This window comes from Paraburkholderia tropica (assembly GCF_914484835.1).
GTDB lineage: Bacteria > Pseudomonadota > Gammaproteobacteria > Burkholderiales > Burkholderiaceae > Paraburkholderia > Paraburkholderia tropica_A.
In genome coordinates this window covers 1-44,264 of sequence record NZ_CAJZAR010000063.1, presented here as the reverse complement: position 1 = coordinate 44,264, position 44,264 = coordinate 1, and the positions used below count along the sequence as shown (strand labels likewise).

At 66.3% G+C, this 44,264-nt stretch carries 43 protein-coding genes and 1 pseudogene; 22 read left to right on the top strand and 22 right to left on the bottom strand.

The annotated features are described in order from the left end of the window. Both LDO54_RS23360 and LDO54_RS23355 read left to right on the top strand, forming a co-directional pair. A pseudogene (locus LDO54_RS23360) lies at positions 1–304 on the top strand (transcriptional regulator); the annotation flags it as partial. Positions 305–532: 228 nt separating this feature from the next. Next, positions 533–3,343: a DUF6600 domain-containing protein gene (locus LDO54_RS23355; protein ID WP_224013043.1), complete on the top strand. Its 2,811-nt coding sequence runs from the start codon at positions 533–535 to the stop codon at positions 3,341–3,343. A gap of 145 nt (positions 3,344–3,488) precedes the next feature. Here the strand turns inward: LDO54_RS23355 and LDO54_RS23350 are convergent, their stop codons facing one another. Together LDO54_RS23350 and LDO54_RS23345 are read right to left on the bottom strand one after the other, a co-directional pair. Then, on the bottom strand, positions 3,489–4,460 hold the full coding sequence (locus LDO54_RS23350) for a thymidylate synthase (RefSeq protein WP_224013042.1): 972 nt from the start codon (positions 4,458–4,460) through the stop codon (positions 3,489–3,491). Positions 4,461–5,018: 558 nt separating this feature from the next. Beyond that, positions 5,019–6,413, bottom strand: coding sequence for a sigma-54 dependent transcriptional regulator (locus LDO54_RS23345; protein WP_224013041.1), 1,395 nt, complete (start codon positions 6,411–6,413; stop codon positions 5,019–5,021). 632 nt (positions 6,414–7,045) lie between these two features. On the opposite strand from LDO54_RS23345, the gene LDO54_RS23340 reads away from it, so the two are divergent. The 10 genes from LDO54_RS23340 to LDO54_RS23295 all read left to right on the top strand — a co-directional run bounded on the left by LDO54_RS23340 (position 7,046) and on the right by LDO54_RS23295 (position 16,129). Beyond that, a complete protein-coding gene (locus tag LDO54_RS23340) occupies positions 7,046–7,636 on the top strand; it encodes a hypothetical protein (protein WP_224013040.1) in 591 nt (196 codons plus the stop codon). A gap of 129 nt (positions 7,637–7,765) precedes the next feature. Next, complete coding sequence (locus LDO54_RS23335) at positions 7,766–8,263, top strand: hypothetical protein (protein WP_224013039.1); 498 nt, start codon at positions 7,766–7,768, stop codon at positions 8,261–8,263. Then, positions 8,260–8,895, top strand: coding sequence for a hypothetical protein (locus LDO54_RS23330; RefSeq protein ID WP_224013038.1), 636 nt, complete (start codon positions 8,260–8,262; stop codon positions 8,893–8,895). Before LDO54_RS23335 ends, LDO54_RS23330 begins: the two co-directional genes overlap by 4 nt. Positions 8,896–8,921: 26 nt before the next feature. Then, positions 8,922–10,319 (top strand): hypothetical protein, encoded by a 1,398-nt coding sequence (locus LDO54_RS23325; RefSeq protein WP_224013037.1) that lies wholly within the window; start codon positions 8,922–8,924, stop codon positions 10,317–10,319. 83 nt (positions 10,320–10,402) lie between these two features. After that, positions 10,403–11,122, top strand: coding sequence for a C39 family peptidase (locus LDO54_RS23320; RefSeq protein ID WP_224013036.1), 720 nt, complete (start codon positions 10,403–10,405; stop codon positions 11,120–11,122). Between the two features lie 14 nt (positions 11,123–11,136). After that, positions 11,137–11,976, top strand: coding sequence for a peptidase C39 (locus tag LDO54_RS23315; protein ID WP_224013035.1), 840 nt, complete (start codon positions 11,137–11,139; stop codon positions 11,974–11,976). Continuing rightward, positions 11,966–12,214, top strand: coding sequence for a hypothetical protein (locus tag LDO54_RS23310; protein ID WP_224013034.1), 249 nt, complete (start codon positions 11,966–11,968; stop codon positions 12,212–12,214). The genes LDO54_RS23315 and LDO54_RS23310 overlap by 11 nt, the downstream gene beginning before the upstream one ends. A 193-nt stretch (positions 12,215–12,407) precedes the next feature. Beyond that, positions 12,408–13,868 carry a hypothetical protein gene (locus tag LDO54_RS23305; RefSeq protein ID WP_224013047.1) on the top strand — a complete coding sequence of 487 codons (1,461 nt, stop codon included), beginning with the start codon at positions 12,408–12,410 and terminating at the stop codon, positions 13,866–13,868. Next, a complete protein-coding gene (locus tag LDO54_RS23300) occupies positions 13,868–15,484 on the top strand; it encodes a sigma 54-interacting transcriptional regulator (protein WP_436975660.1) in 1,617 nt (538 codons plus the stop codon). The genes LDO54_RS23305 and LDO54_RS23300 overlap by 1 nt, the downstream gene beginning before the upstream one ends. A 147-nt stretch (positions 15,485–15,631) precedes the next feature. Further along, complete coding sequence (locus LDO54_RS23295) at positions 15,632–16,129, top strand: dihydrofolate reductase (protein ID WP_224013032.1); 498 nt, start codon at positions 15,632–15,634, stop codon at positions 16,127–16,129. 103 nt (positions 16,130–16,232) lie between these two features. Here LDO54_RS23295 and pmbA read toward each other — a convergent pair whose 3' ends face one another. Continuing rightward, positions 16,233–17,603, bottom strand: a complete 1,371-nt coding sequence (gene pmbA / locus LDO54_RS23290; RefSeq protein ID WP_224013031.1) for a metalloprotease PmbA — start codon at positions 17,601–17,603, stop codon at positions 16,233–16,235. A gap of 247 nt (positions 17,604–17,850) precedes the next feature. On the opposite strand from pmbA, the gene yjgA reads away from it, so the two are divergent. Beyond that, on the top strand, positions 17,851–18,465 hold the full coding sequence (yjgA, locus tag LDO54_RS23285; protein ID WP_224013030.1) for a ribosome biogenesis factor YjgA: 615 nt from the start codon (positions 17,851–17,853) through the stop codon (positions 18,463–18,465). Continuing rightward, complete coding sequence (gene mog, locus LDO54_RS23280) at positions 18,452–19,087, top strand: molybdopterin adenylyltransferase (RefSeq protein WP_224013029.1); 636 nt, start codon at positions 18,452–18,454, stop codon at positions 19,085–19,087. The genes yjgA and mog overlap by 14 nt, the downstream gene beginning before the upstream one ends. Before the next feature lie 93 nt (positions 19,088–19,180). Here the strand turns inward: mog and orn are convergent, their stop codons facing one another. Next, on the bottom strand, positions 19,181–19,813 hold the full coding sequence (gene orn / locus LDO54_RS23275; RefSeq protein WP_224013028.1) for an oligoribonuclease: 633 nt from the start codon (positions 19,811–19,813) through the stop codon (positions 19,181–19,183). A 121-nt stretch (positions 19,814–19,934) separates the two neighbouring features. On the opposite strand from orn, the gene LDO54_RS23270 reads away from it, so the two are divergent. From LDO54_RS23270 to LDO54_RS23260, 3 genes are read left to right on the top strand one after another with little or no spacing between them, the layout of a single operon-like run. Then, positions 19,935–21,206: a M48 family metallopeptidase gene (locus LDO54_RS23270; protein ID WP_224013027.1), complete on the top strand. Its 1,272-nt coding sequence runs from the start codon at positions 19,935–19,937 to the stop codon at positions 21,204–21,206. After that, on the top strand, positions 21,203–22,159 hold the full coding sequence (gene rsgA / locus LDO54_RS23265) for a ribosome small subunit-dependent GTPase A (protein ID WP_224013026.1): 957 nt from the start codon (positions 21,203–21,205) through the stop codon (positions 22,157–22,159). The genes LDO54_RS23270 and rsgA overlap by 4 nt, the downstream gene beginning before the upstream one ends. 16 nt (positions 22,160–22,175) lie before the next feature. Next, a complete protein-coding gene (locus LDO54_RS23260; protein ID WP_224013025.1) occupies positions 22,176–22,499 on the top strand; it encodes a putative signal transducing protein in 324 nt (107 codons plus the stop codon). Positions 22,500–22,610: 111 nt separating this feature from the next. Here the strand turns inward: LDO54_RS23260 and LDO54_RS23255 are convergent, their stop codons facing one another. The 6 genes from LDO54_RS23255 to rpsP form a co-directional block, all read right to left on the bottom strand. Next, on the bottom strand, positions 22,611–23,549 hold the full coding sequence (locus LDO54_RS23255) for a CobD/CbiB family protein (RefSeq protein WP_224013024.1): 939 nt from the start codon (positions 23,547–23,549) through the stop codon (positions 22,611–22,613). Positions 23,550–23,704: 155 nt separating this feature from the next. Next, a complete protein-coding gene (locus LDO54_RS23250) occupies positions 23,705–24,418 on the bottom strand; it encodes a CoA pyrophosphatase (RefSeq protein ID WP_224013023.1) in 714 nt (237 codons plus the stop codon). Between the two features lie 86 nt (positions 24,419–24,504). After that, positions 24,505–24,900, bottom strand: a complete 396-nt coding sequence (rplS, locus tag LDO54_RS23245) for a 50S ribosomal protein L19 (protein WP_224013022.1) — start codon at positions 24,898–24,900, stop codon at positions 24,505–24,507. Between the two features lie 148 nt (positions 24,901–25,048). Further along, on the bottom strand, positions 25,049–25,816 hold the full coding sequence (gene trmD / locus LDO54_RS23240) for a tRNA (guanosine(37)-N1)-methyltransferase TrmD (RefSeq protein WP_224013021.1): 768 nt from the start codon (positions 25,814–25,816) through the stop codon (positions 25,049–25,051). Between the two features lie 34 nt (positions 25,817–25,850). Further along, positions 25,851–26,588 carry a ribosome maturation factor RimM gene (gene rimM / locus LDO54_RS23235; protein WP_224013046.1) on the bottom strand — a complete coding sequence of 246 codons (738 nt, stop codon included), beginning with the start codon at positions 26,586–26,588 and terminating at the stop codon, positions 25,851–25,853. A 145-nt stretch (positions 26,589–26,733) separates the two neighbouring features. Next, positions 26,734–26,988 (bottom strand): 30S ribosomal protein S16, encoded by a 255-nt coding sequence (gene rpsP, locus LDO54_RS23230; RefSeq protein WP_065061258.1) that lies wholly within the window; start codon positions 26,986–26,988, stop codon positions 26,734–26,736. Between the two features lie 322 nt (positions 26,989–27,310). Here rpsP and LDO54_RS23225 point away from each other — a divergent pair, with 322 nt between their 5' ends. Both LDO54_RS23225 and LDO54_RS23220 read left to right on the top strand, forming a co-directional pair. Continuing rightward, complete coding sequence (locus LDO54_RS23225; RefSeq protein WP_436975663.1) at positions 27,311–28,426, top strand: PQQ-dependent sugar dehydrogenase; 1,116 nt, start codon at positions 27,311–27,313, stop codon at positions 28,424–28,426. Positions 28,427–28,539: 113 nt separating this feature from the next. After that, a complete protein-coding gene (locus tag LDO54_RS23220) occupies positions 28,540–29,013 on the top strand; it encodes an NINE protein (RefSeq protein WP_224013020.1) in 474 nt (157 codons plus the stop codon). Between the two features lie 22 nt (positions 29,014–29,035). On the opposite strand, the gene LDO54_RS23215 is transcribed toward LDO54_RS23220, so the two are convergent. Both LDO54_RS23215 and LDO54_RS23210 read right to left on the bottom strand, forming a co-directional pair. After that, positions 29,036–30,229, bottom strand: coding sequence for a PA0069 family radical SAM protein (locus tag LDO54_RS23215; RefSeq protein WP_224013044.1), 1,194 nt, complete (start codon positions 30,227–30,229; stop codon positions 29,036–29,038). 125 nt (positions 30,230–30,354) lie between these two features. Then, positions 30,355–30,843, bottom strand: a complete 489-nt coding sequence (locus LDO54_RS23210) for an Lrp/AsnC ligand binding domain-containing protein (RefSeq protein ID WP_224013019.1) — start codon at positions 30,841–30,843, stop codon at positions 30,355–30,357. A gap of 179 nt (positions 30,844–31,022) precedes the next feature. Here LDO54_RS23210 and LDO54_RS23205 point away from each other — a divergent pair, with 179 nt between their 5' ends. Next, positions 31,023–32,309, top strand: a complete 1,287-nt coding sequence (locus LDO54_RS23205) for a D-amino acid dehydrogenase (RefSeq protein WP_224013018.1) — start codon at positions 31,023–31,025, stop codon at positions 32,307–32,309. Between the two features lie 304 nt (positions 32,310–32,613). Here the strand turns inward: LDO54_RS23205 and LDO54_RS23200 are convergent, their stop codons facing one another. The 5 genes from LDO54_RS23200 to LDO54_RS23180 all read right to left on the bottom strand — a co-directional run bounded on the left by LDO54_RS23200 (position 32,614) and on the right by LDO54_RS23180 (position 37,093). After that, on the bottom strand, positions 32,614–33,549 hold the full coding sequence (locus tag LDO54_RS23200; RefSeq protein ID WP_224013017.1) for an electron transfer flavoprotein subunit alpha/FixB family protein: 936 nt from the start codon (positions 33,547–33,549) through the stop codon (positions 32,614–32,616). 13 nt (positions 33,550–33,562) lie between these two features. Continuing rightward, on the bottom strand, positions 33,563–34,312 hold the full coding sequence (locus tag LDO54_RS23195; RefSeq protein WP_224013016.1) for an electron transfer flavoprotein subunit beta/FixA family protein: 750 nt from the start codon (positions 34,310–34,312) through the stop codon (positions 33,563–33,565). Positions 34,313–34,526: 214 nt separating this feature from the next. Further along, positions 34,527–35,336 (bottom strand): MetQ/NlpA family ABC transporter substrate-binding protein, encoded by an 810-nt coding sequence (locus LDO54_RS23190; RefSeq protein WP_224013015.1) that lies wholly within the window; start codon positions 35,334–35,336, stop codon positions 34,527–34,529. A gap of 79 nt (positions 35,337–35,415) precedes the next feature. Continuing rightward, a complete protein-coding gene (locus LDO54_RS23185; RefSeq protein ID WP_224013014.1) occupies positions 35,416–36,069 on the bottom strand; it encodes a methionine ABC transporter permease in 654 nt (217 codons plus the stop codon). Next, positions 36,059–37,093, bottom strand: coding sequence for a methionine ABC transporter ATP-binding protein (locus tag LDO54_RS23180; protein WP_224013013.1), 1,035 nt, complete (start codon positions 37,091–37,093; stop codon positions 36,059–36,061). Before LDO54_RS23180 ends, LDO54_RS23185 begins: the two co-directional genes overlap by 11 nt. Positions 37,094–37,447: 354 nt before the next feature. On the opposite strand from LDO54_RS23180, the gene LDO54_RS23175 reads away from it, so the two are divergent. Then, positions 37,448–38,281 (top strand): lysophospholipase, encoded by an 834-nt coding sequence (locus tag LDO54_RS23175; protein WP_436975662.1) that lies wholly within the window; start codon positions 37,448–37,450, stop codon positions 38,279–38,281. Positions 38,282–38,318: 37 nt separating this feature from the next. Here the strand turns inward: LDO54_RS23175 and LDO54_RS23170 are convergent, their stop codons facing one another. Together LDO54_RS23170 and LDO54_RS23165 are read right to left on the bottom strand one after the other, a co-directional pair. Next, positions 38,319–39,155 carry an enoyl-CoA hydratase gene (locus tag LDO54_RS23170; protein ID WP_224013011.1) on the bottom strand — a complete coding sequence of 279 codons (837 nt, stop codon included), beginning with the start codon at positions 39,153–39,155 and terminating at the stop codon, positions 38,319–38,321. A 74-nt stretch (positions 39,156–39,229) separates the two neighbouring features. Next, on the bottom strand, positions 39,230–40,156 hold the full coding sequence (locus LDO54_RS23165) for a histone deacetylase family protein (RefSeq protein ID WP_224013010.1): 927 nt from the start codon (positions 40,154–40,156) through the stop codon (positions 39,230–39,232). Between the two features lie 280 nt (positions 40,157–40,436). Here LDO54_RS23165 and mltB point away from each other — a divergent pair, with 280 nt between their 5' ends. Continuing rightward, complete coding sequence (mltB, locus tag LDO54_RS23160) at positions 40,437–41,735, top strand: lytic murein transglycosylase B (protein ID WP_224013009.1); 1,299 nt, start codon at positions 40,437–40,439, stop codon at positions 41,733–41,735. Positions 41,736–41,843: 108 nt separating this feature from the next. Here mltB and cysM read toward each other — a convergent pair whose 3' ends face one another. The 3 genes from cysM to rfaD all read right to left on the bottom strand — a co-directional run. Continuing rightward, positions 41,844–42,746 (bottom strand): cysteine synthase CysM, encoded by a 903-nt coding sequence (gene cysM, locus LDO54_RS23155; RefSeq protein ID WP_224013008.1) that lies wholly within the window; start codon positions 42,744–42,746, stop codon positions 41,844–41,846. Between the two features lie 286 nt (positions 42,747–43,032). Next, positions 43,033–43,395, bottom strand: a complete 363-nt coding sequence (locus tag LDO54_RS23150; protein ID WP_224013007.1) for a ComEA family DNA-binding protein — start codon at positions 43,393–43,395, stop codon at positions 43,033–43,035. Positions 43,396–43,471: 76 nt separating this feature from the next. Continuing rightward, positions 43,472–44,264: ADP-glyceromanno-heptose 6-epimerase (gene rfaD, locus LDO54_RS23145; RefSeq protein ID WP_224013006.1), on the bottom strand; the 793-nt coding region annotated here is incomplete at its 5' end.

Sequence of the window (44,264 nt, the reverse complement as noted above, 5' to 3'; positions counted from 1 at the left end):
CGAGCGGCTCGTCGACGGCGGCCTGCTCGTGCGCGACGGCGAGGATCTCGACGCCACGCCCGCGGGCATCGACCGGCTCGCCGCGTGGGGCCTCGATCTGTCGGCGCTGCGCGCGCGGCGGCGGCGCTTCGCCTGCACCTGCCTCGACTGGAGCGAGCGGCGTCCGCATCTGGGCGGCGCGCTCGGCGCGGCGCTGCTCGATCGCTTCACGGCGAACGGCTGGGTCGAGCGCACGAGCCGTCCGCGCGTGCTGCGCATCACGCCGCTCGGGCAGCGTGAATTCGATGCGTTCGCGCCCGTCTGACGGCATCGTCTGACGTCCCCCGAGCCGCACAAATGCGTCCAAAAATCTGACAAATTTCCGACAACGTCCCGCAAAACCCCGCGATATTCGCAACTTCCATCAAAGTCCACACGTTCTGTTACATATAGTGCATAGCCCATAACAATTGCGTGAGCATGGAAACAGACCGGGCGGATAGAGTGCCTCACATGGCTCCCCGAAATGTTTGGCGGGCCGTGGAGAACCAAAATGACACCGTGCACTTCACCGCTCTCGCCGCTGCGCCGCACGCGCCGCGCGCAGGCTCACACGCTCATCGCCGGCGCCGTGCTCGCCGCCTTCGCGCTCAATCTGGCCAGTCCGCCCGTGCACGCCCAGGCGGCGCCGGGCGCCGTGGCGCAGGCCGGCGATCCGCCCGGACGCGTCGCGCGTCTCGACTACACGGCGGGCGCCGTCACCACCGAACCGGCCGGCGCGACCGACTGGTCCTACGCGCAGCTGAACCGCCCGCTCACCACCGGCGACCAGCTCTGGAACGACACCAACGCGCGCTCGGAAATGCATATCGGCTCGACGGCCGTGCGCATGGGACCGCAGACGAGCGTCAACGTCCTCAATCTCGACGATGCGAGCGCGCAGCTGAAAGTCGCGCAAGGCTCGCTCTCGACGCGCGTGCGCGAACTGCCGCCGGGCAGCGCGTATGAAATCGACACGCCGAATCTCGCGCTCGGCGTGAGCGGTCCCGGCGACTATCGCGTCGACGTCGCGCCCGACGGCAGCAGCACGACCGTGACGGTGCGCAGCGGCAGCGCGACGGTCTACGGCGAGAACGGCCAGACGCCGATGCAGGCGGGCCAGCAGATCCGTTTCGCGGGCACCGATCTGCAACAGGTCGCCAGCGACGCCGCCCCGCCACCCGATGCCTTCGACCAGTGGGCGCTCGCGCGCGACGCCGCCGAGGACCGCTCGGTCTCGGCGCGCTACGTCTCGCGCGACGTGCCCGGCTATCAGGATCTCGACGCCAACGGCACGTGGCGCGACAGCCCGCAGTATGGCGAAGTCTGGGTGCCGAACGCGGTGCCGTCGGGCTGGGCGCCGTATCACGACGGCCACTGGGTCTGGCAGGCGCCTTGGGGATGGACCTGGGTCGACGACGCGCCGTGGGGCTTCGCGCCGTATCACTATGGCCGCTGGGCGCAGGTCGACGATTCGTGGGCGTGGGTGCCGGGCCCGATGGTCGAAGCCGCGCCGCCGGTCTACGCGCCCGCGCTGGTCGCCTTCGTGGGCGGCGGTGGCGGCGGCTCGGACTGGGGCGTGAATCTGGCGATCGGCGGCGCGGCGGCCGCGGGCGTGGCGTGGTTCGCGCTCGGGCCGGGCGAGCCGTGGCATCCGCACTGGGGCGGCTGGAGCCCGCGCTACTACGAGCGCGTGAACCAGAACGTCGTCGTCAACAACTACCGGCGCGACGTGAACATCACGAACATCAACGTGCACAACACGTACGTGAATTACCGCGTGCCGGGCGCGGTGACCGCCGTGCCCGCGACGGCCTTCGTGCATGGCCAGTCGACCTCGCGCTTCGCGCAGCACGTCGATCCGCGTCAGTGGCAGAACGCGCGCATCCAGTCGGGTACGCCGGGCATCGCGCCGGTCAAGGGCAGCTTCGGTCCGAACATGCGCCGCGCCGACTATCGGCCGCCCGCCTCGCTGAATCAGCGTCAGGTGGTCGCGACGCGCGCGCCGGTCGCGCCGCCCGCCTTCCACGACAACCTCGCGCAACGCTTCGCTCACGGCGGCGGCATGGTGCCGGGCGCGGGCGCGCCCGTGGTGCGCGTGTCGGCTCCGTCGCACGCGTCGTTCTCGCCGTTTTCGCCTGCCGCTCACGGCGGCGCGCCACAGCAGAACGTGCGCGTCGTGACGCCCCGCTCGCCGGTGATCGGCGCGGGTGCACGGCCGAACGGCGCGCCGGGCCAGCCTGGCGGCTTCGCGCAGAACCGCGAGGGTGCGCAAAACGGGCCGCGCGGGCCGAATGGCGTGAATGGTCCGAACGGTGCGAATGCCGCGATGGCGTCGATGACGCCGCACGGTCAGCCCGGCACGCCGACGATCGCCGCGAACCGGACGAACGGTCATGGTCCCGACGCCGGTCCTTCGCCTGACTCGCGCCAGGCGCAGCAGCCGCAGGCGATGCAGGCGCCGCGACAACCAGCGCAGCCAGGGCCGCAAGGGCAACAAGCCGCCGAGGGGCATGGCGTGCCGCGTCCGCCGCAGTTCTCGGGTCGTCCAGAAGGCGGACAGCCGCAGGCCGCGATGACTGGCCGTGCGCCGACGGCGGGCGCGCCCGGCGAGGCGCATCAGCCGGTCTGGACCCAGCCGCATACGCCGACGGCGATGCGCGGCCAGCCGGGCGGCAACGAGGCGGGCCGTCCGCAGCAGATGCAGCAACAGATGCCGCAGCAGTCGCTCGCGATGCAGCAGCCGCGCGAGGCCGCGCCGGGACGCACGCCGGAAGCCGCGCCGGGCCAGCCGCAGCGCGCGCCGCAGCCGATGCAGGCACGCCCGGAGCAACCGGCCCAGCAAGCCCAGCCGCGCGCCGACCTCCATCCGCAACAGGCTCAGCAAGCGCAAGCGCGTCAGGAATTCCATCCGCAGCCGCAACCCCAGCCGCAGCAGGCGCGCGTGGAAAGCCGACCGCAACCTCAAGCGCAGCCGCAGGCTCAGCCGCGTCAGGAATTCCGCCCGCAACCGCAGCCTCAAGCGCAGCCGCGCCAGGAGTTCCGTCCGCAACCGCAGCCTCAAGCGCAGCCGCGTCAGGAGTTCCGTCCGCAACCGCAGCCACAGCAGCAGGCACGCCAGGAGTTCCATCCGCAGCCGCAGCCTCAAGCGCAGCCGCGTCAGGAAGCGCCGCGTCCGCAGCCCCAGCCGCAACCGCGCGCGGAAGCGCCGCGTCCTCAACCGCAGCCGCAGCCGCAGCCGCATCAGGAAGCGCCGCGTCCGCAACCGGCGCCGCATCAGCCCGAACACGCGGGCGGCAATCACGACGATCATCGTCACGGTTGACCTGCACGGCGCGCATCGCAGTGCAAAACGGCAACAAAAAAAGCCCGCGAACGTCGCCGTTCGCGGGCTTTTTTATCGGCTTCAGCAACAGGCGCGAGCCGAAATCAACGGTCCGCCCGCCTCGTCGGCAAGCGCCGGTCTCGCGTCACACGGCCATCGGCGCCGTGAGCGGCGCATGGTGGCGATAGCCTTCGAGCGTGAAGTCGGCGGGCTCGACCTTCTCCAGCCACTCGGGTTCGTAGACGCCGGTCTTCGCGTAGTCGGGCACGCGGTCGGCGATCACGAGACGCGGGCTCTCGTAAGGCTCGCGCTCGAGCTGCGCGTTGAGCATGTCGAGCTGGTTCTCGTAGATATGCGCGTCGCCGATGAAATACGTGAACCAGCGCGGCGTATAGCCCGTCAGGCGGCCGACGAGGTGCAGCAGCGCCGCGCCTTCGGTCAGGTTGAACGGCGTGCCGAGGCCCACATCGTTGCTGCGGATGTAGAGGCACAGCGAGATTTCGCGCTTCGCCGCATTCGGCAGGAACTGATAAAGCAGATGGCAGGCGGGCAGCGCGATCTCGTCGAGCTTGGCCGGGTTCCAGCCATGAAACAGAATCCGGCGGTCGGCCGGGTTGTTCATGATGGCGTCGAGGCACTGGCGCAGCTGGTCGATCGCCTTGTAGAGCAGCACTTTCGGGCGGCCGTCCTCTTCGAACGCCGTCACCTGGGCATAGCCGCGCCCGAGCGCGTCGGCGATCTGCGCGCCGGCGTCGGCGTCGAGCACCTTGTACGCCGGCCATTGGCGCCACTGCACGCCGTACACGTCGCCGAGATCGTCGGTGCCGCGGCGGTACGGATTGGCGAGCCACTGGGCGTTGTCGTTCGCGTTGGCGTCCCAGACCTTGCAGCCGAGCGCGCGGAAGTCCGCGGCGTTGCGCGAGGCGCGCAGAAAGCCGACCAGTTCGCCCACGGCCGACTTGAACGCGAGCTTCTTCGTCGTCACGGCCGGAAAGCCTTGCTGGAGGTCGAACTTCAGCATCGCGCCCGGCATGCTGATGGTGCGGATGCCGGTGCGGTTTTCCTGCCAGCTGCCGGTGTCGAGAATCGAGCGGACGAGCTCGAGATACTGTTTCATGCGGAGTCCCTGAGCGGGCGCGCGCGGCGCCCGTGCGGATTCAAAACAGCGATTTTATAGCATGCGCGGCGATCGCCTGCCGGGGCTCCTCGGGAAGCGCCGCGAGCGCGGGCGCGTGTAACCCGATACCGATAGACGCGCGAATCGCACGAGCGCGTCGCGAAAGCGGCATCGGCAAGAGAGCAATCGGGGAAGACAACGAAGAAAACTGCGAGGAAAACCGCGAAGAAAACAGCGATCGGACGCGCGGACACGGAAAGCGCCACGCCATCGACCGGCCGCGTCAGGCGGCGCGCGGCGATCCACGCGGCACCCGACGCCATCCGGTGTGAACGAGTCGGCACGCACAACGCGCCCTCCCATCCACGCGAGCCTGCGCCCCCGCGCACGCCCGCATGCGCCCTGACTCAAACACCCTCATTCGGGCCACGCCGGCCCGTATTCACTGCACAACCGATTGCGCGACACATCGAACAGCAACATCGAACACCCACGTTGCGCACATTTTTTCGGCCGTCGAGCGGCTCCTGGCGCTGGTCTCCCCGATTGCGCGGCCGTTCAGACGGCCCCGCCCCCCGAAACCAGTCCGCCCGGATGCGGCGCGAGCGGATCGCTTTCCATGTGCCGCATGCCATGCGCGCACAGCAGCCGATAGAGCGTCACGCGCGAAATCCCGAGTTCCTGGGCGGCGTCGCCCAGACGGCCGCGATGGCGCAGCAGCGCCAGCTCGATGGCCTGACGCTCGGCGGCCTCGCGCGCCTGCGCGAGCGAGACCGGCACCACTTCGACGTAATCGCCGAGTTCGAGATCGCGCGCCGTGATCGCGCGACCTTCCGACATCACGATGGCGCGCCGCACGCGGTTGATCAGCTCGCGCACGTTGCCGGGCCAGCTGTAGTTGTGGAGCGCCGCGATGGCGTCGGGCGAAAAGCCGCGCAGACGGCGGCTGCCGTCCTTCTTGAAGCGTTCGAGCATGTGACGCGCGAGCAGCTCGATGTCCTTGCCGCGCGCGCGCAGCGGCGGCTCGTCGATCTGCAGCACGCACAGGCGGTGATACAGATCCTGGCGGAAGCGCCCTTCGACCATCGCCGCGCGCATGTCGACGTGCGTGGCCGAGATGATGCGTACGTCGACGGGCTGCGATTGATGGCCGCCCAGCCGCTCGATCTTGCCTTCCTGGAGAAAGCGCAGCAGGCTCGCCTGGCTTTCCATCGGCAGGTCGCCGATTTCGTCGAGGAACAGCGTGCCGCCGTTGGCCGCTTCCACGCGGCCGATCTTGCGCTGGCTCGCGCCGGTGAACGCGCCGCGTTCATAGCCGAACAGCTCGGACTGCAGCAGATGCGGCGGAATCGCGCCGCAGTTGATGGGGATGAAAGGCGCATTGCGGCGCGACGAACGCTCGTGGATCGCCACCGCCGTGAGTTCCTTGCCGGTACCGGATTCGCCCGAGATGAAGACGGGCGCGTCGGTCATCGCGACCTTGCGGATCGAGCGGAACAGCGCGAGCATCGCCTCGCACGAGCCGACCATTTCGCCTTCGGTGCCGCCCGTGGTGTCGTTCGACGCGTTCTCGACCAGCGAGACCATGCCATAGGCGTGACCGACCGAATCGACGATGCGGTCGCCGCTCCACGGCACCGTTACGTAATCGAAACAGTAGTCGCGCACGAGCCGGCGCAGATTGGCGTCCTGCAGTTGCCCGGTGGTGGTCGCGGCGACCCAGCCCACGTTGGGCAACGTGAGGCACGGCTCGAAGGCGCCGATTTCGTGCAGATGGAACTGGCTCGACAGATCCAGCAGGCCGCCCGCAGGCAGGCCCGCGCGCAGCGCCCGCCGCGCGTCCCGTGCATTGCCGACAATCTCCACTTGCCAGCCGCGCTCGTGGAACCGCTCGTTCAGCGCCTCATTGGGATTGCGCGTCACGTAGACCAATTGCCGCGTTGCGGATTCCATTATTCAGATCCTCTTGCCAACACATCGTTGCGGAATGACGGCACGCACCTGATGTACAGACACGCAGCAAGGACTGCGCTCCACCCCTGTTCAGACGAAGGCGAGAGACAGAACTTTTTGCTGACGTTGAATCCCCGAGCTGCGGCGTGTGTGTCAACGTGCCCATGCGTGGGCTTTAGTTATCTGTTATCGGCATTACGCGTTTTTCTGAAGCTTACTATATGCGCCCGGGAGTTGAACAGGATTTATGCGACGTGAATGCATAAGGGTTCGATGGAAATGCTTCCAGGCCCTTGGCGTTGATACGTAAGAGGAAAATTATTCGCATACATGGCGCAATTGACGTTCCCAACGTACCGAAATTACGTAACGCGTTACGCGTAACACGTAATTCAAAAACCTGCCTCGCAAACGTTCTCCGCTGAAACTCACAGACGGATTTCAGCGCTTTAAAGAGGGTGACGTTTCAGCGCTGAAACATTTTCGCGAAAATCCGCAATTCAAAATCCGCAGAAAATAACAGGAACCCCGGCGTATCAATGGATTGCGTGGCATGGCACACGTTTCGCTAAATGAGTCGCACCAGGAGATACGCCATGCGACCCAATCACCCGAACGTCCGGCGCAGTGTCATGAGCTACGGTTCCGCCCTCGCGGCCGTGCTGATTCCCGCCGTACTGCTCGTCCCGCTGTTCGTCCTTTCGCCGGCCGTGTGCGCCCAGAGCGCCACCGACGCAGCCGGTGCGGGCGCAACCGCCGCGCACGACGCGCTGACCGTGAGTGCAGCGAGCGCGGATGTCGTTTCTGCAACAACCGCTCCAATCGCAGTCGCCGCGTCGGCCGATCCCGCCAACGCACCCGCGACGCTCAAGGCCGACCCGCTGACCGCCGACATCGGTCCGAACCCGAGCCAGCCCCAGACCGAGGCGCAAAACCATAACGACGACAGCTGGAACGGCAGCGCGCCGCTGGCCGCCGATCCCGGCCAGGCCGGCGACCACGGCGACGACGGCGTCCTCGCGGGCGTCGGCATGCTCGACGACCAGACGCTCGCCCGCCAGCGCGGCGGCGCCGTGGGCATGGTGATGGTCGCCGCCACGCCGCAACTGATGCGCGGCGGCAGCGTGACGCTGTGGGACGAGATCGCACCGCCCACGCCGATCCCGATTCCGGTCGATAGCCAGGCGGCCCAAGGGAACACCGCCAGCTACTTCCGCCGCTAGCCGGCACGACGGCAGAACGACGGAAGCCTGACAACCAGACGCAATCATCGCGAACTAACCGCGCCGTTCGTGGCGCGGACCGGGAGCGGCGCGCACAGGACGCCGCCCCGAGTGGAGACGGAGACCAGCATGAACGAACGCCTTACGGCGCCCGTGACGGGCGCGTGTCGCCCGCGCATCGCCGCAGCCGTGTGCGGCGCCTGCGCCGCCCTGCTCGCGGCGAGCGCCGGCGCACAGCAGGTGACCAATCCCGGCGACATCATCATCGAGCGCAACATCACGCCGCGCAGCGCGTTCGACACCGTGCCCAAGAGCCAGGATCCGGTCGCCGTGCGCGCCACGACCTTCCCGAAGAACAGTTTCGATCCGGCCATCGCCCAGCTCGTTTCGGACACCGACCTCACCAATGCGCGCGGTTCGAGCGGCGTCAACACGGGCGCCGCGCTCGGCGGCGGCGGCGCGGGCATGCAGGCCGTCACGCGCATCCTCGCGGGCAACCAGACCGGCGGCAACGTGCCGCTCGGCGCGGGCGCCCAGGCGGGCGGCGGCGGCCTCGGCGCCACCATTTCCTCCTCGGTGACGAGCGCGCTCGCGCCGCTCACCGGCGCACTCGGAGCGCTCAAATGAACTCACGTCTGAGCGGACGTCCGGCTGCCCCACTCTCCCGTCTTGGTGCCGCGCTTGCGCTCGGCGCCGCGCTGGCCGCCAGCGGCGCGGCGCACGCCCAGGCCGTCGTGAGCGGCTATTCGGTGATCGCCCCGGGTGCCGGCACCGGCGTGACCGGCGCGCTCGCGGTGAACGAGACCTCGGGGCTGAACAACGCGCAAGCGAACCAGTTGACGATCGCCACCGGCGGCACCGTGGTCGTCAACGGCAACTTCATTTCGCAGGATGCGGGCGCCTCGGCGCGGCTGAACAACGCCACGGCCACGATCGGCAGCAACGCATTTGCGAACACGTCCGGCGCGGTGATGGTGAACCAGTCGGCGGGCGTGGCGAATCTCCAGAGCAACAGTGCGCAGATCGGCACTGCCGCGATGGGTGTTGAAACCGTCTCGGATGGCGATCTGTCCGCGGCGGCTGCGTCGAACGGTGGTAGGGGGCAAATGGTGCAGACCAGTGGCATTCGTGAAGCCGGTATTTCCAGCTCGGCTTTCAGGAATGCAACGGGTCTCGTGCAGGTGAACCAGACCGCTGGCGCCGGTAACGCTACGGCAAATAGTTTTGTGCTCCGTCCCCCGGCGGGCACTCTTTTCTAACTGACGATCAGTATCGGAGCGAAATCATGAAGCGCACTCTCATTGCTGCAGCTGTCCTCGCCGCCGTTTCCGGTAGCGCCCTCGCAAGCCCGAAAGATCCGTACATCTTCAATGCCACCATCGTCGGTGAACGCGTGGGCATCGAAGGCTGGATCACGCTGTTCGGCTGCGTGAGCGTCAGCAGCACGGCAGGGGCCGTGGTCAACAACAACCAGATGGTCACGTCGAACAACATTTCGATGAAGCCGAACCCCGCGAACTACACGAGCGGCTCGATCACGACGCACGTCAACAACTCGTACACCTCGGCCAAGGGCGGCGGCTCGGCCTTCGTCGATGTGTCGACGTGGAGCTCGTCGAAGCAAACCAGCGCCCAGGGCTCTCAGGCTTCGGCCGGTTACGTCTATGGCCAGCAGAGCAAGCAGGTCCAGGGCGGCGGCTATGAATACAGCCAGCAAAGCGCCGGGATCGGCGGCTACTTCTACAACACGCAGCAAAGCCAGGGCGCGCATATCTCCGCCAGCGGCAAGGCTAGCGGCTCGCTGAGCTACGTCGCCTACAACGGCCGTCACTCGGGCTACGACGCCTTCCAGGCCAAGGGCAGCCTGTCGGCCGGCTACAACGAATCGAGCTACGCCAAGGGCTCGGGCGTCGGCGGCTACTTCGAAGCGACGGAAGGTTCGGGTCAGGGCAAGAGCTGGTCCTATCAGGCCAAGGAAGGTTCGGGCTACGTAGCATATGGCGAGCAGTCGTCGAGCTACAAGGACACGTCGTCGAAGACCAATAAGGGCGGCTCGATCAAGTGGGGCATCGACTCGTCGCTCGCCACGACCGACGTGACGGTGACGGGCTCGGTCACGCAGCACTTCAACAACCAGCCGGCCAACACGCTGACGGCCACGACCGGTGACGGCGCAGCCAAGGGCGCTTCGGGCAACATCGGCGTGAACATCGCCGAAGGCGTGAACAACGCGCAGAGCAACGACGCTTCGCTCGCCGCCGTCGACGCGGGCAACGTGTTCGGCAACGCGCAGATCTTCAACACGCAATCGTCCGGCGGCAACGTGAAGGTGAACAACTACGTGCTCAACGCCGGCGTCGGCAACAACGCCCTGGCAGGCGCCACCGGCAACATCGGCGTGAACGTGGCCTCGGGTGTCGGCAACGCGCAGAACAACAGCCTGGCTGCTTCGACCACGACGAGCGGCGCCAACGCGTCGTATGCGATGGTCGCGACCGACCAGACGAGCCAGACCGCGAATACGTCCTTCCAGGGCAGCTTCGCCGGTACGGCCATGCTGGGTTCAGGCGCGCTCGCCAACGCAACCGGCAACATCGGCGTGAATATCGCCGGCGGTGTCGGCAACGTCCAGCACAACGGCCTCGCCATCGCGGCCATGAGCGTGCCGGTCGTCGGCAAGTAAGCAGCAAGCGAGCAGTCTTCAGGGGTAGTGCACGCGTCGGCTGCGGCAACGCCGGCCGACGCGTTCAACAGCAGGAGACCTCCATGTCCGGGCCTTTGTCGTCCCCGGCGTCCAGGGTGTGCCTTGTCGCGCTGACGTTCGCCGTCACCGCGGCTTTCGCACCTTGCCGCGCGCAATCGAGCATCGACGCCACGCATCTGATCGGCGTGCCGGTGAAGATGCCCGTGCGGTCGATGAAGGACATCCGCTACTCCAGCATCGTCAATCAGCAATACGACTACAGCTGTGGTGCGGCCGCGCTCGCGACGCTGCTCAAGTACGGCTACGGAATCGACATTCCGGAGCCCGAAATGATCCGCCGCATGATGGTGTTCTCCACGCCCGAAGTGGTCGTCAAGAACGGCTTCTCCATGCTCGACATGAAGAAGTTCGTCGAGACGGTCGGACTGCGCGGGCGAGGCTTTCGCGTCAACACCGACGCGCTCTATCACCTGCAGATTCCCGTGCTCGTGCTGATGAACATCGACGGCTACGAACACTTCGTGATCGTCAAGCACGCCGAGAACGGCCGCGTGTTCATCGCCGACCCCGCGCTTGGCAATCGCATCGTCGCCGAGGACGACTTCGCGAAGACGTGGAATGGCCTCGTCTTCGCCGTGCTCGGCAAACCGTTTCTGGAGGACTCTCCGCTGTTGCAGAACAACGAGTCGCTGGCGCTGAAGCTGCGTGAAAACGCCCTGCTCAACGGCACGGCCGCGACGCCCTTCTTCGAATACGGCCTCGACAAGGCCGTCATGTTCTGAATCACACAAGAGTCATGAACCGCAACCTCTCCCAGTGTGGCATCGCGGCAGGCATCTGCGCGCTCGCCTGCGCGTATGCGAGTGGTGCATCGGCCGCCGAAAGCCTCGCCGCGACCCAGGCCGCCACGCCTGCGTTCCTGTCGGCGGGCGGCGTCGATGCGCAGCCTGTGCGCTGCGAACCCGTCGGCGACGACGTGCTCGCCCATCAGTCCGGCAAGTACGCCGGCAGCAACATGATCTCCGGCTTCGTCCTCACCGTGCTGTCGCAATGGCAGCTGCCGAACGGCGCGAGCGCCGTGGCGCAAGGCTCGCTGTCGGTCTCGCAGAACACCGCGAACCAGCTGAGCGCGAGCGTGCAGAGCCTCGCGAAAGTGACCGATCCGGTCGGCACGAACGCGGGCAACAGCGGCGCCTCGCCGAACGCATCGGCCAACGGCGGCCAGAACCTGATGATCAACGGCGTCTCGCAGATCACCCAGGTCGCCGGCAACAGCAACGTGGGCGTCAACGGCGCGACCATCGACTTCGCGAATCCGGCCGCGCAGCTCGCGGGCCAGGCCGGCATGAACCAGTCGAGCGCCTCGGCGCAGAACGCGAACGGCACCATCCGCGCCGGCATCGCGTTCGGCAGCAACGGCATCAACGTGACGCTGCAGACGCCCGCGGGCGTCGCGACGCAGAACATCGTCCCGAGCGGCGCGCAACAAGCCGGCGCGATCGCCCAGCTGCTGCAGATCGCGGGCAATAACCAGAAGGTCGCCAATCAGTTGCAGCTCAATCTGCAGACGCAGCAGATGAGCGCGCAAATGATCCGGCAGAGCGGCGTGCTGCAGGCGCTGCGCAATGTTCGCTGACGACGGGGCCAAAGAGCGGGGCCAAAGAGCGGGGCTAAAAGCTGGGCTAACCGGCGAAGCAAATCAGGAAGCGAACGACATAACGAACAACGAAGCGAACAACGAAGCAAACGAAAAAGCGAACGAAGAAGCCAACAACGGGCGCCAAAAGAAACACCAAGCGAAACACCGAGGAAACACCGAAAGAACACTGACAACGCGTACCGACAACGAGCATCGAGAACACGCAGCACCTTGACCGCCAGCAACCAGCAACGCCGGACCGTCCATCCGCCAACGACGGTCCGAGCGAGGAGACCAGCAAGGAGACGACAACGCGGGCAACGGCCCCGCGCAGAAGCATCGGGAAAGTGCATCGACGTGCGCGGGCGCGGAACCAGGGGGTTTCGTCATGCGCCCGCTTTCGATCCGGGGGAAGAACAATGAACATGATGTCCAGAACGGCGGCGCCGCGATTTTCGCTCGCCGCCATTCCAGCAGCAGTCCTGCTTTTGACGCTCGCGCAAACCGCCAACGCGCAAGCCCTGCAAGGCCAGTCGATCGAGGACCGGCTCAATACGCTGATGCGCGTGGTCGACGAGCAGCAGCGTCAGATCCAGTCGCTCGAGCGTCAGGTGACGAACCTCGAAATGGCGCAGCGCGGACGCGGCGTGCCGGGCGCGGGTGCGCCCGAGGGCGCCGCGCTCGTCGGCGAGCAGCCCGGCGCCGACGGCCTGCCGGTGCCGCTGCCGCCGCTCGCCCAGGCGCTGCCCGGCGCCAACGCGCCCGGCGCGCTCACCGGCACCGCCACCGGCGTGCCCGTCAATCCGCCCTCGCCCGACGCCGGCGCGACCAGCGGCGCGACCGGCGCTTCCGCCGCGAGCGGCCCGCAGCAAGGTGCGCCGGTCGGCGTGAATCCGACCGTCGGCGAAACGCAGAAGGACGCGCAGCCGACCCGCACCCAGGCCGAGCAGGCCGTCGTCGAGCGCGAGCATGCGCCGCTGTTCGACCACAAGCTCACGCTCGACTGGGGGATCAGCGACACCTACTACGATCGCCGCCAGCTTCAGCTCTCGGGCTTCCTCGCGCTCGACGCGATCTTCCTCGGCAACATCAACCTCGGTCAGACCAAGTCTCACCAGGTGATGGCCGATCTGGACGTGCGCTACGGTCTCACCGACCGCATGAGCATCGACGTGGACGTGCCGTACATCTACCGCCACAGCAGCTTCATCGTCGGCGGCGCGGGCGGCGCGGCAAGCTCGCTCTCCGATGCGTCGGTGAACTCGAACGCGATCGGCGACGTCAACTTCGGGCTCTACTACCAGTTCCTGAAGGAAACCAACAACATGCCCGACGTGGTCGGCAGCCTGCGCGTGAAAACGCCCACGGGCACCTCGCCGTTCGGCATCAAGGTCGTACAGCTCACGCCCGACAACACCAACCTCGTCGCGCCCAGCAAGCTGCCCACCGGCACGGGCTTCTGGAACGTCACGGCGGGACTCTCGGTGCTCAAGACCTACGACCCGGTCGTGCTGTTCGGCAGTTTTTCGTACACCTACAACATCTCGCGCTCGTTCTCCGATATCTCGTCGGTGGTGGGCCAGACGCAGCCGGCCGAAGTGAAGCTCGGCGACATCATCCAGTTCGGCGGCGGCGTCGCGCTCGCGTTCTCCGACAAGGATTCGGCCAGCATCTCCTACACGATGGCGATCGAGCCGCAGTCGAAGACCAAGGCGCCGGGCGGCGGCTGGAGCGGCGTGCCGGGCAGCGAGACGACCGCCTCAGTTCTCAATTTCGGCCTGAATCACGTGGTCAACAAGCACCTGACGATCAACGGCGCGGTGTCGGTGGGCCTCACGCCCGACGCGCCGAACTTCGTCGTCGGCGTGCGCTTCCCTTACACCTTCTGATGAACACGAGGCCGATCGTGCGCGAACCCTCACCTCTGAGCGCCACCGTGACATCTTTCGCCAGCGCGAGCCAGCGGCTCGCCTTGACCGCCGTCCAGCAGCCGTCCTCCGCCGCGCGGCCGGGCAAGGCGGCGCCGGACGTGGCCGTGACAGGCGTCGCTGCGTCGGGCGCCGCTGCGTCGGGCGCCGCTGCGCTCGCGAGCGACGCGCGGCCCGCGGCCGAGCTGGAGCGCGTGCTGCTGTACGTCGCGCGCACGCCCGACACGCAGTTGAGCGCGCATCTGAAAAGCCGCGGCTGGCAGGTCACGACGGCCAAGACCGCGCACGAGGCCGCGCGTCTCGTGAAGGCCGAACCTGCCTGCGCCGGCATCGTCGATCTGACCGGCTTCGCGCCGCGCGACATCGCCGGACTCGAAGCGGCGCTGAGCCTTCAGCAGGTCGGCTGGATCGCGCTGACCGACGCACAGCGTCTCGCCGACCGCGACGTGCGCCGCCTGATCCGCCACTACTGCTTCGACTACGTCCACCTGCCGGTCGCGCACGCGACGCTGGACTATCTGGTGGGCCACGCGTTCGGCATGGTGACGCTCTGCGACCTCGACGCAACGCCCGCCGCGGCCGCGAGTCAGGACGAAGACGAGATGGTCGGCACCTGCGAAGCGATGCAGCAGCTCTTTCGCACCATCCGCAAAGTGGCGAACACGGACGCGACCGTGTTCATCTCGGGCGAATCGGGCACCGGCAAGGAGCTGACGGCGCTGGCGATTCACGAGCGCTCGCCGCGCCGCAAGGCGCTGTTCGTGCCGATCAACTGCGGCGCGATTCCGCATCATCTTCTGCAATCCGAACTATTCGGCTACGAACGCGGCGCGTTCACGGGTGCGAACCAGCGCAAGATCGGCCGCGTGGAAGCGGCCAACGGCGGCACGCTGTTTCTCGACGAAATCGGCGACCTGCCGATGGAAAGCCAGGCGAGCCTGCTGCGCTTTCTCCAGGAAGGCAAGATCGAACGGCTCGGCGGGCGCGAGCAGATTTCCGTCGACGTGCGCATCATTTCGGCGACCCACGTCGACCTCGAAGCCGCGATGCGCGACGGGCGCTTCCGCGCGGACCTGTTCCATCGGCTGTGCGTGCTGCGCGTCGACGAACCGCCGCTGCGCGCGCGCGGCAAGGACATCGAAATCCTCGCCCATCACGTGCTGCACAAGTTCAAGCAGGACAGCGCGCGGCGCATTCGCGGCTTCACGCCCGACGCGATCGAGGCCATGTACAACTACACCTGGCCCGGCAATGTGCGCGAGCTGATCAACCGCGTGCGCCGCGCGATCGTGATGGCCGAGAGCAAGCTCATTTCCGCCGACGACCTCGACCTCGGCCAGTTCTCCGAGCAGGAAACGATCACGCTCGCGGCCGCGCGCGAAGCCGCCGAAAGGCGCGCGATCGAAGCGGCTTTGCTGCGCCATCGGCATCGTCTGAACGAGGCGGCCGTCGACCTCGGCATCTCGCGCGTGACGCTCTACCGGCTCATGGGCACGCACGGCCTGCGCGACGAAAAGACGATCTTCGGCGGCGAGGCCGAGAACCAGCCGGAAGCCGCGCCGGGTGAAGCGGAATGAGCGAGCGATAAGCGCCGAATGAGCACGAAGCGAGCGCCGAATGAGCACGCAGCGAGCGCCCCGCGGCGGCGGGCCGGCGGGGGCGCGCACGGCGTCGGGTAGAATCGAAGCGGTTGACCTTTCAAACCTTTTGCACTTCGACTCTCGATGACGACGCTCACCCTGATCGTCGCTCGCGCCCGCAATGGCGTGATCGGCCGCAACAACGAGTTGCCCTGGCGCCTGCCCGAAGACCTCGCCTTCTTCAAGCGCACCACGATGGGCGCGCCCATCGTCATGGGCCGCAAGACGCACGAATCGATCGGCCGCGCGCTGCCGGGCCGCCGCAACATCGTCGTGACGCGCGACGCCGCGAAGCGCTTTCCGGGCTGCGACACGGCCACGAGCCTTGAGGAAGCGCTCGCGCTCGCCGCGCAGGATCAGGCACCCGAGGCGTTCCTGATCGGCGGCGCGCAGCTCTACGCGGAAGGCATCGCGCTCGCGCAGAAGCTGATCGTCACCGAGATCGCCGCCGACTTCGAGGGCGACGCGCACTTCCCCGCGCCCGATCCGGCCGTCTGGCAGGAAACCGCGCGCGACACGCTGCACGGGAGTGCGCCCAACGATTTCGATTTCGCCTTCGTGACGTACGAGCGGCGGGATTGAGGGGGCCGATCCGGCTCGCCCAAACAAAAACGGCACGCCCAGGCGTGCCGTTTTCCATTCGCGCGCCTGAAACGCGCGCGCGCTTGACTACCCTTGCTGTGCCTTACTGCCCCGCCACCGTCATGCGCTCGATCAGCACCGAGCCAGTCTGACGCGTGCCGCGCGCGAGCGTGTCGGCGCCCACCGCGACGATGTGGTGGAACATTTCCTGAAGCGTCGACGCCACGGTGATTTCCTCGACCGGATACTGGATCTTGCCGTTCTCGACCCAGAAGCCCGACGCGCCGCGCGAATAGTCGCCCGTCACGAAGTTCACGCCCTGCCCCATCAGCTCGGTCAGCAGGAGGCCCGTGCCGAGCTTCTTGAGCATGGCTTCGAAGTCGTCCTCGGGCTTCGTCAGCGAGCTTTGCAGTTGCAGGTTGTGCGAGCCGCCCGCGTTGCCGGTGGTCTGCATGCCCAGCTTGCGCGCCGAATACGACGAGAGGAAATAGCCCTGCACCACGCCGTCCTTGACGACTTCGCGGCGCTGCGTGCGCACGCCTTCCTCGTCGAACGGCGCGCTGCCCGCAGCGCGCGGCACGTGCGGGTCTTCGATGATCTGGATATGCGGCGCGAACACCGGCTTGCCGAGGCTGTCGACGAGGAACGACGTCTTGCGATACAGCGCGCCGCCGCTCACGGCCTGCACGAACGCGCCGAGCAGACCCGCCGCCAGCGGCGCCTCGAACAGCACCGGCACCTTGCGCGTGTCGAGGCCGCGCGCGTTCAGGCGCGACAGCGCGCGCTCGGCGGCGTAGCGGCCCACCGCTTCGGGCGAGGCCAGCTCGCCCGCGCTGCGCCGCGAGGTGTACCAGTCGTCGCGCTGCATGCTGCGGCCCGAGCCCGCGATGGGCGCGCACGCGACGTAGTGGCGCGAATACGGATAACCGTGGATGAAGCCGCCCGAGGTGGCCAGCACGAACTGCGAATGCTGCGCGGACACGCTCGCGCCTTCCGAGTTGGTCACGCGCGGATCGGTGGCGAACGCGGCGTCTTCGGCGCGGCGCGCGATGTCGACGGCCTCGTCGGCGGTCAGGCTCCACGGATGATAGAGGTCGAGGTCGCGCGGCGCGGTTTCCAGCAGATCGCGCTCGGCGAGGCCCGCGCAGTCGTCGTCGGCGGTGAAGCGCGCGATGTTGTACGCGGCCGCCACGGTGTCCTTGAGCGCCTGCGCGGAGAAGTCCGAGGTGCTCGCGTTGCCGCGCTTGTTGCCGATATAGACGGTCACGCCGACCGACTTGTCGCGGTTATGCTCGATGGTTTCGACTTCGCCGCGCCGCACGGAAACCGACAGGCCGTCGCCTTCGGAGATCTCGGTCGCTGCGTCGCTCGCGCCGAGCGTCTTCGCGTGACGGAGAATGTCCGACGCGATCTCCTTGAGTTCGTCCTGGGTGTGCGGGAAAAAACGTTGCCGGGCTTCGATGTCTGCAGCCATTGTCGTTACGGTCCGGTTTCGGGCCAGGCGGCCCGCTTGTCGTGTGTCGGAGGTGTCGCATCAGGCGCCCTTGCTTCTGGCGCGTTCCGCGATCATAGCAAGGTATGCGAACGCGCACCCAGCACCACGGGCGCGCGACGGACACAGGCAGACTCGCACCGCCTCGCGGGTCACGCACGGGCGCGCTGGCGTGCGTGCGCGGCCCATCCGTCCGATGCCGCCTCGCGCGCACGCTACAATACGCCCCATGAAACGCAAAACCCGCATTCAACCGATGAACGACGCTGTCGCCGAAGAGGACGACAACGGTTACGATCGCCCCAGCAAATCGCAGCTCAAGCGCGAAATGACCGCGCTGCAGGAGCTGGGCACGGCGCTCGTCGAGCTGCCGAAAGACGCGCTCAAGCGCATGCCGATGACGGAAGACCTCGCGGACGCCGTCCACGAGGCGCGCCGCATCACCGACCACGAAGGCAAGCGCCGCCAGCTCCAGTACGTGGGCCGCATGATGCGCGGTCTGCGCGAGGACGAAGTCGCCGCGCTGCGCACCGCCTTCGACGAGTACCGCGGCGTGAACAAGGCCGCCACGGCGCGCCTGCACTGGATCGAGCGCACGCGCGAAAAGCTGCTCGCCGACGACGCTGCGCTGACCGAATTCATCCGCCAGCACCCCGCCGCCGACCCGCAGGAAGGCCGCACGCTGATCCGCAACGTCCGCCGCGAGCAGCAGCAGGCCAAGCCGCCCAAGTACTTCCGCGAGCTGTTCCAGTGGATCAAGGACGCGAGCGCCCAGGGCGACGACGACGGCGATCACCCCGAAAACGAGCGCGCCGACGAGGACCGCGACGATGACGAAGCCTGAGCGTAGCGGGTCTGACACGCCGCGCGATGAACTCGTGATCGGCCTCGTGTCGGTCAGCGACCGCGCGACCGCGGGCGTCTACGAGGACAAAGGGATTCCGTCGCTGATGGAATGGCTGGGCGCTACGCTCAAATCGCCGTGGCGCGCGGAAACGCGCCTGATCCACGACGACGCGGCCACCATCTCGGCCACGCTCACGGCGCTCGTCGACGGCCTCGGCTGCGACCTCGTGCTGACCACGGGCGGCACCGGCCCCGCGCGCCGCGACGTGACGCCCGAGGCCACGCTGGCGGTCGCCACGAAGGAAATGCCCGGTTTCGGCGAGCAGATGCGCCAGATCAGCCTGAATTTCGTGCCGACGGCGATTCTGTCGCGCCAGGTCGCCGTGATCCGCGAAACCGACGATCACGCGGCGCTCATCATCAATCTGCCGGGACAGCCGAAGTCGATCAAGGAAACGCTCGAAGGCCTGCGCGACGCCGAAGGCGCCGTGAAGGTGCCGGGCATTTTCGCGGCGGTGCCGTATTGCATCGACCTGATCGGCGGCCCGTATATCGAGACCGATCCGGCCATCGTGGCGGCGTTCCGTCCCAAGAACGCGCAGCGTCCGCCGCGCGTTTGAGCCGAGTTGCACGCAGTCCATCGCGGCAGGCACGCAGCAAACAGAAACGGCGCCCTCGGGCGCCGTTTTCACATGCTCACTGGTCCGCGCGGCTTACTTCGCCGCCGCCTGCGCATCCGCCGGCGTGCTGGCCGACGGAATCAGGAAATGCTCGCGGTAGTACTTGAGCTCGTCGATCGACTCGTGGATGTCGGCCAGCGCCGTGTGCATCGCGCGCTTCTGGAAACCCTTGTAGATCGCGGGCTGCCAGCGGCGGCACAGTTCCTTGAGCGTGCTGACGTCGAGGTTGCGGTAGTGGAAGAAGCGTTCGAGCGTGGGCATCCAGCGCGCCATGAAGCGGCGGTCCTGGCAGATCGAGTTGCCGCACATCGGCGACTTGCCCGGCGGCACGTACTGCGAGAGAAACGCGAGGATTTCCTCGGTCGCGCTTTCCTCGGTCACCGTCGACGCGCGCACGCGCTCGGTCAGGCCCGAGCGGCCATGCGTGTTGCGGTTCCACTCGTCCATGCGGTCGAGCACGGCTTCGGACTGGTGGATCGCCAGCACGGGGCCTTCGACGATCTTGTCGAGCGTGGAATTGGTCACGACCACGGCGATTTCGATGATGCGGTCGTTATCGGGGTCGAGCCCCGTCATTTCCATGTCGAGCCAGATCAGGTTCATGTCGGTGCGCTCCATTGCCGGAGTCGCCTGGCCCGCCGGATCGGCAGAATTGATGTCAGTCATGGAAGGGAACCTGAAACGCTGAAACACGATGGGGACGCCGCGCGCGCAACGCCAACGCGAGATGCGATGGCCGGGCCGACGAGAACATATAATTGTCGCATAGATACCACGGACTTCCCGGATGCCTAATCTTTCTCCCGCGCTGGCCTTCAGCGTTCTCTTCGTGGCCGCGGTGCTGGCCATGGTCGCGACCAAGCTCTGGCTCGCCTCGCGGCAGGTCCGCTTCGTCGCCGCGCATCGCGACGCGGTGCCCGCGCAGTTCGCGGCCACCATCCCGCTCGCGGCGCATCAGCGCGCCGCCGACTACACGGTCGCGCGCACGCGCCTCGGCATGGTCGAGATCGTGCTGTCCACCATCGTGCTGATCGCGCTCACGCTGCTCGGCGGCGTGCAGGCCATCGACCTCGGTATTTCCGACTGGCTCGGGCGCGACTACGTCGGCCAGATCGCGCTGGTCGGCGCGGTGCTCGCAGTGAGCGGCCTGATCGAGCTGCCGCTCGACTACTATCGCCAGTTCGTGGTCGAGGAGCGCTTCGGCTTCAACCGCATGACGCGCCGCATCTTCTTCGCCGACCGCATCAAGGGTCTCGTGATCGGCGCGCTGTTCGGCATTCCGCTGCTGTTCGTGGTGCTCTGGCTCATGAAGCAGGCGGGCAGCCTCTGGTGGCTCTGGACGTGGGTCGTCTGGGTCGCGTTCCAGATGCTCGTGCTGGTGCTCTACCCCACCTTCATCGCGCCGCTTTTCAACAAGTTCGAACCGCTGCGCGACGAAGCACTGCGCTCGCGCATCGAGGCGCTGATGCAGCGCTGCGGCTTCGCGGCCAAGGGCCTGTTCGTGATGGACGGCAGCCGCCGCTCGGCGCACGGCAACGCCTATTTCACGGGCTTCGGCGCGGCCAAGCGCATCGTCTTCTTCGACACGCTGCTCGCGCGCCTCTCGGGCAGCGAGATCGAAGCCGTGCTCGCGCACGAACTCGGCCACTTCAAGCGCCGTCACGTGATCAAGCGCATGGTCGTGACCTTCGCGATCAGCCTCGTGCTGCTCGGCGTGCTCGGCTGGCTCACGCAGCGCGTGTGGTTCTACGAAGGGCTGGGCGTGCGTCCGTCGCTGCTCGGCGGCAACGAAGGCCTCGCGCTCGTGCTGTTCTTCATCGCGGTGCCGGTGTTCCTGTTCTTCGTCACGCCGCTCGGCAGCCTCAGCTCGCGCAAGCACGAGTTCGAGGCCGATGCCTTCGCGGCCACGCAGACCGACGCGCAGCAGCTCGTCAATGCGCTCGTGAAGCTCTACGAGGACAACGCGTCCACGCTCACGCCCGACCCGCTCTACACGGCGTTCTACTACTCGCATCCGCCGGCTTCGCAGCGGATCGACCGCCTGCTGTCGCACGCATGAGCCGGCGCGCCCCGAAATCCGCCGGCGCGAGCGCCTCGTCGGCGGGACAGGCTGCCGCGGCCACGCTGCACGGCGTCGTGATCGCGGCGCACGGCCGCCACTACCTCGTCGCCCCCGACGACGGCGGCGCGCCGCTGCAGTGCTTCCCGCGCGGCAAAAAGAGTGAAGTCGCGGTCGGCGACCGCGTCGACTATCAATCGACGTCCGCCGACCAGGGCGTGATCGTGGCGATCGGCGAGCGTCGCAACCTGCTCTATCGCTCCGACCAGTTCAAGTCGAAACTCTTCGCGGCGAACCTCGACCAGTTGCTGATCGTGCTCGCCACGGAGCCGCATTTCAGCGAGGACCTGCTCGGGCGCGCGCTCGTGGCCGCCGAGGCCAACGGGCTCACGCCGATCATCCTGCTCAACAAGATCGACCTCGTGGCCGTGCTGCCGCTCGCGCGCCAGCGTCTGGAACGCTATCGCGCGCTGGGCTATACGGTGCTCGAAGTGTCGGAAAAGCAGCATCCCGAGGAAGCGCACGCGATTCTCTCGGCGCATCTGAACGGCCATCAGACGATCCTGCTCGGCCAGTCGGGCATGGGCAAATCGACGCTCGTGAACCTGCTGATTCCCGACGCCGAGGCGGCGACGCGTGAGATCTCGACCGCGCTCAACAGCGGCCGCCACACCACGACGTTCACGCGGCTCTACAAGCTGCCCGGCGGCGGCGCGCTGATCGATTCGCCGGGCTTCCAGGAGTTCGGGCTGTATCACCTGACCGAAGGCACGCTCGAGCGCGCGTTCCCCGAGTTCCGGCCGCTGCTCGCGCATTGCCGCTTCTACAACTGCCATCACCTGCACGAGCCGGGCTGCGCGGTGCTCGAAGCGGTCGCCGATGGCCGCGTCGCGCCCGAGCGTCACGCGCTCTACGCGCAGCTCGTGCACGAGATCAGCCAGATCGTGCGCTGAAGGCCTTCCGGCAGCCATGCTCAAGCTCGTCCGCGCGCCCAATGTGGTGATCGCCCAGCACTGGATGAACATCCTCGCCACGGCCGGCGTGCCCTGCGAGTTGCACAACCGCTATCTGAGCGGCGCGATGGGCGAGATTCCGGCCGAGCAGTGCGCGCCCGAGATCTGGCTCGTCGACGAGCGCGACGAAACACTCGCGCGCAAGCTGATCGCCGCCGCCACCAGCGGCCCGCCGCCCGGCGCGCGGCCGTGGCGCTGTACGCAATGCGGCGAGACGCTGGAGCCGCAATTCACGGTCTGCTGGCAGTGCGGACGCGAGCGCGATCCACTCGACGATTGAGACGGCGCGCGCAGCAGCCGTTTCTCCGCGCCGAAATGCAAAAGGCCCGCGCAAGATGCACGGGCCTTTTTTATTCGCTTGCCGCGACGTGGCGCGGGCTCACACTGGCGCTTAAACCCAGAGCGCGATGGTCAGCATGAGCAGCAGGATCATCCACAGGATCACGGCGCGCCAGACGAGGCCCACGGCCGATTGCAGCGTGCGCGGCGTGCAGTCGTCGCCGACCGTGTAGGGTCCGCCCTCGCCCGGCTGCGCGATCGCGTCGACGCTCGATTGTTCCGCGAGCGGGCCCGACAGGCGCGCACCCAGCGCGCCGCTGCCGGTCGCGAGCAGCACGCCTTCGTTGGTGTCGGGCCACTGGTTCGTATGGTTGCGCCACGCGTAGATCGCATCTTCGAAGTTGCCGACGATCGCGAAACCCAGCGACGTCAGCCGCGCCGGAATCCAGTCGATCACGAAGAACACATGCTGCGCGAAGTTCGAGAAGGCTTCGGTGCGGTCGTCGGCCGGACGCGACCATTCGCGCGCGAGGTACTCGGAGAGGCGGTACAGCACCGCGCCCGCCGGCCCGATCGGCACGAGGAACCAGAAGAACACGCCGAACACGTGACGATGCGAGGCCACCACCGCATGGATGAGCGTGTGGCGCACGATCTCGCTCACGGGCATGTCCACGGCGTCGATGCCGGTCCATTCGGTGAGGATTTCACGCGCGCGCGGCACGTCGTCGTTGTTCAGCGCGAGGTGGATGTCGGTGAAATAGTGGCTGAACTGGCGGAAGCCGAGCGTGAAGTACACCACCACCACGTTCCAGAGGAACGCCAGCACGAAGCTGATGTGGTACAGCACGTAATAGACGAGCGCCGTGACGAGCGTCCAGGGCAGCACGACCACGAGCCAGGCGAGTACGCCGTGCTTCTGCTTGCCCGCGTCGAAGCCGTGGGCGGCCCATTCCGCATTGAGGCGCACGAGCGCCATGACCGGGTTGTTGGGCGACAGCGCCCGCACCTGTTCGATGACGAGAGCCAGCAATACGGAAAAGAAGGTCATGCGACGCGCCGTGCGATTCGAGTGTTAGAAAGGTGCTGCAAAGATATCACAGGGCCAGATGTGCCTGAGCGTCTGGCGGCAAAGACACAACAGCAACACGATATCGGCACAACGATGCGCATTCTTGAGGGCCGGCGGCGCCCGCTCGCGCCGCCTCAGGCGAGCAGGAAGCGATAGAAGTTGCGCAGCATGCCCGCCGTCGCGCCCCAGATGAAATGCGTGCCGCCCACGCCGCCCGCCTCACGCATCGCGCCGGGCTGCACGCCCTGCTGCGGATAGGGCATCGCGAAGAAACGGCGCTCGCCGCCTTCCCAGCGCCAGACGCGCACTTCGTGATGCGCGGGGTTCATCAGGAAGCCGAGCGGCACCTCGAAGATGCTCGCCACTTCGAGCGAATCGGCCGCGAGCGTGAACGGCTCGTGCACGAGGCCCACCACGGGCGTGACGCGGAAACCCGTGCCCGTGAGGTAATCGGGCAAGGCGCCCAGCACCTCGACGCGCGCCGGATCGAGATCGACCTCCTCGTGCGCCTCGCGCAGCGCGGCAGCAATCGGCGTGGGGTCGGAGGGTTCGCGGCTGCCGCCGGGGAAACTGACCTGGCCGGCGTGATTGCTGAGATTGTCGGCGCGCTGCGTGAGCAGGACCGTGAGACCCGAGGGACGCATCGCGATCGGCATCAGCACCGCGGCCTCGCGCGGATCGCGGATCTCCAGCACACGCGCCTCCTGCGGCTCCGGCTGCCAGGGCAGGCGTTGCTCGAAGCGCGCACGCAGACCATCGGGCGTAAGCCGTTCGGCGGCGATGAGGGGCAGATCGGCGCCCGTCGATTCGATCGGCAGGCTTTCGGGTTCAAATACTGGACGGATCAACGGCTGACTCGGGATTCGGGCACAGGAAAGTATTTTGCGGCCAAAAAGAAAAAAGCACCCCGAAGGGTGCTTCTTTCTTACAGCTTTTACGCCTGTGCGGCCGGAGCAGCTGCGCGGTCTTTCGACACCAGCTTTTCCTTGATACGTGCCTTCTTGCCCGACAGGTTGCGCAGGTAGTAGAGCTTCGCGCGACGCACGTCGCCGCGGCGCTTCACCACGATGCTTGCCAGCAGCGGCGAGTACGTCTGGAACGTACGCTCGACGCCTTCGCCCGACGAGATCTTGCGCACGATGAACGCCGAGTTCAGACCGCGGTTACGCTTTGCGATCACGACGCCTTCGTATGCCTGAACGCGCTTGCGGTTACCTTCAACCACGTTCACGTTCACGATCACCGTATCGCCAGGAGCGAATTCGGGGATGGTTTTCTCGCCCAGCACGCGCTGGATTTCTTCCTGCTCGAGTTTTTCGATCAGATTCATGAATGACTCCGTAAGCCATCTTGTCGGCGTTCGTACCTGCGCCGGATTGCGGCAGCACGGCCCCGATAGAGGATGGATTCACAACTGGCACCGTTCACGCATGAAGCGGCGCCGCCTTGGGCGCCTCGCGCCCTGTCCGCCCGAAGCCTTACGCTTCGCTCGAACCCTTCGCGAGACTAGCGAGCCATGCCTCGTCGGCACGGCTCAACATCTTGTTCTTGCGAGCCCGCGCGATCAGATCGGGCCGCTTGTGAAACGTGTTGCGCAGCGATTCGCGGCGGCGCCATTGCTCGATTTCCGCATGATGGCCGCCGAGCAGCACATCGGGCACCCGCACGCCGTCGTATTCCTCCGGCCGCGTGTAATGCGGACAGTCGAGCAGACCGTCGACGAAACTATCCTGCACCGCCGAGAGCGCGTCGTTCAGCACGCCCGGCAGCAATCGCACTACCGCGTCCATCAGCGCCATCGCCGGCAGCTCGCCGCCGGACAGCACGAAGTCGCCCAGACTGACTTCCTCGTCGACGTAACGGTCGACGAGACGCTGGTCGATCGCCTCGTAGCGCCCGCACAGGATCACGAAACCGGATTCCTGGGCGAACTCCACGGCGCGCTCGTGCGTGAGCGGCTTGCCTTGCGGCGACATCAGCAACACGCGCGGTTGAGGCGCGCCCTGCTCCGCCTGCGCGGCTTTCGCCGCGCCGATGGCCGCTTCAAGCGGCTTGGCCAGCATGACCATGCCGGGGCCGCCGCCGTAAGGGCGATCGTCGATGGTGCGGTAGTTGTCGGTCGTGAAATCGCGCGGATTCCACGTACGCAGCGTATAGCGCTCCTGCTTCGCGGCCCGGCTGGTGATACCCCAGTCGGTGATCGCGCGAAACATCTCGGGAAAGAGCGTGACGACATCGAACTGCATCGCTCTCTCCGTTCAGCGAATCAGCACAGCAGGATCAAAAATCGGCATCCCAGTCGACGACAATGCGTTTCGCCGCCAGGTCAACCGTCTTCACAAACACGCCGACGAACGGGATCAGCCGCTCGCCGGTGACAGGCTTGCCGTCTTTGCCCGCCGAGGGATACTCGACGCGCAACACCGACTGCGCACCGTTGTCGATGAGACCGGCGACCTTGCCGAGCTCAACACCCGCCTCGTTGGCGACGTCGAGACCGATCAGATCGACCCAGTAATACTCGTCGGTTTCCGGCGCGGGAAAATCGGCGCGGCTCACGTAGATGCGTGCACCGCGCAACTGCAGCGCGGTGTCGCGGTCGGCGATTGCGTTCAACTGCCCGACGACGGAGTCGCCGTGCACCTTGGCGCTCGCGCGCACCGCGGAATGCAGCGTGGGACGCTCGCGGCCCTTGAGGAACCACCAGCGTTTCGCTGCGATGAGCGCACGGCCGCCTTCGGCGTGCGGCGCGATCTTCAGCCCGCCCTTGAGGCCATAGGCATCGATCACGGCGCCGACTTCGACCGCGTCGGCCGGCCAGCTCGCCTCGGATTCAGCGCGCAGGCCTTCGCCTTTTGGGGCGCCCTGGGTGGCGTTTTCACGCACCACTTCGCGCACCGGCGCCTTGCGCGCGAACGCGCCGAACGACGGCGCGGTGCGCCCGCCGGTCTTGCCACTGCTCTGCGATACCTCGCCCTTAGCCTTGGCGTCCGCTTTTGCGTCGTCATGCTCGGGCATGGACAAACCTCGCAGCCAGCTTGATGTCGTACACGCGGCTTACGCTGCGCGCACTGGGGTGAAACAGGTGAAAGACTGCGGCAAGACCGGGTACAAAACCGTAGTCAAGCGACGCAGCCCAGCAAGCACATACTCAGGCAGCCACTTAAGCAGCCGGAGCAGCCTTTTGCGATTGCTTCACGAGACGCTCGACAGCCGGCGACATTTGCGCGCCGTTTTCCTGCCAGTACGTCACGCGATCTTGAGCGATACGCAGCGTTTCACCCTTGGTAGCGACCGGGTTGTAGAAGCCCACGCGCTCGATGAAACGGCCGTCGCGACGGTTACGCGAATCGGTTGCGACGATGTTGTAGAACGGGCGCTTCTTCGAGCCGCCGCGTGCCAGACGGATGATAACCATACTAGAATCCTTGAAAACCGGGGGTTCGGGACTACTGAAACATGCGATTATAGCCCGAAACCAATGGCATAACAAACACTTAACTGGAATCTGCTCGGAGACCCTGTGAAAAACACCGGGGAAAGCGACGATGCACGATGATCGACCCGCGCTTCGCGTCCGCCTCGCACGGGCGTTCCAGCGTTTGACGGCGCGGCCCGGCGCCCTGCTCGCCCGCTTTTTCGGCCGCCGCCACGATGCCGCCCGGACGGCCACGCTTGATCCGCTGTTCGATCCCACCCTGTATCTGTACCGCAACAGATCGCGCCTGCCGAACACAGTGATGCGCCTCGCCATCGCGCTGTCGATACCGCTGTCGATGCTCCTGCTCGCGCCGTTCGCGCGCGCGGCCCTGCCGATCGAGCGCATCCAGCTGCCGCCCGGCTTCCATATCGAAGTTCTCTCCGACGACGTGCCCGCCGCGCGCGAAATGACGCTCTCGCCGCAAGGCATTCTCTACGTGGGCAGCATGGACAGCCGCGTCTACGCGCTCGAACTGCGCGACGGCCGGGCCGTGAAGCGGCATGTGGTGGCCTCGGGGCTCACCATGCCCGTGGGCGTGGCCTGGCGCGACGGCGCGCTCTATATCTCGGCGGTTTCGTCGATCGTGCGGCTCGATGGCATCGACACGCATCTGGACGATCCGCCCAAACCCGCCGTGGTCACCGCCTCGCTGCCCGATTCGCGCCATCACGGCTGGAAGTTCATCGCCTTCGGCCCCGACGGCAAGCTCTACGTGCCGCAAGGCGCGCCGTGCAACGTCTGCCTGCCCGCCAACGATCCGCAGCGCACGCACTACGCCATGATCGGACGCATGGACCCGGACGGCACGCACTACGAGACCCTCGCGCGCGGCGTGCGCAACACCGTCGGTTTCGCGTGGCATCCGCGCACGCACGAACTCTGGTTCACCGACAACGGCCGCGACATGCTCGGCGACGATATCCCCTCCGACAAGCTCAACCGCCTGCCGCGCGCGGGCCTCGACTTCGGCTTTCCGTACTGTCATGGCGGCGATGTCAGCGATCCCGAGTTCGGCAAGGATCATCCGTGCAGCGGCTTCACGCCGCCGGTCGCGCAACTGGGCGCGCACGTGGCGGCGCTCGGCATGCGCTTCTATACAGGCGCGATGTTTCCGCCCGAGTATCGCGACAGCATTTTCATCGCGGAGCATGGCTCGTGGAACCGCAGCAAGAAGTCGGGTTACCGCGTGGTGCGCGTGAGCGTCGACGCGGACGGCAAGAACGCGAAACAGCAGGTGTTCGCGCAAGGCTGGCTCAATGCGGACGAAACCCAGTGGGGCCGTCCCGCCGACGTGCTGCCGCTGCCCGACGGCTCGCTGCTCATCAGCGACGATTACGCGGGCGCGATCTACCGCGTGACGTATTCGAAACCCTGAGCGCGGCTTCGACCACCGCGCGCACGTGAGCGCGAACATAAGCGCCAGGCGCTGCTGACGCGCGCGCACGCCACGTACAATGAGCCGCGCGCCCATCACGCCCTCGCCTGCTCATGTCCAATCAAAACAAACCCGCAGCACGCTTTCGCAACAAGACGCTCACCGCCGCCCTCGCCTTCCTGCTCGGCAGCCTTGGCGCGCACCGCTTCTATCTGTATGGCGCGCGCGACGTGTGGGGCTGGGCGCACATCGCCGGCACGCTGATCGGCATTCCGGGCGTGCTGCTGCTGATGGCGACCGAGCGCGCCTCGGTGCCCGGCTGGGGACTCGCCGTGATCGGCGCGGTCTCGGTGCTCTCGGCGTTTCTGGCCGCGATCGTCTACGGCCTGCGTCCCGACGCGAAGTGGGACGCGCAATTCAACGCCGCCTTCGCAGGCCAGCGCGCGAACCGCTCGGGCTGGACCGTGATCTTCGTGGTGATCTTCTCGCTGCTGATCGGCGCGTTCCTGCTGATGACCGGTCTCGCGCTCTCGTTCCAGACGTATTTCGAATCGCAGGTCGAAGCGGCCAAGGCGATTTCGCAATAACGTCATCGCGACGCCGCCGCGCTCAGAACAGATCGAACTGACGCTTCTGCACCAGCGCCTTCGCGCGCACGAACTCCGACATATCGAGAATGCCGTGACGCCGCTCGTTCAACCCGAGCCGGCGCACGGCGTTATGAAAGCGCTGCTTGAGCAGATCGGCCCATAGCCCCGTGCCCTTCATGCGCTGCGAAAACGACGACTCGTAATCCTTGCCGCCGCGCATGTCGCGCACGCGGCTCATCACGCGCTCGGCGCGCTGCGGGAAATGCGCGGCGAGCCAGTCCTGAAAGAGCGGCGCGACTTCCCACGGCAGCCGCAGCACGATATAGCTCGCGCTCGTCGCGCCCGCCTCGGCGCAGGCTTCGAGCACGCGTTCCATGTCCGGCTCGGTGACGAAGGGAATGACCGGCGCGATGCTCACGCCGACCGGTATGCCCGCCTGCGCGAGCGTGCGGATCGTACGCAGGCGGCGCGACGGCGTGGCCGCGCGCGGCTCCAGCGTGCGCGCGATGTCGGCATCGAGCGTGGTGATGGTGATCGCGGCCATGAACTGCTGACGCTCGGCCATGGGCGCGAGCAGGTCGAGATCGCGTTCGATCAGCGACGATTTCGTGATGGCCGCGAACGGATGCTGCCGTTCCGACAACACCTCGATCACGCGCCGCGTGATACGCAGCTCGCGCTCGACGGGCTGCCACGCATCGGTGTTCACGCCGAGCGCGATCGGTTCCGGCTCGTAGTTGGGTTTAGCGAGTTCGCGCGCGAGCAGTTCAGGCGCGTTGATCTTCGCGTACAGGCGGCTCTCGAAATCGAGGCCCGGCGACAGCCCCAGATAGCTGTGCGTGGGCCGCGCGAAACAGTAGATGCAGCCATGCTCGCAGCCGCGATACGGATTGAGCGAGACGTTGAACGGAATGTCCGGCGACTGGTTGCGCGTGAGAATGCTTTTCGCGCGCTCCTCGTAGATCTGCGTGCGCAGCGCGGGCTCCAGCGCTTCACTCTCGCCGGCTTCCTCGCACGCCTCTTCACCGCGCTCGCGCGCGTCGGACGCCGATTCGACGTGCTGCCAGCCATCGTCGTAAGCCTCGCGCTGATCGACCTCGTAGCGCCCTTGCAGGTTCGTGACCGCGCCGCGTCCCTTGCGCGGCGTGGGCGGCGCGACGGGATACCAGGCTTCGGAGTCGGGGGCGCGATCGGTGTCGTTCGCGGGAGGGATGCGATTCACGGGGCAAAAACAAAGCGTCTCGATACTGTACAAATATACAGTATCGAGACGCTTTGTCGAGCCCGAAAAACGGGGCGGCGTCGCTTGCCCGCCGGGTCGCCGGGTCGCCCACCCCGCTACTCGCCCACCGCGATCGTCAGCGTCTCCTTGATCTCCTCCATCACCACATAGCTTTTCGACTGCACCGCGCCGGGCAGTTGCAGGAGGATGTCGCCGAGCAGCTTGCGGTAGTCGGCCATTTCGCCGATGCGCGCCTTGATCAGATAGTCGAAGTCGCCCGACACCAGATGGCACTCGAGCACCTCGGGAATCTTCTGCACCTCGCGGCGGAACTGGTCGAACATGTTGCCGCTCTTGTGGTCGAGCGTGATCTCCACGAACACCAGCAGCGCCGCGCCCAGCACGCCCGGATTCACGCGCGCGTAGTAGCCCGTGATGACGCCGTCGCGCTCCATGCGCTTGACCCGTTCGATGCACGGCGTGACCGACAGACCGACCTGCTCCGCGAGGTCTTTCATGGCCATGCGGCCGTCCTGCTGGAGCAGTTTGAGGATGCGGTGATCGAGCCGGTCGAGCGCGCGGACCGGCTGACGCTGCGTTCTCATGCTTTTTTCCTGAAAATCAGATAAATACAATAACAAAACCTAGGCTTACAACAATAGCATAGTCGATATTACTGGCTACACCCGGATTTTCATGCCATCCGCCCTGCCGTCGACCAAAACGGCCACGCGGAGCCCCGGCAAGACCGCGTAGCCCAAACAATTACCTCTACGGAGCAGCTATGCGAGTCGTCGTGTTGGGCAGTGGTGTGGTCGGGGTGGCCAGCGCCTGGTATCTCGCCCGCGCGGGCCATGAAGTGACGGTGATCGACCGCGAGGCCGGTCCCGCGCTCGAAACCAGTTTTGCGAACGCCGGTCAGATCTCGCCGGGTTACGCCGCGCCGTGGGCGGCGCCGGGCGTGCCGCTCAAGGCCATCAAGTGGATGTTCGAGAAGCACGCGCCGCTCGCCATCCGCCTCGACGGCACGAAGTTCCAGCTGCAATGGATGTGGCAGATGCTGCAGAACTGCACGGCCGAGCGCTACGCGCAGAACAAGGGCCGCATGGTGCGTCTGGCCGAATACAGCCGCGACTGCCTGCAGGCGCTGCGCGCCGACACCGGCATCCAGTACGAAGGCCGCACGGGCGGCACGCTGCAGGTGTTCCGCACGCAGCAGCAATTCGAAGGCGCGGCGAAGGACATCGCCGTGCTCAAGGATGCCAACGTGCCGTACGAACTGCTGACCGCCGCCGAACTCGGCCGCGCGGAGCCGGCGCTCGCCGCGGTCTCGCACAAGCTCACGGGCGGCCTGCGCCTGCCCGGCGACGAAACCGGCGACTGCCAGCTGTTCACCACGCGCCTCGCCGCGATGGCCGCCGAACTCGGCGTGAAGTTCCGCTACAACACGCCGATCGACGGCCTCGCCGTGCAGGGCGACCGCATCGCGGGCGTGCAATGCGGCAGCGAACTCGTGCGCGCCGACAGCTACGTGCTCGCGCTCGGTTCGTACTCCACGAAGATGCTCGCGGGTCTCGTGAAGATTCCGGTCTATCCGCTCAAGGGTTATTCGATCACCGCGCCGATCGTCAACGCCGACGCCGCGCCGATCTCCACCGTGCTCGACGAAACCTACAAGATCGCGATCACGCGTTTCGACGACCGCATCCGCGTGGGCGGCATGGCGGAAATCGTCGGCTTCGACAAGTCGCTGAAGCAGGCACGCCGCGAAACGCTCGAAATGTGCGTGAACGACCTGTTCCCCGGCGGCGGCGACACGGCCAAGGCCAGCTTCTGGACCGGCCTGCGCCCGATGACGCCGGACGGCACGCCCGTCGTGGGCCGCACGCCGCTCTCGAACCTGTTCCTGAACACGGGCCACGGCACGCTCGGCTGGACCATGTCGTGCGGCTCGGGCCAGTTGCTCGCCGACCTCATCTCGGGCAAGAAGCCCGCGATCAAGGCCGACGATCTCTCGGTCTATCGCTACCTCGGCGAGCAGCACGGCACGCATCGCCCGGCTTATGCGTAAGGCTTCACGGGTTCATTCGCGGCTTCATCGAAAGCGGCAAAAAAACGGCGGCGCTCTGTCAAAGAGGCCGCCGTTTTTTCATGGGCGCGCAGTCTGCAAGCTCCGTTAATCAGAACTGATCTTCCGCGAGCGCCAGCACGGCTTCAGGCGCGTCGGGCGTGGCGTCCTCGCCGCCTGGCAGCGCGGCGATCTCGTCGAGACCCGCCAGTTCCCTCATCCGCTGATGAACGAAAAAAGGGGCGCACGAAGCGCCCCTTTTTTGTGTCAGACGTCATGCGATGCAGACGTCTGGTGTTCGCGATACTTAGCCGAGTTCGTTGACGAGTTCCGGCACGACCGTGAACAGATCGCCGACGAGACCGTAATCGGCCACGCTGAAGATCGGCGCTTCTTCGTCCTTGTTGATCGCGACGATGGTCTTCGAGTCCTTCATGCCGGCCAGATGCTGGATCGCACCCGAGATGCCGACCGCGATGTAAAGCTGCGGCGCGACGATCTTGCCGGTCTGACCGACCTGATAATCGTTCGGCACGTAGCCCGCGTCGACCGCTGCGCGCGACGCGCCGAGCGCTGCGTTCAGCTTGTCTGCCAGCGGCTCCAGAACCTTGGTGTAGTTCTCGCCGCTGCCCAGACCGCGGCCACCCGAGACGATGATCTTCGCGCTCGTGAGTTCCGGGCGATCGAGCTTCGTGACTTCACGGCCGACGAATTGCGCCTTGCCGTTGTCCGCTGCCGCGTCGATCTTCTCGACCGGCGCGCTGCCGCCTTCGGCTGCAACCGGATCGAACGCCGTGGTACGCACCGTGATGACCTTGACCGGATCAGCCGATTGCACCGTGGCGATGGCGTTGCCCGCGTAGATCGGGCGCTCGAACGTGTCCGGCGCTTCAACGGCCGTGATGTCCGAGATCTGCGCGACGTCGAGCTTCGCGGCGATGCGCGGCGTGACGTTCTTGCCCGCTGCCGTCGCCGGCGCGAGGATGTGCGAGTAGTTCTTCGCGATGGAGAGAACCGTGGCTTCGACGTTTTCCGCGAGGCCCTGTGCGAGTTGCGGCGCGTCGGCGAGGATCACCTTCGAGACGCCCACGATCTTCGCCGCTGCGTCCGCAGCCGCTTGCGCGTTGTGGCCCGCGACCAGCACGTGCACGTCGCCGCCAATCTTCTGTGCAGCCGACACCGCGTTCAACGTCGCGGCCTTGATCGACTGATTGTCGTGTTCAGCAATAACCAGATTCGTCATTTTTCGTTGCTCCTCACAGCACCTTGGCTTCGGTCTTCAGCTTCTCGACCAGCGTCTTCACGTCGGCGACCTTCACGCCGGCGCTGCGCTTGGGCGGCTCCGAAACCTTCAGCGTCTTCAGACGCGGCGTGACGTCCACACCGAGGTCTTCCGGCTTGATCGTTTCCAGCGGCTTCTTCTTCGCCTTCATGATGTTCGGCAGCGTGACGTAGCGCGGCTCGTTCAGGCGCAGGTCCGTCGTGACGACTGCGGGCAGCGAGAGCGACAGCGTTTCCGCGCCGCCGTCGACTTCACGCGCGACCGTGGCCTTGCCGTCGGCGACCGTGATCTTCGAGGCGAAGGTGGCTTGCGGCAGGTCCGCCAGCGCGGCGAGCATCTGGCCCGTTTGATTCGAATCGTCGTCGATGGCCTGCTTGCCGAGGATGACGAGTTGCGGCTGTTCCTTGTCGACGAGCGCCTTGAGCAGCTTCGCGACAGCCAGCGGCTGGAGGTCTTCATTCGACTCGATCAGGATCGCGCGATCCGCGCCGATTGCCAGCGCCGTGCGCAGCGTTTCCTGCGCTTGCGCGACGCCTGCGGACACAGCGATCACTTCGGTCGCGACACCCGCTTCCTTCAGACGAACGGCCTCTTCCACGGCGATTTCGTCGAACGGGTTCATCGACATTTTCACGTTGGCAATGTCGACGCCCGTGCCGTCCGACTTCACACGAACCTTCACGTTGTAATCGACTACGCGTTTGACAGGCACAAGGACTTTCATTCACATGCTCCGAAGTTACGAATACGTCAACCTGGCGGACATTATAGCGATAGCCCCGGAGGGCGCAGCTTGCCGCCAGCATTTTTCCCGCACGAACCGCTTGCTGCGGCCCGGCCAACAGTAGCGAACGATCGTGCGATTTTATGTCGAAAAAAACCCGGGCTTCAAGCCCGGGCTCCGACTGAATTCTCTATCTAATCCGTCAGCCCAGGGCTTACCACGACGCGATCACTGCGCCGCCGAACTTCTGTTCGATGTACTGCTTCACCTCCGGCGAGTGATACGCCGCCACCAGCTTCGCCGCCCAGGGCTTGTTGCGATCGGCCTCGCGGATCGCGAGGATGTTCACGTACGGGCCTTTCGGGTCCTCGATCGCGATCGCATCGGCCTTCGGCTTGAGCCCCGCTTCCATCGCGAAGTTCGTGTTGATCGCGGCGGCGTCCACGTCGTCGAGCGAGCGGGGAATCTGCGCCGCGTCCAGTTCGACGATCTTCAGCTTCCTGGGGTTTTCCACGATGTCGAGCGGCGTGGCCTTCAAACTCGCGCCGTCGCGCAGCTTGATGAGCCCCTGTTTTTGCAGCAGCAACAACGCGCGACCGCCGTTGGTCGGGTCGTTCGGCACCGCAATCCGCGCACCCGGCTTCAGTTCCGCGAGCGTCTTCACCTTCTTCGAGTAGATGCCCATCGGGAACGTGACCGTGTCGGCGAGCTTCACGAGCTTGTAGCCGCGATCCTTCACCTGCGCATCGAGATACGGCTGATGCTGGTAACTGTTCGCATCGAGATCGCCGCCCGCGAGCGCCGCATTCGGCTGCACGTAGTCGGAGAACTCCACGATCTTGATCGTCAGCCCGTTCTTCGCGGCCACGCGCTTCACCACTTCCATCACCTGCTCGTGCGGTCCGCCCGTGACGCCGACCTTGATGGTTTCGTCGGCGTGCGCCGCGAGCGGCGCGCACAGCGGGGCGATCAGCGTTGCCGCGCCGAGCGCGCTCGCCAGCCGGATCATGAAGCGTCGTTGCATGGCCAAACCTCTGTCTCGTTGATGTTATGGGCGCGGTGATCGGCGCGGTTTACCGCTGGTTTTAAGGCTTATTTGCAGCTTACTTGTGGCTCAAGCGCCGCACGAGCCAGTCGCCGAACGACTGCACGAGCTGCACGAACACGATCAGCACGACCACCACGAGCAGCATCACTTCGGGTTCGAAGCGCTGATAGCCGTAGCGGATGCCGAGGTCGCCCAGACCGCCGCCGCCGATCGCGCCCGCCATCGCCGAATAGCCGACGAGCGAGATGAACGTGATCGTGAGACCCGCCACCACACCGGGCAGCGACTCGGGCAGCAGCACCTTGAAGACGATCTGGCGCGTGCTCGCGCCCATCGACAGCGCGGCTTCGATCAGGCCGCGATCGACTTCGCGCAGCGCCGTTTCCACCAGACGCGCGATGAACGGCGCGGCCGAAATGGTCAGCGGCACGACGGCGGCCGCCGTGCCGATCGACGAGCCCACCACGACACGCGTGAACGGAATCACGGCGACCAGCAGGATGATGAACGGCGTCGAACGCACCGCGTTGACGATCACGCCCATCACGCGATTGACGGCGAGGTTCTGGAGCACGCCGTTGCGGTCCGTCAGATAGAGCAGCACGCCGAGCGGCAGGCCGATGGCGGCGCCGACCAGTCCCGAGATGCCCACCATGATGAGCGTCTCCCAGAAGGACTGGACGAACATATCGAACATTTCACTCCACATGGGACAGCTCCTCCACCACCACACCCTGCTCGCGCAGCCACGTAATCGCCTGCGCGACCTTCACCGGATCGCCCGCCGCGAGCACCGCGAGCGAGCCGAACGCCTGCCCCTGGATCTCGTCGATCTGGCCGTGCAGGATGTTGAAATCGAGTTCGAAGCGGCGAATCGTTTCCGAGAGCACCGGCTGATCGACGCCCGTGCCCGTGAAGGCGAGGCGCAGCAGATGCGCGTTGCCCTTCGCGAGACGCTCGGTCACGCGCACCTTGAGCGCGGGCGGCAGTTCCTGCGCGATCACGTCGCCGAGCAGCGCGCGCGTGACTTCGTGGCGCGGCTGCAGGAACACGTCGATCACGGGACCGCTTTCCACCACGCGGCCCGCGTCGAGCACGGCCACGCGGTCGCAGACCTGTTTGATCACTTCCATCTGGTGCGTGATCATCACGACCGTGAGCTTGAGCTCGCGATTGATCTTGCGCAGCAGGTCGAGAATCGCGCGCGTGGTTTCGGGGTCGAGCGCCGACGTGGCTTCGTCGGAGAGCAGCACTTTCGGCTTGCTCGCCAGCGCGCGCGCGATGCCCACGCGCTGCTTCTGGCCGCCGCTGATCTGCGACGGATAACGGTCCTTCTGCGCCGTGAGGCCGACGAGTTCGAGCAGCGGCAGCACCGCGGCTTCGATCTCGGCGCGCTTCATGCCCGCGAGTTCGAGCGGCAGCGCCACGTTGTCGAACACCGTGCGCGACGACAGCAGGTTGAAGTGCTGGAAAATCATGCCGATTTCGCGGCGCGCCTCGCGCAGGTCCGCGCTCGACAGCGACGTGAGCGTGCGGCCGTTGACGACGATGTCGCCCTCGGTCGGTCGCGTCAGCAGGTTGATGGTGCGCACGAGCGTGCTCTTGCCCGCCCCGCTGCGGCCGATGATGCCGAACACCTCGCCCTGCGGAATCGTCAGATTGACGTTGTGCAGCGCTTCGATCCAGCCTTGTGGGCCCGCGAAGCGCTGGGAAACGTTTCGAATTTCGATCATGGAAAAAACGAAACGGCGGGCGTGCCGCGCGCCGCCCGTGCACGCGATCGTTGGGATCGCCTGAACGCGTCGCGCCGGCAGACAGCCGCCGTTTGCTGGTCTGGAGTCAACTCGCCATTTTACCCTGGCGAGCCAAATTCCTTTTAATAATCCATTTCGATAAATTCATTACTGAAATTCATTAGAGTCCCAGCGCGGCAAAAAGCACGGAAAGCCCGGGGAAACCGCGGCTACACTCTGCCGTCAGACAAAAACTTACAACGACTAAAAGAGACAGCGGAGACAGCGCAGATGGAGACGACCCAGCCAATCAACACCGCCCAGCCCGCGGCGCGCCTGCCCGACACGGTGACGCTGCGCATCCACGACGGCGCCGAACTGCCGCTCTACGCGTGGCGCACGCGCGGGACGCCGCCGCGCGCGGCCATCGCGCTGATTCACGGCCTCGCCGAACACGCGCAGCGCTACGCCGCGCTCGCGGCGCGCCTGAACGCAGCGGGCATCGACGTCTACACGATCGACCTGCGCGGCCACGGACGCGCGAGCGGGCGGCGCGCCTGGATCAACCGGTTCGACGAATATCTGGACGACGCCCAGGCGCTGATCGCGCACGCGGGCGCGCAATGCGCGGCGCGCCACACGCCGCTCTTTCTGATGGGCCACAGCATGGGCGGCGCGATCGCCGCGCTCTATGCGATCGAACGCGCGCCGCAAGGCGGCGTGCCGCTCGCGGGCCTGCTGCTGTCGAGCGCCGCGCTCGCGCCCGGCCGCGATGTGCCGCACTGGATGATCGCCGCGAGCCGCGTGATGAGCGCCGTCTGGCCGCGCTTTCCGGCGATGAAGATCGACGACGCCCTGCTCGCGCGCGACGCCGCCGTGGTCGAGGCCAATCGCGCCGATCCGCTCGTGCATCACGGCGCGATTCCGGCGCGCACGGGCGCGGAGTTGCTGGAAGCGATGAAGCGCATCGAAGCGGGCCGCGCGCAGTTGCGTCTGCCCGTGCTGATCTGGCACGGCACCGAGGACAAGCTCACGGAACCCGACGGCAGCCGCGCGTTCGACGCGCATGTGGGGTCGCCGGATCGCACGCTCACGCTCTATGAAGGCAGCTATCACGAAACGCTCAACGATCTGGATCGCGAGCGCGTGATCGCGTCGATGGTGGAGTGGATCGAACGCCACTGCTGAGGCGGCGTTCGCTTTTTTTAACGCTCGCTTTTCAACCTTACTTCGCGCCGCGCTTCTCGATGAAGGCCTGCACGCCGTCGAGCGCCGGGTCCGTCATCATGTTGCACGCCATGGTCTGCCCGGCGAGCTGATACGCGGCCTCGATACCCATTTCGAGTTGCCGGTAGAACAGGCCCTTGCCCGCCGCCACCGCCTCGCGCGGCTTCGCGCAAATGCTCGCGGCGAGCGCCGTCACTTCGGCGTCGAGCGCGTCGGCGGCCACCACGCGGTTCACGAGCCCTTCGCGCAGCGCCTTTTGCGCGTCGATGAACTCGCCCGTCATCAGCATTTCGAAGGCCGCCTTGCGCGACACGTTGCGCGTGAGCGGCACCGAAGGCGTCGAGCAGAACAGCCCGAGATTGATGCCCGACACGGCGAAACGCGCGGTATCGGCAGCCACGGCGAGATCGCACATCGCCACGAGCTGGCAACCCGCGGCGGTGGCCACGCCGTGCACGCGCGCGATCACAGGCTGCGGCATCTTCTGGATCGCGAGCATCATCTTCGAGCAGCGCGCGAACAATTGCTTGTAGTAGTCGAGCGAAGGCGCCGCGCGCATTTCCTTGAGATCGTGGCCCGCGCAGAACGCGCGCCCCGCCGCCGCGATCACCACCACGCGCGCGTCCGATTGTGCGAGCGCGCCGAGTTCGGTCTGCACGGCGTCGATCAGCGCTTCGGACAACGCATTAAACGCATCGGGACGATTGAGCGTGAGGCGCACGACGCCGGGCACGCCATACGCGTCATGCGCGATCTCGACGAGCGGCGCGGTTTCGTGGGAAGCGTGAGCGGCAGACGACGAGGAAGACGACGACGGAACGGCAGCGGCACACATGACGCGACACTCCTTCTAACGTTGACGTGAGCGGACGCACGCAGCGCGCGCGTCCCATCTTCGAAACGAGTCGATCAGATTCCGGCGAGCACGCGCAGATGCGCCACCACGCTGCGCCCGAGCGCTGAGAGGTTGTAGCCGCCTTCGAGACAGCTGACGATGCGCCCTTTCGCATGGCGATTCGCGATATCGCAGATCTGCTCGGTGATCCACGCGTAATCGTCTTCGACGAGGCCCATATTGCCGAGATCGTCCTCGCGGTGCGCATCGAAACCCGCCGAGATGAACACCATTTCCGGCTTGAATTCGTTCAGGCGCGGCAGCCACAGAATGTCGATCGCCTCGCGCACTTCCATGCCCTTGGTGCGCGCCGCCATCGGCACGTTGACCATGTTCGGCGCCTGCTGGTCGGCGCCCGAAAACGGATAGAACGGATGCTGGAAGATGCTGCACATGAGCACGCGCTCGTCGCCGGCGAAGGCCGCTTCGGTGCCGTTGCCGTGATGCACGTCGAAGTCGATGACGGCCACGCGCGAGAGGCCATGCACGTCGAGCGCGTGACGCGCGGCGATAGCCACGTTGTTGAAGAAGCAGAAGCCCATCGCGCGCGCGGGTTCGGCGTGATGGCCCGGCGGGCGCACGCTGCAGAACGCGTTTTCGTAGCGGCCCGCGAGCACGGCGTCCGTCGCGGCGACGGCCGCGCCCGCGGCGCGCAACGCGGCCTGCCACGTGTGCGGATTCATCGAGGTGTCGGGGTCGATCGCCGCGTAGCCTTCCTGCGGCGACAGCGCGCGCAGATAGTCGATATGCGCTTGCGTATGCACGCGCAGCAGCGCCGACTCTTCGGCGAGCGGCGCGGAGCTGTCGTGCTCGATCAGCGATTCGATACGGCTCGCGATGAGCTGGTCTTCGATGGCCTGCAGGCGCGCGGGGCATTCGGGATGCCACTCGCCCATTTCGTGCAGCAGGCAGTCGGGATGCGAGAAAAAGCCGGTCGTCATGTGTCGTGCTGGCCGCCGCGCGCGCCGGGACGCACGCCGCGGGTCTCCTTCAGGTCTTTCGTCGGGGGTCGCTGCGCGGGACTGCAATCATTCCCAAACTTCTAGCCGCTGCTTTTCGTGCCGCTTTTCTGCGCCCGCGTTCGAGCGCGGGCAGTCATCACGTTACCACAGCGCACCCGCGCCAATGGGCGGCCACCGCACGCCCAGGGCCGATTCACGCAAGGTGCTCGGGTATACTGCCCGGGATTCCGTTCTCTCCTGCCCGACCTACCCGCCTCCCATGACGCTCAAGTCCGCTCTGCCTGCTTGCCGCCACGCCCGCCTTTCGTCTTTCGCCCTTGCACTGTGCGCCGCGTCGGCGTTCTGGGGCGCAGCCGCGCAGGCGCAAACGGCCTCGCCCGACGCGCTGAGCCCGCAGCACGCGCCGCTCACGCTCGCCCAGGCACAGCCGCAGACCCAGCCTCAAGTCCAGGCGCAGCCTCAAGCGCAAACGCCGCCGCAAACGCAGCCTCAAGCCGCGTCGCAAGGGCAAACGTTTGAAGAGGAAATCATCCCGCAGCGCTACGCGAACAATCCGAATGTCGATGCCTTCATCAACGACATGGTCGCGCGCTACGACTTCAACAGCGACGCGCTGCACGCGCTGTTCTCGAGCGCGAGCTATTCGGCCACGGCCGTGAAGCTCGTCACGCCCTCGCCCACGCCGAGCGCGAAGAACTGGCGTTCGTATCAGGCGCGCTTCCTCGATGCGGTGCGCATCAATGCGGGCGTGCGCTTCTGGCGCGCGAACCAGGCCACGCTGCAGCGCGCGTCCGATCAGTTCGGCGTGCCGCCCGAGGTGATCGTCGGCATCATCGGCGTGGAGACGATTTACGGGCGCTACATGGGCAACTTCCGCGTGCTCGACGCGCTCACCACGCTCGCGTTCGATTATCCCGATACGCCGAACCGCGCCGACCGCATGGCAACGTTCCGCAAGAATCTCGAGGACTATCTGGTCTGGACGCGCGACGCGCAGATCGACCCGTCATCGGTGCTCGGTTCGTACACGGGCGCGATCGGCATTCCGCAATTCCTGCCGAGCAGCATCGTCCAGTACGCCGTCGATTACGAAGGCAACAATCACATCGATCTGCGCAACAGCACGCCGGATGCGATCGGCAGCGTCGCGAACTATCTGAACAAGAACGGCTGGGAACCGGGCCGCCCGGTGGTCTGGAAGATCGCGAAGGACGCGGGCAGCCTCGGCATCGCGCAGGCGGCCGCCGACGGCAAGCCGGAACCGCGCTGGCCGCTCGTGCAGCTGCTGCGCTCGGGCCTCGTGCTCAACGAGCCGAATATCGATATCGCGGCGGAAGGCGGCACGCCCGTCACCGTCATCGACCTGCCGACGCCGGGCCGTCCGACCGAGTACATGCTCGGCCTGAAGAACTTCTACGTGCTCACGCGCTATAACCGCAGCTTCTTCTACGCGCTCGCGGTGTATCAGCTCGGCGAACGCGTGAAGGCGCAGATGCTCGCGACGCAACCGAACGTGGGCAAAGGTCCGGCGCTGAACGACAACAGCGGCGCACAGTAAGCATCGCGTTCAAACACCACGCAGCAAGCACCAAACAGAACGGGCGGCCTGTCGCAAACAGGCCGCCCGTTTTTTTCAGTGCGCACGCTCGATGCGCGAGCGATGCGCTTACGCCGGGAACACGCCCGTCGACAGATAGCGGTCGCCGCGATCGCAGATGATGAACACGATCGTCGCGTTCTCGACCTGACGCGCGATGCGCATCGCCACTTCGCACGCGCCACCCGACGAAATGCCCGCGAAAATGCCTTCGACCGAGGCGAGACGGCGCGCCATCGCTTCGGCGGCGGCCTGGCTCACGTTCTCGACGCGGTCGACGCGGCTGCGGTCGAAGATCTTCGGCATATAGGCTTCGGGCCACTTGCGGATGCCCGGAATACGCGAACCCTCTTCAGGCTGCGCGCCGACGATCTCGATCGCCGAGCTCTGTTCCTTCAGATACTGCGACGTGCCCATGATGGTGCCCGTCGTACCCATCGACGACACGAAGTGCGTGATGCGCCCTTCCGTGTCGCGCCAGATTTCCGGGCCGGTGGTCTCGTAGTGCGCGAGCGGATTGTCCGGGTTCGCGAACTGGTCGAGGATGATGCCCTTGCCGTCGCGCTGCATCTGCTCGGCGAGGTCACGCGCGTATTCCATGCCGCCCTTGACCGGCGTGAGCATGATTTCCGCGCCGTAGGCGGCCATGCTCTGACGGCGCTCGACCGAGAGGTCCTCGGGCATGATCAGCACCATCTTGTAGCCGCGAATGGCCGCAGCCATCGCAAGCGCGATGCCGGTATTGCCGCTCGTGGCTTCGATCAGCGTGTCGCCGGGCTTGATGCGGCCGCGTTCCTCGGCCTTGCGGATCATCGACAGCGCCGGGCGGTCCTTCACCGAACCCGCCGGGTTGTTGCCTTCGAGCTTCGCCAGCACGACATTGTTGCGGGCGCGGATTTCATCGTCCGGGAGACGAACGAGCTGCACGAGCGGCGTATTGCCGATCGTGTCTTCAATAGTCTTGTAGGGCATAGTGAATGGTGAGGCGCGATGACGTGCGATTGTGCGAATACGTGTACGAATACGTGATCGTTCGATTCTAAACCACGCAGCCGGGCCTCGCCGACTAGCCCTGACATCGGTGGGGACGCGCATTGGCGCGAACGGACGCTCATACGCGCGGCGGTGGCGCAAAAAGCCCGCGGCGCGGGCCGCGGGTCAACGTCGCCGAAGCGACACCTGAAGGAATCGTCCCCCTCTTTCGAGCGGGTTCGCGCGCGCCGTTGCGCACCAGCACGCGCACTGCCGCAGCGTGGCCCTACTTCTTGACGGCGACCGTGGCCGGCTGCGGCGCGGCATTCTTGCCCTGCGCGCTCTGCGCACCCTTCGCGCCTTGCGCCGCAGCGGCCGCCTGCGCGTTCGCGGGCCCAACCGACAATCCTTCGGCCTGCAGACGTTCGACGGTATGGCCGCCGAGCCCCTTCACGCGCTTGCCGAGATCGGATGCGTCCTTGAACGGACCGCGCGCGCCGCGCTCGTCGAGAATGGCCTTGGCGCGCGCGGGCCCGATGCCCTTGATGCCGCGCAACGCGTCTTCATTGGCGGTATTGACGTCCACGGCCGCGAAGGCCTGGCCGAACGCGGCAACGAGCGCTGCCACGGCGAGAAGCTTCTTGAACATGCTGGATCTCCCTTGTGCCTTCGCCGGCGACCATCGCCGGCGAGGAGAATCCAGTTTAGGGAGCAACGATCCCGCGTTACACCTGGCCGGACAGCCAACGTACGTAACGATCGACACCCTCTTGCACCGTCAGGAACGGCGCGTCGTAGCCCGCTGCGCGCAGCTTCGACTGGTCGGCCTGCGTGAAGCACTGATATTTGCCGCGCAGCGCGTCCGGGAACGGGATGTACTCGATCAGGCCTTCCTTCACCTGCTCCGCCAGCGAGAGCGCCGGCTTGCCTTCGAGCGCGCGCAGCGTGTTGACCACGCTCGTCGCGATATCGTTGAACGGTTGCGCGCGGCCGCTGCCGAGATTGAAGATGCCGCTCTTTTCCGGATGATCGAAGAAGAACAGGTTCACCTTCACCACGTCTTCCACCGACACGAAATCGCGCGTCTGCTCGCCCGGCGCGTAGCCGTTGTACTCGCCGAACAGCTTCACGCGGCCTTCGGCGCGGAACTGGTTGAAGTTGTGGAACGCCACCGACGCCATGCGCGCCTTGTGCGTCTCGCGCTGGCCGTAGACGTTGAAGTAGCGGAAGCCCGCGATCTGGCTCTGCGCCTTGGGCAGCACGCGGCGGATCACCTGGTCGAACAGGAACTTCGAATAGCCGTACACGTTGAGCGGCGCTTCCACGTCGCGCTCCTCGACGAAACGGCTCGAACCGCCGTAAATCGCCGCCGACGACGCATACAGAAACTGCGTGCCCTGCGCGAGACACGCGTCGAGCACCGCACGGCTGTAGCGGAAGTTGTTGTCCATCATGTAGCGGCCGTCGGTTTCCATCGTGTCCGAACAGGCGCCTTCATGGAACACCGCACGCACCTTG

Bases quoted from the DNA above. Each gene is read 5' to 3' on its own strand.
- LDO54_RS23355 (WP_224013043.1), top strand. From the start codon at position 533: ATGACACCGTGCACTTCACCGCTCTCGCCGCTGCGCCGCACGCGCCGC.
- LDO54_RS23350 (WP_224013042.1), bottom strand. From the start codon at position 4,460: ATGAAACAGTATCTCGAGCTCGTCCGCTCGATTCTCGACACCGGCAGC.
- LDO54_RS23345 (WP_224013041.1), bottom strand. From the start codon at position 6,413: ATGGAATCCGCAACGCGGCAATTGGTCTACGTGACGCGCAATCCCAAT.
- LDO54_RS23340 (WP_224013040.1), top strand. From the start codon at position 7,046: ATGAGCTACGGTTCCGCCCTCGCGGCCGTGCTGATTCCCGCCGTACTG.
- LDO54_RS23335 (WP_224013039.1), top strand. From the start codon at position 7,766: ATGAACGAACGCCTTACGGCGCCCGTGACGGGCGCGTGTCGCCCGCGC.
- LDO54_RS23330 (WP_224013038.1), top strand. From the start codon at position 8,260: ATGAACTCACGTCTGAGCGGACGTCCGGCTGCCCCACTCTCCCGTCTT.
- LDO54_RS23325 (WP_224013037.1), top strand. From the start codon at position 8,922: ATGAAGCGCACTCTCATTGCTGCAGCTGTCCTCGCCGCCGTTTCCGGT.
- LDO54_RS23320 (WP_224013036.1), top strand. From the start codon at position 10,403: ATGTCCGGGCCTTTGTCGTCCCCGGCGTCCAGGGTGTGCCTTGTCGCG.
- LDO54_RS23315 (WP_224013035.1), top strand. From the start codon at position 11,137: ATGAACCGCAACCTCTCCCAGTGTGGCATCGCGGCAGGCATCTGCGCG.
- LDO54_RS23310 (WP_224013034.1), top strand. From the start codon at position 11,966: ATGTTCGCTGACGACGGGGCCAAAGAGCGGGGCCAAAGAGCGGGGCTA.
- LDO54_RS23305 (WP_224013047.1), top strand. From the start codon at position 12,408: ATGTCCAGAACGGCGGCGCCGCGATTTTCGCTCGCCGCCATTCCAGCA.
- LDO54_RS23300 (WP_436975660.1), top strand. From the start codon at position 13,868: ATGAACACGAGGCCGATCGTGCGCGAACCCTCACCTCTGAGCGCCACC.
- LDO54_RS23295 (WP_224013032.1), top strand. From the start codon at position 15,632: ATGACGACGCTCACCCTGATCGTCGCTCGCGCCCGCAATGGCGTGATC.
- pmbA (WP_224013031.1), bottom strand. From the start codon at position 17,603: ATGGCTGCAGACATCGAAGCCCGGCAACGTTTTTTCCCGCACACCCAG.
- yjgA (WP_224013030.1), top strand. From the start codon at position 17,851: ATGAAACGCAAAACCCGCATTCAACCGATGAACGACGCTGTCGCCGAA.
- mog (WP_224013029.1), top strand. From the start codon at position 18,452: ATGACGAAGCCTGAGCGTAGCGGGTCTGACACGCCGCGCGATGAACTC.
- orn (WP_224013028.1), bottom strand. From the start codon at position 19,813: ATGACTGACATCAATTCTGCCGATCCGGCGGGCCAGGCGACTCCGGCA.
- LDO54_RS23270 (WP_224013027.1), top strand. From the start codon at position 19,935: ATGCCTAATCTTTCTCCCGCGCTGGCCTTCAGCGTTCTCTTCGTGGCC.
- rsgA (WP_224013026.1), top strand. From the start codon at position 21,203: ATGAGCCGGCGCGCCCCGAAATCCGCCGGCGCGAGCGCCTCGTCGGCG.
- LDO54_RS23260 (WP_224013025.1), top strand. From the start codon at position 22,176: ATGCTCAAGCTCGTCCGCGCGCCCAATGTGGTGATCGCCCAGCACTGG.
- LDO54_RS23255 (WP_224013024.1), bottom strand. From the start codon at position 23,549: ATGACCTTCTTTTCCGTATTGCTGGCTCTCGTCATCGAACAGGTGCGG.
- rplS (WP_224013022.1), bottom strand. From the start codon at position 24,900: ATGAATCTGATCGAAAAACTCGAGCAGGAAGAAATCCAGCGCGTGCTG.
- trmD (WP_224013021.1), bottom strand. From the start codon at position 25,816: ATGCAGTTCGATGTCGTCACGCTCTTTCCCGAGATGTTTCGCGCGATC.
- rimM (WP_224013046.1), bottom strand. From the start codon at position 26,588: ATGCCCGAGCATGACGACGCAAAAGCGGACGCCAAGGCTAAGGGCGAG.
- rpsP (WP_065061258.1), bottom strand. From the start codon at position 26,988: ATGGTTATCATCCGTCTGGCACGCGGCGGCTCGAAGAAGCGCCCGTTC.
- LDO54_RS23225 (WP_436975663.1), top strand. From the start codon at position 27,311: ATGCGCCTCGCCATCGCGCTGTCGATACCGCTGTCGATGCTCCTGCTC.
- LDO54_RS23220 (WP_224013020.1), top strand. From the start codon at position 28,540: ATGTCCAATCAAAACAAACCCGCAGCACGCTTTCGCAACAAGACGCTC.
- LDO54_RS23210 (WP_224013019.1), bottom strand. From the start codon at position 30,843: ATGAGAACGCAGCGTCAGCCGGTCCGCGCGCTCGACCGGCTCGATCAC.
- LDO54_RS23205 (WP_224013018.1), top strand. From the start codon at position 31,023: ATGCGAGTCGTCGTGTTGGGCAGTGGTGTGGTCGGGGTGGCCAGCGCC.
- LDO54_RS23200 (WP_224013017.1), bottom strand. From the start codon at position 33,549: ATGACGAATCTGGTTATTGCTGAACACGACAATCAGTCGATCAAGGCC.
- LDO54_RS23195 (WP_224013016.1), bottom strand. From the start codon at position 34,312: ATGAAAGTCCTTGTGCCTGTCAAACGCGTAGTCGATTACAACGTGAAG.
- LDO54_RS23190 (WP_224013015.1), bottom strand. From the start codon at position 35,336: ATGCAACGACGCTTCATGATCCGGCTGGCGAGCGCGCTCGGCGCGGCA.
- LDO54_RS23185 (WP_224013014.1), bottom strand. From the start codon at position 36,069: ATGTGGAGTGAAATGTTCGATATGTTCGTCCAGTCCTTCTGGGAGACG.
- LDO54_RS23180 (WP_224013013.1), bottom strand. From the start codon at position 37,093: ATGATCGAAATTCGAAACGTTTCCCAGCGCTTCGCGGGCCCACAAGGC.
- LDO54_RS23170 (WP_224013011.1), bottom strand. From the start codon at position 39,155: ATGTGTGCCGCTGCCGTTCCGTCGTCGTCTTCCTCGTCGTCTGCCGCT.
- LDO54_RS23165 (WP_224013010.1), bottom strand. From the start codon at position 40,156: ATGACGACCGGCTTTTTCTCGCATCCCGACTGCCTGCTGCACGAAATG.
- mltB (WP_224013009.1), top strand. From the start codon at position 40,437: ATGACGCTCAAGTCCGCTCTGCCTGCTTGCCGCCACGCCCGCCTTTCG.
- cysM (WP_224013008.1), bottom strand. From the start codon at position 42,746: ATGCCCTACAAGACTATTGAAGACACGATCGGCAATACGCCGCTCGTG.
- LDO54_RS23150 (WP_224013007.1), bottom strand. From the start codon at position 43,395: ATGTTCAAGAAGCTTCTCGCCGTGGCAGCGCTCGTTGCCGCGTTCGGC.